General features: G+C 40.5%; 54 protein-coding genes (2 of these 54 cut by a window edge). 9 read left to right on the top strand and 45 right to left on the bottom strand.

Annotated elements, in window-relative coordinates:
- From FTU98_RS07045 to FTU98_RS07030, 4 genes are all read right to left on the bottom strand, one after another.
- Window positions 1-673, bottom strand: the 5' portion of a protein-coding gene (locus tag FTU98_RS07045) for an OmpP1/FadL family transporter (protein WP_180050802.1). 587 nt of this gene lie to the left of the window's left edge; the window shows 673 of its 1,260 coding nt (coding positions 1-673); its start codon is at window positions 671-673; its stop codon lies off the left edge, out of view.
- 235 nt (window positions 674-908) lie between these two features.
- The gene (locus tag FTU98_RS07040) at window positions 909-1,166 is read right to left on the bottom strand and encodes a DNA-binding transcriptional regulator (protein WP_180050799.1); all 258 of its coding nucleotides are present in this window, start codon (window positions 1,164-1,166) and stop codon (window positions 909-911) included.
- Window positions 1,167-1,311: 145 nt separating this feature from the next.
- Window positions 1,312-1,746, bottom strand: coding sequence for a DUF2946 domain-containing protein (locus tag FTU98_RS07035; RefSeq protein WP_180050809.1), 435 nt, complete (start codon window positions 1,744-1,746; stop codon window positions 1,312-1,314).
- Between the two features lie 148 nt (window positions 1,747-1,894).
- Entirely contained in the window at window positions 1,895-2,302 is a 408-nt protein-coding gene (locus FTU98_RS07030; RefSeq protein WP_096900921.1) for a rhodanese-like domain-containing protein, read from the bottom strand.
- 242 nt (window positions 2,303-2,544) lie between these two features.
- On the opposite strand from FTU98_RS07030, the gene FTU98_RS07025 reads away from it, so the two are divergent.
- The 3 genes from FTU98_RS07025 (at window position 2,545) to FTU98_RS07020 (ending at window position 4,021) form a co-directional block, all read left to right on the top strand.
- Window positions 2,545-2,724 carry a hypothetical protein gene (locus FTU98_RS07025; RefSeq protein WP_004973110.1) on the top strand — a complete coding sequence of 60 codons (180 nt, stop codon included), beginning with the start codon at window positions 2,545-2,547 and terminating at the stop codon, window positions 2,722-2,724.
- 254 nt (window positions 2,725-2,978) lie between these two features.
- The gene (locus tag FTU98_RS13940; protein WP_253103581.1) at window positions 2,979-3,254 is read left to right on the top strand and encodes an iron-containing alcohol dehydrogenase; all 276 of its coding nucleotides are present in this window, start codon (window positions 2,979-2,981) and stop codon (window positions 3,252-3,254) included.
- Window positions 3,215-4,021, top strand: a complete 807-nt coding sequence (locus tag FTU98_RS07020; RefSeq protein ID WP_257218152.1) for a maleylacetate reductase — start codon at window positions 3,215-3,217, stop codon at window positions 4,019-4,021. The genes FTU98_RS13940 and FTU98_RS07020 overlap by 40 nt, the downstream gene beginning before the upstream one ends.
- A 74-nt stretch (window positions 4,022-4,095) precedes the next feature.
- On the opposite strand, the gene FTU98_RS07015 is transcribed toward FTU98_RS07020, so the two are convergent.
- The 17 genes from FTU98_RS07015 to FTU98_RS06935 form a co-directional block, all read right to left on the bottom strand.
- On the bottom strand, window positions 4,096-6,090 hold the full coding sequence (locus FTU98_RS07015; RefSeq protein ID WP_004973116.1) for a triacylglycerol lipase: 1,995 nt from the start codon (window positions 6,088-6,090) through the stop codon (window positions 4,096-4,098).
- A gap of 128 nt (window positions 6,091-6,218) precedes the next feature.
- The gene (locus FTU98_RS07010) at window positions 6,219-7,121 is read right to left on the bottom strand and encodes an ABUW_2363 family tetratricopeptide repeat lipoprotein (RefSeq protein ID WP_004973117.1); all 903 of its coding nucleotides are present in this window, start codon (window positions 7,119-7,121) and stop codon (window positions 6,219-6,221) included.
- Window positions 7,122-7,295: 174 nt separating this feature from the next.
- Complete coding sequence (gene cysE / locus FTU98_RS07005; protein ID WP_004973118.1) at window positions 7,296-8,093, bottom strand: serine O-acetyltransferase; 798 nt, start codon at window positions 8,091-8,093, stop codon at window positions 7,296-7,298.
- The gene (locus FTU98_RS07000; protein ID WP_004973119.1) at window positions 8,086-8,934 is read right to left on the bottom strand and encodes an RNA methyltransferase; all 849 of its coding nucleotides are present in this window, start codon (window positions 8,932-8,934) and stop codon (window positions 8,086-8,088) included. The genes cysE and FTU98_RS07000 overlap by 8 nt, the downstream gene beginning before the upstream one ends.
- A 28-nt stretch (window positions 8,935-8,962) precedes the next feature.
- Complete coding sequence (gene dnaE / locus FTU98_RS06995) at window positions 8,963-12,526, bottom strand: DNA polymerase III subunit alpha (RefSeq protein WP_180050795.1); 3,564 nt, start codon at window positions 12,524-12,526, stop codon at window positions 8,963-8,965.
- A gap of 188 nt (window positions 12,527-12,714) precedes the next feature.
- The gene (locus tag FTU98_RS06990; RefSeq protein ID WP_154320676.1) at window positions 12,715-13,410 is read right to left on the bottom strand and encodes a methionine ABC transporter permease; all 696 of its coding nucleotides are present in this window, start codon (window positions 13,408-13,410) and stop codon (window positions 12,715-12,717) included.
- The gene (locus tag FTU98_RS06985; protein ID WP_179988649.1) at window positions 13,407-14,432 is read right to left on the bottom strand and encodes a methionine ABC transporter ATP-binding protein; all 1,026 of its coding nucleotides are present in this window, start codon (window positions 14,430-14,432) and stop codon (window positions 13,407-13,409) included. Before FTU98_RS06985 ends, FTU98_RS06990 begins: the two co-directional genes overlap by 4 nt.
- A 74-nt stretch (window positions 14,433-14,506) precedes the next feature.
- The gene (locus FTU98_RS06980) at window positions 14,507-15,379 is read right to left on the bottom strand and encodes a MetQ/NlpA family ABC transporter substrate-binding protein (RefSeq protein ID WP_096900915.1); all 873 of its coding nucleotides are present in this window, start codon (window positions 15,377-15,379) and stop codon (window positions 14,507-14,509) included.
- 790 nt (window positions 15,380-16,169) lie between these two features.
- The gene (locus FTU98_RS06975; RefSeq protein ID WP_154320678.1) at window positions 16,170-16,601 is read right to left on the bottom strand and encodes a hypothetical protein; all 432 of its coding nucleotides are present in this window, start codon (window positions 16,599-16,601) and stop codon (window positions 16,170-16,172) included.
- Between the two features lie 492 nt (window positions 16,602-17,093).
- On the bottom strand, window positions 17,094-18,377 hold the full coding sequence (gene purD / locus FTU98_RS06970) for a phosphoribosylamine--glycine ligase (protein WP_180050792.1): 1,284 nt from the start codon (window positions 18,375-18,377) through the stop codon (window positions 17,094-17,096).
- Window positions 18,378-18,547: 170 nt separating this feature from the next.
- Complete coding sequence (gene purH / locus FTU98_RS06965) at window positions 18,548-20,122, bottom strand: bifunctional phosphoribosylaminoimidazolecarboxamide formyltransferase/IMP cyclohydrolase (RefSeq protein WP_004973127.1); 1,575 nt, start codon at window positions 20,120-20,122, stop codon at window positions 18,548-18,550.
- Between the two features lie 92 nt (window positions 20,123-20,214).
- Window positions 20,215-20,484, bottom strand: a complete 270-nt coding sequence (gene fis, locus FTU98_RS06960; RefSeq protein ID WP_001086304.1) for a DNA-binding transcriptional regulator Fis — start codon at window positions 20,482-20,484, stop codon at window positions 20,215-20,217.
- A 389-nt stretch (window positions 20,485-20,873) separates the two neighbouring features.
- Window positions 20,874-21,728 (bottom strand): DUF3426 domain-containing protein, encoded by an 855-nt coding sequence (locus FTU98_RS06955; protein WP_004973129.1) that lies wholly within the window; start codon window positions 21,726-21,728, stop codon window positions 20,874-20,876.
- Between the two features lie 16 nt (window positions 21,729-21,744).
- A complete protein-coding gene (gene prmA, locus FTU98_RS06950; RefSeq protein WP_004973131.1) occupies window positions 21,745-22,647 on the bottom strand; it encodes a 50S ribosomal protein L11 methyltransferase in 903 nt (300 codons plus the stop codon).
- Between the two features lie 254 nt (window positions 22,648-22,901).
- The gene (locus FTU98_RS06945; protein ID WP_180050789.1) at window positions 22,902-23,783 is read right to left on the bottom strand and encodes a bile acid:sodium symporter family protein; all 882 of its coding nucleotides are present in this window, start codon (window positions 23,781-23,783) and stop codon (window positions 22,902-22,904) included.
- An 83-nt stretch (window positions 23,784-23,866) separates the two neighbouring features.
- A complete protein-coding gene (locus tag FTU98_RS06940; protein WP_180050786.1) occupies window positions 23,867-24,778 on the bottom strand; it encodes a bile acid:sodium symporter family protein in 912 nt (303 codons plus the stop codon).
- A 187-nt stretch (window positions 24,779-24,965) separates the two neighbouring features.
- Window positions 24,966-25,322 carry a hypothetical protein gene (locus FTU98_RS06935; RefSeq protein WP_004973135.1) on the bottom strand — a complete coding sequence of 119 codons (357 nt, stop codon included), beginning with the start codon at window positions 25,320-25,322 and terminating at the stop codon, window positions 24,966-24,968.
- A 242-nt stretch (window positions 25,323-25,564) separates the two neighbouring features.
- Here FTU98_RS06935 and mnmG point away from each other — a divergent pair, with 242 nt between their 5' ends.
- Window positions 25,565-27,445 carry a tRNA uridine-5-carboxymethylaminomethyl(34) synthesis enzyme MnmG gene (mnmG, locus tag FTU98_RS06930; protein ID WP_180008515.1) on the top strand — a complete coding sequence of 627 codons (1,881 nt, stop codon included), beginning with the start codon at window positions 25,565-25,567 and terminating at the stop codon, window positions 27,443-27,445.
- A gap of 347 nt (window positions 27,446-27,792) precedes the next feature.
- Here mnmG and FTU98_RS13890 read toward each other — a convergent pair whose 3' ends face one another.
- Window positions 27,793-28,791, bottom strand: coding sequence for a YafY family protein (locus tag FTU98_RS13890; RefSeq protein ID WP_004973137.1), 999 nt, complete (start codon window positions 28,789-28,791; stop codon window positions 27,793-27,795).
- Window positions 28,792-29,189: 398 nt separating this feature from the next.
- Between FTU98_RS13890 and FTU98_RS06920 the strand changes: the two genes are divergently transcribed.
- Window positions 29,190-29,789: a hypothetical protein gene (locus tag FTU98_RS06920; protein WP_004973138.1), complete on the top strand. Its 600-nt coding sequence runs from the start codon at window positions 29,190-29,192 to the stop codon at window positions 29,787-29,789.
- A 167-nt stretch (window positions 29,790-29,956) separates the two neighbouring features.
- Here FTU98_RS06920 and FTU98_RS06915 read toward each other — a convergent pair whose 3' ends face one another.
- The 5 genes from FTU98_RS06915 to alr all read right to left on the bottom strand — a co-directional run bounded on the left by FTU98_RS06915 (window position 29,957) and on the right by alr (window position 35,865).
- Window positions 29,957-31,135 (bottom strand): acetyl-CoA C-acetyltransferase, encoded by a 1,179-nt coding sequence (locus FTU98_RS06915; RefSeq protein ID WP_004973139.1) that lies wholly within the window; start codon window positions 31,133-31,135, stop codon window positions 29,957-29,959.
- An 82-nt stretch (window positions 31,136-31,217) separates the two neighbouring features.
- Window positions 31,218-32,990 (bottom strand): class I poly(R)-hydroxyalkanoic acid synthase, encoded by a 1,773-nt coding sequence (locus FTU98_RS06910; RefSeq protein ID WP_180050784.1) that lies wholly within the window; start codon window positions 32,988-32,990, stop codon window positions 31,218-31,220.
- Between the two features lie 125 nt (window positions 32,991-33,115).
- Window positions 33,116-33,460 (bottom strand): phasin family protein, encoded by a 345-nt coding sequence (locus FTU98_RS06905; RefSeq protein WP_004973142.1) that lies wholly within the window; start codon window positions 33,458-33,460, stop codon window positions 33,116-33,118.
- A gap of 51 nt (window positions 33,461-33,511) precedes the next feature.
- Entirely contained in the window at window positions 33,512-34,258 is a 747-nt protein-coding gene (locus tag FTU98_RS06900) for a beta-ketoacyl-ACP reductase (RefSeq protein WP_180050781.1), read from the bottom strand.
- A gap of 530 nt (window positions 34,259-34,788) precedes the next feature.
- Window positions 34,789-35,865 (bottom strand): alanine racemase, encoded by a 1,077-nt coding sequence (gene alr, locus FTU98_RS06895; RefSeq protein WP_004973145.1) that lies wholly within the window; start codon window positions 35,863-35,865, stop codon window positions 34,789-34,791.
- Between the two features lie 466 nt (window positions 35,866-36,331).
- Between alr and FTU98_RS06890 the strand changes: the two genes are divergently transcribed.
- Window positions 36,332-36,898 carry a hypothetical protein gene (locus FTU98_RS06890; RefSeq protein WP_026438364.1) on the top strand — a complete coding sequence of 189 codons (567 nt, stop codon included), beginning with the start codon at window positions 36,332-36,334 and terminating at the stop codon, window positions 36,896-36,898.
- Window positions 36,899-36,919: 21 nt separating this feature from the next.
- On the opposite strand, the gene dnaB is transcribed toward FTU98_RS06890, so the two are convergent.
- From dnaB to ppsA, 11 genes are all read right to left on the bottom strand, one after another.
- Window positions 36,920-38,365 (bottom strand): replicative DNA helicase, encoded by a 1,446-nt coding sequence (dnaB, locus tag FTU98_RS06885; protein ID WP_004973149.1) that lies wholly within the window; start codon window positions 38,363-38,365, stop codon window positions 36,920-36,922.
- 232 nt (window positions 38,366-38,597) lie between these two features.
- The gene (gene rplI / locus FTU98_RS06880; RefSeq protein WP_004973150.1) at window positions 38,598-39,044 is read right to left on the bottom strand and encodes a 50S ribosomal protein L9; all 447 of its coding nucleotides are present in this window, start codon (window positions 39,042-39,044) and stop codon (window positions 38,598-38,600) included.
- A 9-nt stretch (window positions 39,045-39,053) separates the two neighbouring features.
- Window positions 39,054-39,281: a 30S ribosomal protein S18 gene (gene rpsR / locus FTU98_RS06875; protein WP_004719336.1), complete on the bottom strand. Its 228-nt coding sequence runs from the start codon at window positions 39,279-39,281 to the stop codon at window positions 39,054-39,056.
- Window positions 39,282-39,292: 11 nt separating this feature from the next.
- Window positions 39,293-39,682 carry a 30S ribosomal protein S6 gene (gene rpsF / locus FTU98_RS06870; RefSeq protein WP_004973153.1) on the bottom strand — a complete coding sequence of 130 codons (390 nt, stop codon included), beginning with the start codon at window positions 39,680-39,682 and terminating at the stop codon, window positions 39,293-39,295.
- A gap of 358 nt (window positions 39,683-40,040) precedes the next feature.
- Window positions 40,041-40,919, bottom strand: coding sequence for a heme o synthase (gene cyoE, locus FTU98_RS06865; protein WP_167846069.1), 879 nt, complete (start codon window positions 40,917-40,919; stop codon window positions 40,041-40,043).
- A gap of 10 nt (window positions 40,920-40,929) precedes the next feature.
- Entirely contained in the window at window positions 40,930-41,256 is a 327-nt protein-coding gene (locus tag FTU98_RS06860) for a cytochrome o ubiquinol oxidase subunit IV (RefSeq protein ID WP_004973158.1), read from the bottom strand.
- Window positions 41,256-41,873, bottom strand: coding sequence for a cytochrome o ubiquinol oxidase subunit III (gene cyoC / locus FTU98_RS06855; RefSeq protein ID WP_004973159.1), 618 nt, complete (start codon window positions 41,871-41,873; stop codon window positions 41,256-41,258). The genes FTU98_RS06860 and cyoC overlap by 1 nt, the downstream gene beginning before the upstream one ends.
- A 3-nt stretch (window positions 41,874-41,876) precedes the next feature.
- Window positions 41,877-43,865, bottom strand: coding sequence for a cytochrome o ubiquinol oxidase subunit I (gene cyoB / locus FTU98_RS06850; RefSeq protein WP_096900904.1), 1,989 nt, complete (start codon window positions 43,863-43,865; stop codon window positions 41,877-41,879).
- Between the two features lie 3 nt (window positions 43,866-43,868).
- Complete coding sequence (gene cyoA, locus FTU98_RS06845) at window positions 43,869-44,942, bottom strand: ubiquinol oxidase subunit II (protein WP_004973169.1); 1,074 nt, start codon at window positions 44,940-44,942, stop codon at window positions 43,869-43,871.
- Window positions 44,943-45,244: 302 nt separating this feature from the next.
- Window positions 45,245-46,042 (bottom strand): RDD family protein, encoded by a 798-nt coding sequence (locus FTU98_RS06840; protein WP_004973172.1) that lies wholly within the window; start codon window positions 46,040-46,042, stop codon window positions 45,245-45,247.
- Window positions 46,043-46,116: 74 nt separating this feature from the next.
- Window positions 46,117-48,495, bottom strand: coding sequence for a phosphoenolpyruvate synthase (gene ppsA / locus FTU98_RS06835; protein WP_004973175.1), 2,379 nt, complete (start codon window positions 48,493-48,495; stop codon window positions 46,117-46,119).
- A gap of 155 nt (window positions 48,496-48,650) precedes the next feature.
- On the opposite strand from ppsA, the gene FTU98_RS06830 reads away from it, so the two are divergent.
- Complete coding sequence (locus FTU98_RS06830) at window positions 48,651-49,487, top strand: pyruvate, water dikinase regulatory protein (RefSeq protein ID WP_004973178.1); 837 nt, start codon at window positions 48,651-48,653, stop codon at window positions 49,485-49,487.
- A 114-nt stretch (window positions 49,488-49,601) separates the two neighbouring features.
- Here the strand turns inward: FTU98_RS06830 and FTU98_RS06825 are convergent, their stop codons facing one another.
- The 4 genes from FTU98_RS06825 to FTU98_RS06810 form a co-directional block, all read right to left on the bottom strand.
- Window positions 49,602-50,156, bottom strand: a complete 555-nt coding sequence (locus FTU98_RS06825; protein ID WP_004973179.1) for a hypothetical protein — start codon at window positions 50,154-50,156, stop codon at window positions 49,602-49,604.
- A gap of 244 nt (window positions 50,157-50,400) precedes the next feature.
- Complete coding sequence (locus FTU98_RS06820; RefSeq protein WP_004973182.1) at window positions 50,401-51,405, bottom strand: LLM class flavin-dependent oxidoreductase; 1,005 nt, start codon at window positions 51,403-51,405, stop codon at window positions 50,401-50,403.
- Between the two features lie 221 nt (window positions 51,406-51,626).
- A complete protein-coding gene (locus FTU98_RS06815) occupies window positions 51,627-52,124 on the bottom strand; it encodes a hypothetical protein (protein ID WP_004973185.1) in 498 nt (165 codons plus the stop codon).
- A 245-nt stretch (window positions 52,125-52,369) separates the two neighbouring features.
- Entirely contained in the window at window positions 52,370-52,795 is a 426-nt protein-coding gene (locus tag FTU98_RS06810) for a glycine zipper 2TM domain-containing protein (RefSeq protein WP_004973189.1), read from the bottom strand.
- A gap of 386 nt (window positions 52,796-53,181) precedes the next feature.
- Here FTU98_RS06810 and prfA point away from each other — a divergent pair, with 386 nt between their 5' ends.
- A complete protein-coding gene (gene prfA / locus FTU98_RS06805) occupies window positions 53,182-54,270 on the top strand; it encodes a peptide chain release factor 1 (RefSeq protein ID WP_004973192.1) in 1,089 nt (362 codons plus the stop codon).
- A complete protein-coding gene (gene prmC / locus FTU98_RS06800) occupies window positions 54,270-55,100 on the top strand; it encodes a peptide chain release factor N(5)-glutamine methyltransferase (RefSeq protein WP_167846066.1) in 831 nt (276 codons plus the stop codon). Before prfA ends, prmC begins: the two co-directional genes overlap by 1 nt.
- Window positions 55,101-55,214: 114 nt before the next feature.
- Here prmC and FTU98_RS06795 read toward each other — a convergent pair whose 3' ends face one another.
- The 3 genes from FTU98_RS06795 to FTU98_RS06785 all read right to left on the bottom strand — a co-directional run.
- The gene (locus tag FTU98_RS06795) at window positions 55,215-56,126 is read right to left on the bottom strand and encodes a bestrophin family protein (RefSeq protein WP_004973196.1); all 912 of its coding nucleotides are present in this window, start codon (window positions 56,124-56,126) and stop codon (window positions 55,215-55,217) included.
- Between the two features lie 203 nt (window positions 56,127-56,329).
- The gene (locus FTU98_RS06790; RefSeq protein ID WP_104852119.1) at window positions 56,330-56,680 is read right to left on the bottom strand and encodes a hypothetical protein; all 351 of its coding nucleotides are present in this window, start codon (window positions 56,678-56,680) and stop codon (window positions 56,330-56,332) included.
- A 260-nt stretch (window positions 56,681-56,940) separates the two neighbouring features.
- Window positions 56,941-57,671: the 3' portion of an AraC family transcriptional regulator gene (locus FTU98_RS06785; protein WP_178865887.1), read on the bottom strand. 295 nt of this gene lie beyond the right edge of the window; only the last 731 of its 1,026 coding nucleotides appear in the window; the start codon falls outside the window, past its right edge; its stop codon occupies window positions 56,941-56,943.

Below are 57,671 nucleotides of genomic sequence, written 5' to 3'. Positions count from 1 at the left end.
GTTTATCATTTGGTTTTGCCGACCAGCCAATACGTGCACCTACGCCGTATGAATCGTCATTGCCACGATCGCTAATTGCCGCACCGTTTGACGAAGCACCACCAAAGACATCACCAGCAAAACCTTGTGCACTAAAACGTTGATATAAAATATTTGCAGCCAAGGCTATAGATTGATTTTCTGCATATTTCCAAGATAAAGCAGGTGAAATAAAGGCTTGGGTTAATGAAATACCTGCGCTTCCTGTATTATCATAAACTGCATAAGGATTATTTTTATAATTGGTATTCATGCCACCATTGCCATAAACCGCAATACCCGCAGTGACTTGTTCATTCACTGGGTGAACATAACCTAGATCTGGAATTACAAAGTATTTACGGCTATTGCCATCATACTGACCATTTGCTCCATAACCATTTCCTGTAATTTCAGACTCACGATCTGGAGAGAAAATAGTTAAACCAGCATCAACACGCTTACCTAACCAGCTCAAACCCGCTGGGTTGCTTGCAATAGTCAAACTGTCCTGAAAATTAGCAATGGCTGTGCCTGCATTTCCTTGAGATTTTACACTATATGCATGCATGAAATATCCTGTTGTTGCAAAAGCAGATGTTGAAAACAAAGGTGCGATAACAGCAATTGAGATAAAAGAAGATAGATATTTCATGAGAATATAGATCGAGTAAAAACAATATATGCGTCAGTATATTGAAAAGTTGTATTCTTGTATTTGAATATAAATTCATATCTTTATTCTATTTTTGAATATAGAGCTATGAAACAGCAAGGGTATTCATTCTATATGTATATCAAAATGATGCTTCAACTCTTTTGACCAAAGAAGCTCCCTTGGGAGCTTCTTTATTGATTTACATTGCTTTAATTCATAATTATAAAGTGCTTTATGCCAAGTTTTCTAACACAAATTGTGGCGATTTAATAAATAATCGAATCAATGCTTGAGCAGAACTCGACGGTTGACGGACACCACGTTCCCAACTTTCTAAAGTTCGGACAGAGATACACAATTTTGCCGCAAGTTCAGTTTGTGAAATATTCATTTTTTGCCGAACTTTAATGATCTGTTGTGCTAAATCCAAACAAGCCGTTTGCTCTACAGTATGATTCACATGATTATGACTGTGTTGAAGCAGATGCATAGTTATCTCCTCCTTAGGGTCGAATAAACAAGTCAATGAGTTATTAAAATAAGTATTGTCCTACAGCTGCATAAATTTGATACTGCAAAATTTACACTTTAGAGTGAAGCAAAGATGGCAACACTGTAAGAAATGATAAGAAAATTCAAGAGTCAAAACGAGGCGGAGCACGACCTTGTGGTAGAATAAAAAGCGGCTCAGTTTGAAATAGTGTTGGTGTAAACGATGTTTTAAAAGACAAAATCCGAATTTGCGTTCGGACTAAAATTGGTCTGATTTTGTTTTCAAATAATGGTAGTGCAAAACTATAAACTAGACAGTATTCACATTCATGATCTGTATGCGCCGCATCTTCAGATGATGCATGTTCGTGTGAACTTTCAAGTCCGAATGCAACATGAGTCGCAGTTTCATGGTGTGTAGATGAATACGAAGAATGGGGTGCGGTGCGTTCTAAAAATAATGCTTGGGCAATAGTTTCACAGACAGAGGAAAAATGTTGTTTCTCTGGTAATAAAGGCTGTAGGAACACAGCGACTTGTAACAAGATTGCAAATAATCCTAGCAATCTGCCCCACATCATAAACACTGTATCAATCTTTTATTCAATTTATTCATGTAATACTATAACAAAAATGACAATGATAAATATTGAAGTATTACACGAAGTTTTAATTAATATTTAACCTAATATTGAGCGTTATTTAAGCATTCAACAGACCCTAGTATCATCTTGTAAAAGAAACTGTCGGAAAACCTGCTTCCAGCCAAGCTTGCATACCACCTTGCATTGAATAGACTTTCTCGAAACCCATTCTTTGTAAGGCTTGAGTGGCAAGTGCAGAACGCGCACCAGTACCACAAAGTAAGTAAATATCTCGTTCAGCCAGATTGGTAAGAGCACGTTCAACATCGCAATAGTGGTTTACTACAGGGTGTTGTGCAATTTTCATTTCTAACATGCCGCGTGGAAAATTCACTGCACGGTCTATTGCACAAGCCTGATGTTCTTCAGGTTCTCGTACATCAATCAAAATAATATCGGGATGTTGCAAATATTTTTCATGCAATTCTTGCACGCTAATTTCTGTAATTTCACTTTTGGCTTCAGTGATTAGTTGATCTGGTGTTTTCATTCATCCACACTCATTTATTTTGAGTTTATATAATATAATATTATATATTTAATAAGATTTTATTATTGTTAGGAAATGTGTCTGATCGAATATCGTTGTGATTTTCTATAAAAACATTTTAAATCAGGTGTTTAAATCCTAATAAAATTTAAGTCATCAATTGATCAAAAAGTCATATCTTATTCAACTATAAGGTATATACTAGATCTAACACTTTTGTTCGATTGTTCAGGGGACGTCAAATGCCTGCAAGATTTTTTGGAATTTTTCTGGGTTTAATTGCAGCGGTATTAATCATTGGTGGATTATTCATCAATATGATCAGTGGTGAAGCTACCGTCGTGGAATACTGGATTTTATTGTTGCTTCCATGTTTTGGTATTCCAATTTTGTCTGCAGTGTGCCTAAAAGAAATAGACTAAGCACAAAAGTATAAGTTTTCTTTACATTAAAATTGATAGATGATTCATCGCATTTAATTTTAATGATCCAAAAGCCCATGCGATCATGGGTTTTTGTGTTTACAGCAAAACAGTTGGTTTTGAGTTTTATTTGAATATTTGCAAAGCAGCGTTGCAGAATTGGGCTGTTCAGCAGCCTAGTCATAGTTAAATGCTATTAAAATCTAAAGACAATATTTAAGTTTAATATCATGTAAGCATTCCATTATCAGGTATTGCCAATCAATGTTCATTTTGGCGTAGGTCATCTGCAAAAAATTCAAGAGATTTTACGATCTTATACCTATAGGCGTATTTTAACTATTGCCACTGCAGGGCAAAAAGCCGCAGGCGAGCGTTTATTGGCACTAATCCAAGACATGGCTGTAGCGGTCTATCCTCATGCGGTGATGCATGTGCCAAAAGAAGTTGCCGATCAAGCCATTCAAGATGTGCAGCGTTTAAAGGTCGATTGCTGTTTGGCACTCGGCGGTGCTCTGCGATTGGTTTAGCCAAAGCAATTGCTTTAGAAACCCATTTACCGATTATTGCAATTCCGACCACTTATGCAGGTAGTGAAATGACTGCGGTGTATGGCATCACCGAAAACCAGCTGAAAACCACAGGCAAAGCAGCTCAAGTTTTGCCTAAAGTAGTGATTTATGATCCTGAATTGACACTCAACTTACCCACTGAAATTTCGGTATGTTCGGGTATGAATGCGATGGCACATGCAGTTGCGGCATTATATGCACAGGATAAAAATCCCATTGTAAGTTTAATGGAGCTAGAGGCGATTACTCAACTGGCACAGGCTTTACCTGAAATTGTGCAAGCGCCTCATAATATGCAGGCACGTGAACACGCTTTATATGGTGCATGGTTGGCTGGTGTGTGTTTGGGTTCGGTGGGGATGGCAATTCATCATAAAATTTGCCATAGCTTAGGTGGACGTTATCAGTTGCCACATGCGCAAACCCACGCCATTGTGTTGGCGTATTCAGTGTATTACAACCGACATGCAGATATTGCTGCAATGAATCAACTGGCAGCGGCTTTAAATGTGTCAGATCGGGAACAGTTGGGCTTGGCGATTTATCAGCTTAACCAAAGATTGAATATTCCAATGGCACTTAAAGATTTAGGATTACCCGAAACAGCACCTGCCCAAGTGGCACGTATTATCTGCGATAGTCCATATTATAATCCACGCGAATATGACTATGCCGAATTAGAGGCCTTATTGACCAAAGCTTATTGGGGACAAGCACCAATCTAATACTGCTGAGAAATAGCATGATAGATAAAAAACCGAAGCCACTTAGACTTCGGTTTTTTATTTGCCGTGACGGATTACGGTTTATACAAGCCTAAATCTTGCAAATGTAATCTAAGAATACGTCGCAGTTCCAATACAGCTTCTGGCGTTTCCTGAATGGAATGTCCGCCTTTAATAATTTTTTCTGAAACAGCGCCATCTAAGTGGGCACTGTTGTAATGCACCACATCGTCATTCATTAACAGATGCTCAGTGCTGTCGGTATTATTGCCAATAATACTGTGATATTTAAATCCTTTGACAGGCAAAATATCTTCAGTTAATTCCGTAAATTTGGAATTTTTACTTAAATCACTCGGTCCATTTTGAATGACGCCATGCCCAATTTCTTTGGTTAGATTTTTTAAATCGACTTCATGTTGCTGCAAGGTATCCGCAAACGCGCTTAAAAATGCAGTCGGTAAGCGAATGACTTTACGTGCTGCAAGGGTGAACCAGCGGTCTGCAAACTCTGTACCTTTATGCGGTGCAGCCAAGAATATTGCACGGTTAAAATTGGTGATGGGTTTAAGGCGCAAACGTGCTTGCAACAAAGGATCAGATTTAAAGCGTTCCAGACGTCGGTTTTTAAGCATTTGCATGGCAGGTTGAGTTAAATCAGTATCGCTGACCAACAAACGTGCCAAAATACCACCCATGCTGTGTCCAATTACTACAGCATCTTTTTTGGCTGCAGCAGAAGGACTGACCTGTTTAAAGCCTTGTTGAAGCAAGGCATAAATTTGGAAACGGCTTTCTAAAATTGGCATATTGGTCGAGTAAAACACTTGCCAGACTTGAAAGTTTTCCCGCAATACAGGATCGCCCATAATATCGTTGGTTAAGCGAATCCACGCTTCGGGGCTACTGGCCAAACCATGAATGAGGACAATGACTTTTTTATTCGGATTATACGGCTCAAGTAAGTACAAATGCGGCATACTGAGTCGTTCTTCACGATCAATTAAGGATAAATAAGCCGATTTACCTAAATTATTTTGCGCTAACCACAAGCCATAAGGTGCAGAAAAGTTAGCTGCAAGCGGGTAGTTCTTTTGTGCAATTTGGGCAGATTCATATTTATACGGATCATAAGCCTTGAGCTTAAAATGCGGCCGATTCAAAATATCTTCAATGGAATTGGCGCTATGTGGTTCTGCAGTGATTGTCGCGGCTAAATAGCGAGCTTGGTGAATATTTGGATTTTTTCCTGCAGGATAATCATATTTTAGCGGATCAATAATATATTTGCTTTTGCTCAGATCATCGTTTGGATTTTCAGGCAATACCACCAGAAATTCAGACCCAAAACCATCACGGCGCGTGACCGAGCGCAAACCCGAAAAGTTCAGGTTATAGGTTGACATCAACTGCTGAATTTTTTGTTGTTTCAGCTGCGGGTAGTACTCAAAATCAATGTCATAAATGCTGTTGCCAACACGAATTTGTTGTTGCAATTCATCGTGTTTATAGCGCAGCGCATAGCTGCTGACCAATTTGGCAATCGCCTGATTATAAAAATCACGAATTTGGACTTGTCTGTTATCAAAAAGACGGTCTTGCGGCGCACGTTTGGTTTTAAACATGTAGGCGTAACTATAACGAATACTTTGATCGAGCATGTGCAATTGCTGATCTAAACATTGTTCATAATTGGCCTGATGAATTTTTTGTTGTTCTTCCGATCTTTTACTGTTCAGAATACTGATTTTACAGGACGATGAATTTTCCAGTTCAATCGCTTTCGCTAAATATAATTCACTGGCGGTTGAGAGCAGTTGTTCATCTTGAATTTGCGGGATTTGTTTGAGTGCACTTACACATTCTTCAGGTTTTTCGGCACAAATATTGGCTTCACGTCCTGTCATCGACAAGACATTTAAACTGGCTTCACTCAGTTTTTTGCGCGATAAAATACTATCACGTTCATTGGCAATACTAACTTTTAACGCCTGATTTTTAACACTGACCACCTGACAACCAGACAGCAGTGTTGTACTGAGCAATGCAGCAATCACAATTTTATTCATGGAAAGTCTGGCTTAATTTTTAAGATTTTTTTCCATCATACGTTTTTTTAAAGCTTTTTCAATTGCGTAGAAAGCAAAATAGACCGTCGAAACGGTCTATTTTTAGGTATTTTTGTATCGATTTTTTATTAAGTGCGTGGTGCGATCACTTGCCACACATTCCAGCGACCTTGCTTTTCAATTTCAGCAATCAAACGGTCAGCCACTTCGGCTTCTTGCGGGTATTTGATTTTATAGTTTTTCAAAGTTTGTACTGCATTTTTCTTTTGTTCCATGGCAATATAATTGTTTGCCGCAGACAAATAAGCTTCCTGCACACCTGCTTTCATGGCTTTGTCTAAATAAGGAATGGCTTCACGATGACCGCCACCTTCAGACAGACCGAAACCAAACCAGAAATTCGCTTCGGCATCTTCCTGATTAATTTTTAAGATACGCTGCGCATAGTTAAGTGAGCGTGTGGTGTAAACAGAGCCTAAGTCTAGGTTACGTGCCATAACACTGGCTTTAAATGCACGCATCAAAATATCAAAAGAGGCATTTTCATTGGCTGCCAAAGTGTCTAATTGTTGAGTCACTTCTTTGAGCTTTGCCTCGAAACCACGACGTTCCTGACGTTCGCTAAAACGTGGTGGATAGTGACGTGCTTTGCCTTCGACCAATTGTAAGAAGTCATCAATTTCGGTGATGTCAATTTCGTTTTCACCTGCCAAAACTGCAAACTTCAAGCTACGGGCATTGTTATTGACCGTAGGTACAATCAATTTGTTTTGATCTAAGGTAATGCTTTTGCTTGGATCATTTGGGTTAGTAACCACCATTTTAGTCACAGGCTGTGCTGCTGCTTTTTGTAGGTTAATTTCAAATGGTGGTGGGGCATCATAATTAAATGGATTTAAGGCATAGAATGGTGCACTTAATTCAGGTTCGGTAAATACGATAGGTGGTTTTACTTCTTGTTTTGGTGGTGCAACACAGGCGCTAACGAGCGTTGCGGCTAGAATACTGAGTGCCAAAGGCTTAAGAGTCATGGTGTTCTTCCGTTCAATTTATTTTAAAAGTGAGAGGTGATTGTGTCGGATTAAAATATTGCATGTCGGTCAGTCTAAGAAATCTGTTCCGAACATGCAATACAATTGAGGGGGCTTAGTTACACAGTGATACGAAGTTTTTTTAAGTATGTAGGATTGATCAAATAAACAGCCCTATTTACTTTGTGCTTCACACTCACGTCTAACATCTTCAATTATTTTTAATTCTTCTGCACTATAAGGTTGTTCATTTTGCTGTGGGTTTTTAAAGCTTGGGTCAAGTAAAGAGAGACGCTGACATAATAAATTCATACGTTTTTCATTTTGTTCCAAGCGATCTAGTAATACTCGCATGCCGTCCAATACTGGGTCAGATTGGTCCTGCGTTGCTGCATAAGGTTGGAAACCAATACTGGCAGCATAATCACGACGACGTGCTTCCTGATCATCGGCAGGTTTATTTTTCATAATAAAGCGCGCAGGGTTACCCACAGCAGTTGCGCCTTCAGGTACTTCTTTGGTCACAACCGCATTAGAGCCAACTTTGGCATTTTTATGTACGGTGAATGGGCCTAGAATTTTCGCGCCTGCACCGACTACTACGCCATCTTCCAAAGTTGGATGACGTTTGCCTTTATTCCACGTTGTGCCGCCTAAAGTCACGCCATGATATAAGGTGACATCATCACCAATTTCAGCAGTTTCACCAATCACCACGCCCATGCCATGGTCAATAAAAAAGCGACGACCAATTTTTGCACCGGGATGAATTTCAATTCCTGTAGCAAAACGGCTAAATGACGAGAGTAGACGTGCCGACCCCTTGCAGTCTTTGTTCCATAATTCATGCGCCACACGATGCATAATTAAAGCGTGAATTCCTGGATAAGTGGTTAAGACTTCAAGTGTATTTCGAGCAGCAGGATCGCGCGCGAAGACAGCTTGAATGTCTTCTTTGAGCTGTTTAAGCATTAGTTTGATCCTCGTCCTGTGTTGATGTAGATTTTTTCCATGAACCGTTATTCATTGCTTGTACGCGGCTAAAAATACCGCGAAGTAAATGGTATTCCATACGATCTAATTGTATACGTCCGAAAAGCCGACGCAAGCGCAAAGGCAATAATCGTGGATTTTTTGGATCCATAAATTCAATTTCTGCCAGCATTTTTTCTAAATGTGGATAGAACTGTTGCATTTGTTCATGGTTGACCAAAGGTTCATCCCATTGCATCGCTTCAGAATCTGTCACTTGCATCGTCGCTGCAGGATCGGCAATTTTTCCGACAATATCGATGGCAGCCATACGCATTTCATAGCAAATCACTTGAATGGCTTGAGCAACATTGAGCACACCATATTCTTCATTGACAGGAATCGTCACGTGATAATTCGCCAAAGCCAGCTCTTCATTGGTTAAACCACGATCTTCACGTCCAAAAATAATGGCAACATTTTGCCCATGCTGTGCCACAGCATTTAACGACTTTTCTGCCGCAGGGCGTGCATCTAAGAGTGGCCAAGGAATAGTACGACTACGTGCACTGGTGCCAAAGACCAAATGGCAGTCGGCAATTGCATCTTCGAGCTGTTCAACCACTTCAATCTGTTCAATTAAATCGGTTGCACCTGCCGCCAAAGCATCAATATCTGGATGCGGATAGGTTTTTGGATCAACCAAAACCAATTTACATAGCCCCATGGTTTTCATGGCGCGTAAGGCGCTACCGATGTTGGCAGGCAGGGTGGTATTCACCATGACAATACGCACGTGGGAGAGGTGTGCGGCAACAGCTGCATTGTCGGTTTGACTCATAACAAATCCAGATGGGTTAAATTTTTAATTAAGAATATTGATCAACTTCGGTATGGTATAAATCCATAGCATCATCCATGCTCATATCAGCAGGTGGTGGAGCAATCGATGCAGGTTTCGCCACATCGACAGCTTTCGCGGCTTTGGATTTCACTTGATATTCGATATGCAGGCTTTCTTTACCAAAATAGTCACGCAATTTGACCAAGGCTTCATCTAAGGGTGCGATTTTCCACTGAATGCCCAAATGTAATTCTGCAGTGGCATAAGCATAGTCAAGGTGCAATAAAACAGGAATATGCGTGCATAAATCCACATTACAATAAGGCAGCAACATATTTTGTAAGTCTTGACTCAAGGTCTTGCTTAAATGTTCTGCATGCAAGTGAATTTGAATACTATTGGCGCGTTTTTGACGAATTTCATTCAAGCTAAACGCTTTGGTTAAGCGTCCCATTGGGCGGTCAAAACCTTCACGTTCGTAAATTTCGCCTTCAATCACCACCACTTTTTCAGTTTGTACAATATCTTTAAAGCGTTGGAAGCGCTCATGGTTGGCAGATACTTCAATACGTGCCGTACCATCATCTAAAGTGACCACCATCCGATTTGGGAAGTTGGCGACATCCACCACCAAGCCTGCAAAGACGGTGGTCACGCCACGACGGGTTGGCGTCAGTTCATTAATTTTACTTGGAATAAAGGCTTTTAATTCATTGCGATAGACATCAATCGGGTGACCAGTGAGGTAAAGTCCAAGTGTGTCTTTTTCACCTTTAAGTCGGACTTCATCTGACCATGGTTTTACAGGTTTGGCAGGCTTACGTTGTACTTCTTCAACTTCACCAAATAAATCCATGATGCCTGTTTCACGGTTGGAACGTGCTTGTTCCGCCGCTTGTACCGCTTCTGGCAATTGTGCCATTAAACTTGAGCGTTCGATGCCTAAACAGTCTAATGCACCCGCACGAATTAAGGCTTCAAGGGTTCGTTTGTTGATTTTTTTCAAATCAATACGATGACAGAAGTCAAATAAATCGCGGTATGGGCCTTCTTTTTGGCGAGAATCAATCACCGATTGCATGGCTTGTTCGCCCACGCCTTTAATTGCGCCAAGTCCGTAGACAATGGTGCGTTCATCGCTGGCGTGGAAATGATACAAAGACATATTTACCGAAGGTGGTAAAACTTCCAGACCATTGTGGCGACAGTCATCAATCAGGAACACCACGTTATCGGTGTTTTGCATTTCCGACGACATTACCGCAGCCAAGAATTCGGCAGGGTAATGTGCTTTCAGCCATGCCGTCTGATAGGCAACGAGGGCATAAGCAGCCGCGTGGGATTTGTTAAAACCGTAGCCTGCGAACTTTTCCATATAGTCGAAAATATGGTTGGCTGTGGCGGCATCAATGTCTTTTTTCGCAGCACCTTCAATAAAGATTTGGCGCTGTTTCACCATTTCTTCAGGTTTTTTCTTACCCATAGCACGACGTAGTAAGTCCGCACCACCGAGGGTATAGCCTGCACAATACTGTGCCGCCTGCATTACCTGTTCCTGATAAACCATAATGCCGTAGGTTGGTTCAAGCACACCTTCTAGCAAAGGATGCAGATACTCAAACTCGCCACCGTGCATACGGTGAATAAAGTCTGGAATGAGATCCATCGGGCCAGGACGATACAAGGACACGAAGGCAATAATTTCCTCAAATTTGCTTGGGCGTGCTTCTTTCAGCATCTTTTTCATGCCCACGGATTCAAACTGGAATACCGCTGTGGTGTTGGCATTGGCAAAGACTAAATAGGCATCTTTATCGTCCAATGGAATATGGGCAATATCTAGCGGTGTATCGGCTTGGATGCGTTTATTGATATTTTGTACTGCATCTTCAATAACCGTCAGGTTACGTAAACCCAAGAAGTCAAATTTGACCAAACCTGCCGATTCAACATCGTCTTTATCGTATTGTGCAACACGGGCGGTTCCATCAGCATCGCACATAACCGCAGAAAAGTCGGTGATTTTGGTTGGTGCAATGACCACACCACCTGCGTGTTTGCCTGTGTTGCGGGTAATGCCTTCAAGTTTTAAAGCCATTTCCCAAATTTCTGAAGCATCGTCATAGTCTGGGTTAGATGGATTGGTCACCACATCTTTCAGCTGTGGTTCGGCTTCAATTGATTCTTCCAAACTAAGCCCTAAAGGTTTAGTTGGAATCAGTTTAGAAATACGGTCTGCCAAACCATAAGACTTGCCCAAAACCCGTGCGACATCTCGAATCGCACCTTTGGCGGCCATAGTACCGAAAGTGGCAATTTGTGATACCGCATCACGTCCATAGGTGCGTGCCACATAATCAATGACTTTATCGCGTCCTGCAATACAGAAATCGACGTCAAAGTCGGGCATGGATACACGTTCTGGGTTTAAGAAACGTTCAAAGAGTAGTTCATAACGCAATGGGTCTAAGTCGGTAATTTTTAAGCTATAAGCGACCAATGAGCCTGCGCCTGAACCACGACCCGGCCCAACAGGTACGCCATTATTTTTAGACCATTGAATAAAGTCCATGACGATGAGGAAGTAACCCGGGAAGCCCATCGAGTTAATAATATTAATTTCGTATTCAATTCGTTCATCATAAGGTTTGCGAATTTCTGCCCAGTCTTCATCGCGCTGTGTGACAGGATAGAGCACATTTAGACGTTCTTCTAAACCTTGTTTGGATAGGTGCGCGAAGTAGGTATCAATGGTGTGTCCGTCTGGAATTGGATAATCTGGAAGGAAATATTTACCCAATTGCAGCGTGACGTTACAGCGTTTGGCAATGTGATAGCTGTTTTCAATAGCACTTGGAATGTCGGAAAATAATTCCGTCATTTCTGCAGTAGTTTTAAAATATTGCTCAGGACTATACGTTTTAGGACGACGGTTATCCCCTAAAACATAACCATCGGCAATACAAACTCGCGCTTCGTGCGCTTCATAATCTTCACGGCGGACAAAGTGCACATCATTATGTGCCACCACGCCAATATTATATTTTTTAGCTAATTTAACCGCTTCGGCAATAAAAGCATCTTCATCGGGACGATCTGTACGGGTCAGCGCCAAATAGACCCGATTACCAAATTTTTCTATCCATTCTTCTAGCAACGGTTCGGCTTTTTGTGGATTGGACGTGATCAGCATTTTGCCGACATCACTTTGAATGCCGAGTAACAGAATCAGATCATCGGCTTGTTCTAAAATCCATGCTTTATTGATGCAAGGGATATTGAGTTGCTGACCTTCAATATAGCCACGCGACACCAATTCGGTCAGGTTACGCCAGCCGTGATTGTTCATCGACAATAGCGTCACACGATGATCGGCATCATTTAAACGCAGCACTGAACCTAAAATCGGTTTGATGCCTTGCCCCAAACATTTGCCATAAAACTTTACGGCAGCGTGCAGGTTAGAGAGATCGGTCAATGCCAAAGCAGGCATTTCTTCATTGACTGCAGCTTTAATCAAGTCAGGTATGCGTACAATCGACTCGGTAATCGAAAATTCTGTATGTATACCTAAATGAACAAAGCGCATGAATCAGTCCCTTAAAAAATCACGGGTTAGTTTAGCATGCTCTGTTCAAGACAAAACACGCTGCTGTGTTTTTCTGTGGTGAAGTGATCTTCACCCGCTAACACAATTTTCATTTTATGCGTTAACTTTTGCCGTTTCATCGAGTGGGATGAACAGGCTAAGTTATTCGCTATTGAATGATGATTGTTTTATCTGAGCTTAGATAACCAGTCACCTAAACTTTGCACCAATTGCACTAAAATTAATAAGACCACTACTGTAAGTATGACTACACTACTATCAAAACGCTGATAACCATAAGAAATAGCAAGGTCACCAATGCCACCAGCACCGACTGCACCTGCCATCGCAGTTGCGCCAATTAAGCTAATGGTGGCTGTAGTTAGGTTCAAAATGAGTGAGCTGCGTGCTTCAGGTAAAATAAATTTGAAGATAATTTGTAATGGTGTAGCACCCATTGCCTGTGCAGATTCGACAATCCCTTCATTGACTTCAAGTAGTGAAGTTTCTACCAAACGACCAATATACGGGCCGACATAAATGGTCAGCGGTACAATGGCTGCCCAAGTTCCGATGGATGTACCCACTAAAAATTTAGTCAGCGGAATCACCGCAATCAATAAAATAATGAAGGGCAGGGAGCGCAGTGCATTTACAATCGGGTTGAGTCCGTGATAAATCACACGGTTTGGTAAAATACCTGTCGGACGAGTCACTACAAGGGTAATGCCCTGAATAAAGCCCCAGATACAACCAAACAACATGGCAAAGAACACCATATGAAAGGTTTCTTGTAAGGCCGTAACAAATTGGTCAATAGATAAAGAGCTTTTCCAGAAAGGTGTGGTTACCGAAGTCAGCCACTGTACAATTAAATCTCTCATGCTTGTATTCCTGACTGTTCAACTTCAACGCCATTGGCTTTCAGAAACTCAAGCGCCTGTTGAATGACGTTTGTATCACCGAGTAATTGAATGAACATTTGCCCAATCACAGCACCATCAATTTCGGTCATATTGGCAAATAAAATATTCAGGCTAATATCAAACTGTTTAATGATAGCTTGAATCACGGTTTCCTGAGCCGATTTACCTAAAAATTTCAGACAATAAATGCTGTGCTGATTTTGATTTTCCAGATTATTCAAAATATTGATAGGCAATTGTTGCTGCAACACAGTTTGAATGAAGCTTTTAGTGGTCGGGTGTTGCGGCTGACTAAAAATTTCCAAGGTTGAACCTGTTTCAATCACTTTGCCTTGTTCCATCACTGCAACATAATCACAAACCGATTCAATCACATCCATTTCATGCGTCACCATTACAATGGTAATGCCTTGTTCACGGTTAATTTTTTTCAGTAATTCCAGTACAGATTTGGTGGTTTGTGGATCAAGTGCTGAAGTTGCTTCATCGCAGAGTAAAATTTTAGGATGATTGGCTAGCGCACGCGCAATACCGACACGTTGCTTTTGTCCGCCTGAAAGTTCATCAGGATAGGCATCTTTTTTATGTTTTAAATCAATAAACTCAAGTAATTCATTTAAACGTTTTTCACGTTTGGCTTTGTTCCAGCCTAACAGTTTCATCGGCATTTCAATATTGGCAGCCACAGTTTTGGTCTGCAATAAATTGAAGTGCTGAAAAATCATTCCAATATGGGCACGTTCTTGACGCAATTCACGGGCATTGAGTGCAGTAAAATCTTTTTGATGAATGATAACTTGCCCAGCATTTGGACGCTCCAACAAATTGATCAAGCGGATTAACGTACTTTTACCTGCACCACTATAGCCAATAATGCCAAAAATACTGCCTGTTGGAATTTGTAGATTAATTTGATCCAACGCACGCAGTGTTTGACCTTTGAGCTGATAGTGCTTTGAAATGTTTTTAAATTCAATCATATCGTCAAGAAATGTCCATAAATGAAAAAACAGGCAAAGTTCGCTTTGCCTGTTTTGTTTAACGCATTATATTACTATTTTGCTGCTTCAGTGAAATAGCTGACAGGTTTATTTACCGCAACTTTTGTTCCGCCAAAGTGCTGATCAATATATTGCTTCACCGCTTCGGTATGATACAACGCACCTACTTTTTGCAAGATTGGGTCATTTTGACGATCTGCAGCAGTCGCGAGAATATTGACATTCATTTTTGTGCTTTGGTCAATTGGTTCGTAATAAATTGAATCTTTCAGTACGTTCAAACCACCTTCCATTGCAAGGGTGTTGCCCAAGACAATTGCATCGACTTCATCTTTTACACGTACAGCCGTTGCCATTTGAATTGGTTTGATTTGAATTTGCTTAGCATTTTCTACGATGTCTGCAGGCGTGCCTTGAACATTGTCAAAACCATCTTTCAGTTTAACCAAACCAGCCGATTGAAGTAATAACAGTGCACGTGATTCATTGGCACCATCATTTGGAATAGCAATGGTTGCACCTGTTTTGAACTCATCCAACTTTTTCACTTTGCTTGAGTAAATACCCATTGGCTCTAAGTAAGTTGTCGCTACTGGTGCAATTTGATCTTTATTGTTGGCATTAAATGCCACCATATAGGCATAAGATTGGAATGCGTTAAGATCAATTTCTTTATTTGCTACCGCCGTGTTCATTGACACGTAATCGGTGAAGTTTTTCACTTCAAGTTGAATACCTGCTGCTTTGGTTTCAGGTAAGTCGGCAATAAAACGCCAAATATCTGCATCTGAACCAGTCGATGCCATAGTGACAGTGTGTAGAGCAGAAGAATCTTTTTGTGCCGCGTCAGTCGCAGGCGCTTCTTGTTTGCCACAGCCAGCCAAGCCAACTGAAAGACCAAGTACAAGACCAAGGAGCTTTTTCATGAATATATCCCGAGCAAGTTTAAGCAGTGCCTAAAGTTGCCAATGATTGAGAAGAATCAAATCAGCACGATGGATGGAATCGCATGATGATGATTTTGTATGTTTCTCAAATATGTTGTAGGTATTGTTTGAGTACTGAAAAAGTCAGCCCACAGCTCAATCAATAATTTTGAGATGGATGGGCAATTCACTTTTTCAAAAGATGCACCATCATAACAATAAAAAATAATTCTATATAGTGCTGTGTATGTTATGCATATCACTGTTTTACAACAGAAAGCGAATAAGTCAAAATAAGTTCTTATAAATAAATATATTCTGTAAAGATTAAGGATTTGAACAAGTGTTTAAATATTTAGGTGCTTTAAAATTTATTCTGCAATCGATAGTAAAAAACGAGATATGAAATTGTCGGTATGAAATCGGCTTAGTTACAAGAATCAGAACATGGATGTAAATACATAAAAGAAGTTATGAATGATTTTTCCAACGATAATATATCGCCCATATATAAGGCAAACTGCAAAATCAATAACTACTTGGACATCTATTCTTATTTTATCTGGACATTTTTTTCTTTTTTAAGATTAAATAAGACTACATAAAGCCGTGGAATTTTAATTGTTTATTGACCGCGCAACATGAAAAATCACCAAAAAGCTGTTCCGGTGCACTGAACCCTAGAACAGCTTTGACTAAGATATTGATGCTTGCAGGAATATTTCAAGCATTATGTATAACGTGCATTATGTTAATTTTAGAAAATCTTAAACTAAATCAGTTTCTATTTTTAAAATTGTCCCATCGTAATTTGCTTTAACTCTGATGACTTATCAAATTCAAAATGTAAGTAGCTATCAAGTATTTTATATTTCAGCCAACTGTTACTTTCTCTTTCTGGATTTCCAAATAGCTTAACTACAGATTGCTTCGTACTTTTATGATTAATACCTATGATAAGACCTTCTAAAAATGGGTATGGGTAATATTCTTCATTCTCTTTGACGTAGATGAAAATAGTGTCTAGTATTTGATGTTCATTAAATCTGAACGTAACGCCTCTCTTAAAAAATTCCCAATAGGATAGCTTTTCTCCACCAAAATTAGTCTCTGATGTATCAAACTCACTTGCAACAAGAATAACTGCTTTCAAAATATCTGAACTTGATTCTTTAGTTCCAAGACAAGATAAAAAAACTTCTACATCACCTGAAAAATTCACTTATTACATACCTAAATCTAAAGCCTCTTTATCCTTGAGTTTTATCATATTTAAAATGAAATCTCTGATTCAAAGTTAAAATTTTCAAAAAACTATATTCAGTTGACATAATGGTGCTTATACGAAATTGAGTTGTTATTCCCATTTAAAGTGTCCAAGTTAGATGCGATTCTCTGTTCATTTGTTTGTGAAATTTGGTGTCCATTAGAAAAAGAATCTGCAGGCAAACAGAGTAACAATGAACCTATCCCTATAAAAACATAAGCCAAATATATTAATCCTGCAAAAATAAAAAGTATTTGCAATGTAAACTCAACGAATATTGAAATTAAAAATTCTTTGAAGCTTTTTATTTTTTGCATGTTTATTGATCTAAAGTATTTTATAAACGTAGATCATCACAATGTACATGGGTTACAACCTGATAAACAAAAAGCTCGTACAGTGACGAGCTTTTTTATGGACTTAAATTTTTAGGCTAAACTAAAAATTTTAAGCATTTTCACGAGCAATGGCACGATAGCCAATATCTTTACGATATTGCACACCATCAAAGGTAACTTTTTCGCACAGTTCAAGGGCTTTAGCTTGCGCTTCGCCAATGGTATTACCGAGCGCAGTTACACACAGTACACGACCACCATTGGTCACAATCTCACCATCGGCATTGCTTGCTGTACCTGCGTGGAATACTTTCGCATCTGCCATTTGTGTTTCTAAACCAGAAATCACATCACCTTTGCCTGAAGTTTCAGGGTAACCCGCAGTCGCCAATACAATCCCGACAGTTTTGCGTTCATCCCAGTCTGCTTCGGCAGGTAAGTTGCCAGCAATACCTGCTTCAACCAAATCTACCAAAGATGACTTTAAGCGCATCATAATTGGCTGCGTTTCAGGGTCACCAAAACGGCAGTTAAACTCGATCACTTTTGGTTGACCTTTGTCGTCAATCATTAAGCCAGCGTATAAGAAACCTGTATAAACATGACCGTCTTTTTTCATACCTTCAACGGTAGGACGCATCACTTCATTCATCGTTTTTTCAAATACGTCTGCAGTCACGACAGGGGCAGGAGAGTAAGCACCCATACCGCCAGTGTTTGGACCTTGGTCGCCTTCAAAAATACGCTTGTGGTCTTGTGAAGTTGCCATAGGAAGGATGTTGTCGCCATCAATCATACAAATGAAAGAAGCTTCTTCACCGGCAAGGAATTCTTCAATAACTACACGCGAACCCGCATCACCAAATTTGTTGCCTGCTAGCATGTCATCAATTGCATCAAATGCTTCTTGATTGGTCATCGCCACGATCACGCCTTTACCTGCAGCAAGACCGTCCGCCTTGATCACGATTGGAGCACCATTTTTTTCAACAAATGCTTTTGCCGCATCAACTTCGGTGAATACGTCATAGAATGCAGTTGGAATGTTGTGACGTTTTAAAAAGTGCTTGGCAAAGGCTTTAGAACCTTCAAGCTGTGCAGCAAACTGGGTTGGGCCCCAAATTTTTAAACCCGCTTCACGGCAGGCATCTACTACACAATTGACCAGTGGTGCTTCAGGGCCAACAATGATTAAATCAACAGCATTATTTTTGGCAAAGTCGATGATTGCAGGGTTATTTTGAATATCTAACGCTACATTCTCGCATTTGTTTTCTGTTGCCGTACCTGCATTACCCGGTGCAACGAAGACTTTAGCGACTTTGTCATCTTGTGCGATTTTCCATGCCAACGCATGTTCACGACCGCCGCTACCTAAAACTAAAATATTCATCTAAAAATCCCTCAAAGAATAAAATCCCCTAGCGAAGCTATGCTTTTCACCCTTGAAAAGGAAGGAGATTGTGCATAAAAACACAGTTCCCTTACGTGAAAAGTCCCCCTTTTATAAAAAAGGGGGATTTCGGAGGATTATTAAATACGACTTCTAATTAATGAGTTTAATTAGTGACGGAAATGACGCATGCCAGTGAAGACCATTGCAATACCAGCTTCATCTGCTGCTGCAATCGTTTCTTCATCACGCATAGAACCACCCGGTTGAATAATGCATTTGATACCAGCTTTAGCTGCGTTATCAATACCATCACGGAATGGGAAGAATGCGTCAGATGCCATTACTGCACCTTCAACCACTAAACCTGCATGTTCTGCTTTAATGGCAGCAATACGAGCAGAGTTTACACGGCTCATTTGACCTGCACCAACACCAATGGTCTGACGGTTTTTTGCATAAACAATTGCGTTCGATTTTACGTATTTCGCAACTTTCCAAGCAAAGATCATGTCGTCAATTTCTTGTTCAGTTGGTGCACGTTTGGTCACAACTTTTAAGTCATCTTTAGTGATCATGCCCAAGTCTTGATCTTGAACCAATAAACCGCCGTTGACACGTTTGTAATCCATTTGTGGAGCGCGTGCATCAATCGCAGGAAGTTCGCCACATACCAGTACACGTACGTTTTTCTTCGCGCCAGTCACTTCAAGTACGCCATCTGCAATGCTAGGCGCAATGATTACTTCAACGAATTGACGGTCTACAATCGCTTGTGCAGTGGCAACGTCTAACTCACGGTTAAACGCAATGATGCCACCAAATGCAGATTCAGGGTCAGTTGCATAAGCAAGGTCATAAGCCGCTTGAATACCGTCTAAAGATACAGCAACACCACATGGGTTCGCGTGTTTTACGATCACACAAGCAGGTTTTGCAAATGATTTCACACATTCAAGTGCGGCATCAGTATCTGCAATGTTGTTATAAGATAATTCTTTACCTTGAAGCTGTTTCGCTGTAGAAACAGAAGCTTCAGTTGCAGCAGGGTCTACATAGAACGCTGCAGATTGATGCGGGTTTTCGCCGTAACGTAAATCTTGCGCTTTGTTCAATTGTGTATTGAATGTACGTGCAAATTGGTCAGCAGTACCTTCTTCTTTACCTACACGTGCACCTAAGTAAGAGGCGATCATGCCGTCATATTGTGCAGTGTGTTCAAATGCTTTCACTGCCAAATCAAAACGAGTTTCGTAAGACAATGCACCGTTGCTTTTCATTTCTGCAATAACAGTCGCATAGTCAGAAGCATTTACTACAATACCTACAGAAGCATGGTTTTTCGCTGCAGCGCGAACCATAGTAGGGCCACCAATGTCGATGTTCTCAATCGCATCTGCAAGTGAACAATTTGGTTTTGCAACAGTCGCAGCAAATGGATAAAGGTTAACAACAACCAAGTCGATGGCATCAATATTGTGTTCTGCCATGACTGCTTCGTCTAGACCACGACGAGCCAAGATACCGCCATGAATTTTTGGGTGTAACGTTTTTACACGACCATCCATCATTTCAGGGAAACCAGTATGCTCTGATACTTCTACGACAGCAATATTGTTGTCTTTAAGCAACTTATAAGTACCGCCAGTAGATAAAATTTCTACCCCAAGAGCAGCAAGGTCTTGTGCAAATTCAACAATACCTGTTTTGTCAGAAACAGAGATTAAAGCGCGTTTAATAGTCATGATCTTCGTCACAGTTTTCAATTACAGATTAAAACAAACTAGCAAAATGCAGGTAAAAAAAATGCCTGCGGAGGTCGCAAGCATTTTATCACTTATTCACTCATTAAACCGTGAGCTTTTAACTTTTTACGTAAAGTACCACGGTTTAGTCCAAGAATTTCAGCAGCGCGTGTTTGGTTACCGCGAGTGTATTCAAGAACAACAGATAAAAGAGGTTTCTCCATTTCTGCTAACACCATGTCATACACTTGTGAAGGTTGTTCACCTTGTAGTTGTGCAAAATAATGGCGAACTGCGCGATCTACGTGAATACGTAAAGCAACATCAGATTGTGCAGTAAAAATAGGAGATTTGCTATTCATGCGAATTAATCCGAAAATCAGATATCACTGGGATAAAGTGATATATCAATGTGGTCTATAAATTAAATGAACTCCGTTTTAGATCCTAAAACGGGAAGTTCTAAAACTGGAACATTTAGCTTGCCACAACTCTAGGCATTGGTCGAAATTTAAGCGTAACAATACATTAATAATTGTTACAGACCAAAATCAAAACAAAAAATCTACTCTGTACGCGATATATAAAAATAAAGCGCATTAGACAGATCTATATTTGTTGTGAATCTTGCGAGGAGTTTGCAGCACAAAGCTTTCGTGGCGCGTATGATACCATTGTATGAGAAAAAGTGAGCAAGAAAACTGCAATTTTTTTAATTTTTTTCGCTATTTTTTCACTATTTTTTTGTGAATTAAGGCTTGATAATTTCTAAAGTATAGGCATCGAAGTCGTTTCGTGATATTGGAACTAAAATGTCAAACTTAAATGGACTGTTTTTAGGAATACGTTGAATGCTCGAAAGACTTTCGACCAAATACTCCTGTGGGGAATAGATGTAAGTCGATAATGTTTGTTGTTTTTCTTTTAAAGTGACTTTGATATTAGGCAAAGCCAAGCTTTTATCATAGTAATTGATCAGCTCACCCGTAAATTGTGTATTCATACGATCTACACGTTTAACCTTCACGCGATTTGCTGAAATTAAGCTATAGCGTTCTTCTAAACTGCTACAGTTAAAAAATTGACAGACTTGGGTAAACACAGAATTCAGTGCAGGGCTGCTGTTTAAAAACTTTGGGTTAAACCACAAAATTTGGAAGATCAACAAGCCAATCAATAAAAGATTAATAATTCCCCAAAGTAAGTAGTAACCATTGCCATGCTTTTTTTCACTTTCAAGATCAGGCGCAGACAACTTCATGGCAGGAATGTTGCCAATCGGTTCAGTACTGAAATAATTGAGGTTATTCAGATAGGTTTTCAGATCAATATTGGAATGTTCAACTTTACGCTGAAAAATATCTAAAATATGTTGCGGTTGCGCAAGTTCAGCAGTTGCCTGCATAAAACTGCGGTTTTGAATGTGATGTAATTGTGATGTGACTGAGTTTTTATTTTGAGGAAAGGCAAATACCAAATGCGAAAGAGCATTAAAGGTATTGTCGCATTTAGGACAACAAACCATCCCTTGCGCAACGGTCAGCTGCGCAACGGATACTTTATAAACAGTTTGGCATTCAGGGCACTTGGTTTGCTTGTCACTCATAACTCAAAAATTACAGTTAGTGGGGATGGCGTTTCCCAGAAATTCGACACCAGTTTTCTTCACGTTTTTCGACTTGTACTATATCAAAAAATTCAGAATAAACACTAGAAACTTCAGCAACTTGCTCTTCAATTACACCTGCAAGTGCGAACTCGCCCTCAGATTTAATTAAAGTTGCAAACTCTGGCGCAAGCATCATCAATGGGCCTGCCAAAATATTGGCAACTAAAATGTCTGCTTTTTCATTACCGATGGTTTCATTGAACTCTTCTGGAAGTCCCACATATAAGTTTTTAAGTACACCGTTGAGTTCTGCATTTTGTTTGGTCGCTAAAACTGCTTGCGGGTCAATATCAGTCGCATAGACTTTTTTTGCACCGAGCAACAAAGCCGCTACTCCTAAAATACCTGAACCACAACCGTAGTCGATCACGACTTTATCTTTTACATTGGTTTTACCTAACCATTGCAGGCACAGGAACGTACTGGCATGGTTACCTGTACCAAAAGCCAAACCTGGGTCAAGTTTAATATTGACTGCATCTGCCTCAGGTGGTTCTAACCATTCAGGTACAATCCAGAATTTCTCTGCAATCTGGATTGGCTCGTAGTAATCCATCCATGAGCGTTCCCAAACCTGATCTTCCAAAAATTCACTGCGTAAAGGGGCATCTGGCATTTGCGCACGAATAAAGGTTTCTAAGGCTGCAACATCAATTTCTTCACCTTCGTCTTGTGCATAAATACCTGTCACAATGACTTTGTTCCAAAGTGGTGTTTCACCTGGCAGTGGCTCAAGTAAGTCCTGATTTTCCGCATCATCTAAGGTTACGCTGACTGCACCCAATGAACTGAGCAGGGTTTCAGTAAAATCGACTTGCGCTTGATCAACAGTAATATGTATTTGTAACCACTTCACGGAGATAACCTAAAATTTAATGCGAAAGCGCTATTGTAACTGAACTGGTGCAGACGCTGTTATTTTTTATTCGGATTGCGAAAGGGAAAACTCTATACGATTGGAAGTTTCAAATTCGCTTTATGCTTATAGTCGAATAATGTGACAAAAATATAACTCTAAAAAATATAAGTTAAGAATTTGTTTGAACCATCATCGCTCAATCATCCCCAAAACAGTCAAATTGCTGGATTGGGGATGATTGAGAGACTTGTTTAGGATGCAGATTGCTCCGATGCAGGTGTCGGCACAAATTTATTTAGTAATGTGCCTAAAATTGCGGCAAAAATATACATGAAAATAGAATAAACCGCAGCAGGCATGGCAATGGTTGAGCTTGACATAACGGTTAGGGCGATAGTCATTGCAAGGGTACTGTTGTGAATGCCAATTTCAAAGGCGCAGGCTCGGGCTTGTTGGCTATTTACGCCAAAGAAACGCGGGACAAAATAACCAATCAATAAACTGCAGGCACAGAACAGGGCAGTGGCAAGTCCTACATCTGCCAAATAAAGCATGATGTTGTTTCGCTCTTTGGCAATTGCGCCAATAATAATCACAATTAGAAAAACCACAGCAAAAATACGCACAGGTTTGTTTAAGCGGTCTGCCGTTTGAGGGCTAAAATGGCGTACTAACATCCCTAAAGTGACAGGGATAATAATAATTAAAAACACCTGCAATACTTTGGCAAATTGTAAGCCAACTTGTTGCCCATCCTGCATAAAATGTTGAATGGCAAAGTTGACAATCAGGGGCAAGGTAAATGCTGCAATCACGGAATTCACGGCAGTGAGGGTGATGTTTAGTGCAATATCACCTTTATATAAGTAGCTAAATAAGTTGGCTGTTGGCCCACCTGGAGATGCTGCTAGTAGCATGAGTCCGACTGCAAGCAGTGGTGGTAAATTCACCAGTTTACAAATAAAGAATGCAATTGCTGTCAGGACGACCAATTGACAAAATAAAGCAATAAACACTGCTTTGGGGTGTTTGCTCACCCGTTTAAAGTCGTTAGGAGTGAGTTCTAAGCCAAGTCCAGCCATGACCACGGCCAAAGCCAGCGGCAAAAATATTGTGATTAATCCTGAATCCATAAACACTCCTTTGTTTTTACATCTACAATAATTTATTTGATATTTAACTGTTTGTTTAATATGTAGTTAATTTTGCTCACGTTTTAAATTGTATTTTTATTGTGGTTTAAACTCTGCTCCTGTTTGTGTTGATGGGCAAGTTTGGCCGATTGTCTAGCTAACATACTCCCTAAAATAAAGCTGAACATATACATAAAAATGGTGTAAATCGCAGAAGGAATGGCAATTTCAGTGCTTTGCAAAACCGATAGCGCAACGGTTAAAGAAACAGCAGTGTTATGAATGCCAATTTCAAAACAACAAGAGCGTGCTTGTTGATCAGGCACACCCGCCAAATACGGCACAAGATAACCAATAAGTAAACTTAAAAAGCAAAAAAGCGCTGTGGCGATACCAATCGCACTGAAATAGTCAAAGACATTGGCGCGTTCGCGGAAAATCGCATAAAAGAATAAAGCGAAAATGAAATAAATGGACATCAAACGCATAGGTTTGCCCAACTGTAATGCAATTTGTGGCATCGCATTACGCACCGCCATTCCTACACATACAGGCACAATAATCAGTAAAAAAACCTGTGCCATTTTTTCAATAGGCATGCCAATTTGTTGTTGATCGGTCATAAAATATAGAAAAGACAAATTAACAATAAAAGGCAGGGTAAAGGTTGCCATCACAGAGTTCATTGCGGTTAGGGTAATATTTAGGGCAACGTCACCTTTATAGACATAGCTAAATAAGTTCGCAGTAGGCCCCCCTGGTGAGGCAGCAAGCAGCATTAAGCCAATTGCCAATAGCGGTGGCAATTCTAAAAATAAACAAATTGAAAATGCTAAAACAGGCAAAATGACCAATTGTGAAAAAAGCGTTAAAAAAATGACTTTAGGAAATTGATTGACCCGAATAAAGTCTTTAGGCGTGAGTTGTAAGCCTAAGCCCATCATCATCACAGCCAAGGTCAGTGGTAGAAAAAAGGTAAAAAAGCCTGAATCCATAGCACATCCTTTATTTTTTTCTTATGGGTATAATTTTCCCTCTCTTTGCAGTGTAATTGTTTTTTGAGCTTGTGCAATAAACAAAGCAGTCACTTCTTATAAATGACTGCTTTGGTGTTATTTTCATGCTTTCAGTTTGAATGAATACAAGCCGATCTGTTCATGAAAATATAGATTAAGTGATTGATCACATGGCAGCAGGGCGTGGTGGCGTAAAGCCTAAGGCACATTTGCCTTTTAACTCAGTACCATTGACTGTAATGACGGTACTTTGCGCATCTGCCATACAAGAACGGTATAATTCAGGCTCATTGCCTTGTAATTGCACTGCTTTAGATGAACTAAAGAATTGTGGTTCACAGGTACCATTCCAGATAATCCCACGATAAGCAAAGCTTACAGGTGCGCCCTGAGTTTTACCTTTACAGACTTGCTGGAATTTTTGCGCGTTATAGACGGTTTCTACTTTATCATTTGCCTGCACTGCAAATGGACTGAAAAATAAGCCACAAAGCATAGAGGACAGCAAAATTTTCTTATTCATGATGTTTCCCTTTGTTTCTCATATCTGTGCTATTAGGATAAAAAATAGACAAATTAAAACAACGGTGATCTGGTTAATTTTTAGGTCTAAATGTTTTTATGTACAGTAAAAATGCAAATTTGGATTACAAAATATTAATTTTGTAGCGCGGTTAAGCCAATAAAATCGACTGAATCTGTCAACTTATGCCACAAGTTTTGCTATAATATTCCGTCTTTATTTTTTATCTCTCATTGACCATTATGCACTATCCTAAAGTTTACGATGTCATTGTTATTGGTGGCGGTCACGCAGGCACCGAAGCGGCGCTTGCAGCAGCACGTATGGGTCGTCAAACCTTACTCTTAACTCATAACATTGAGACTTTAGGGCAGATGAGCTGTAACCCTGCAATTGGCGGGATTGGTAAGTCGCATTTGGTACGTGAGATTGATGCCTTAGGCGGCGCAATGGCATTGGCTGCCGATAAAAGCGGGATTCAATTCCGTATTTTAAACTCGCGTAAAGGTGCTGCGGTTCGTGCAACACGTGCGCAGGCAGACCGTGTTCGTTTTAAAGCTGCGATTCGTGCCACTTTAGAAAACCAAGCCAATTTAGATATTTTCCAACAAGCAGCCGATGACCTGATTGTAGAAGGCGATACTGTAAAAGGTGTAGTCACTCAAATGGGGATTCGTTTTGATGCGAAAACCGTGGTATTGACCACAGGTACATTCTTGGGTGGTGTGATTCACATCGGTTTAGAAAAATCGAGCGGTGGTCGTGCAGGCGATCCTCCATCAATTGCTTTGGCGGCACGTTTACGTGAATTAAATTTGCCTGTTGGGCGTTTAAAAACAGGTACGCCACCACGTATTGATGCACGCTCAGTCGATTTTTCGGTCATGATTCCGCAGCCAGGTGATTTCCCATCACCAACCATGTCATTCATGGGTGATGTGTCGATGCACCCTGAACAAGTGAACTGCTATATCACCCATACCAATGAACGTACTCACGAAATTATTCGTGGTGGTTTAGATCGTTCACCGATGTATACAGGTGTGATTGAAGGTGTTGGCCCACGTTACTGCCCATCGATTGAAGATAAAATTCACCGTTTTTCTGATAAAGACTCGCATCAGGTATTTTTGGAGCCTGAAGGTTTAGATACACATGAATTGTATCCAAACGGGATTTCAACCTCTTTACCGTTTGATGTGCAGTTCGAGTTAGTTCGTTCAATTCGTGGTATGGAAAATGCGCATATTTTGCGTCCAGGTTATGCGATTGAATATGATTACTTCAATCCACAAGCCTTAAAATTCACTTTGGAAACCAAAGCCATTAATAACTTGTATTTTGCAGGTCAAATTAATGGTACGACTGGCTATGAAGAAGCGGGTGCGCAAGGTGTGTTAGCTGGTTTGAATGCGGCACGTCGCGCTTGGGATCAGGAACAATGGACACCAAAACGTGACGAAGCTTATATTGGTGTATTGGTTGATGATTTGATCACGCTAGGTACCAAAGAACCGTACCGCATGTTTACCTCACGTGCGGAATACCGTTTGATGTTGCGTGAAGATAATGCCGATCAGCGTTTGACGCCAATTGGTCGTGAGCTTGGTTTGGTGGATGACACTCGTTGGGCAGCTTACTGTGAAAAAATGGAAGCAGTAGCACGTGAAACAGGGCGTTTACAACATTTGTGGGCTGCACCAAACAATCCAATGGGTAAAAAATTTGTTGAAATGACAGGTGCAGATTTATCCAAAGAATGTTCTGCGATTGATCTGTTAAAACGTCCAAATATCAGTTTTGCGCAAATCGCAGAATTAACGGGTTCAGACGTTTCTGCACAAGTGGGCGATCAAATTGAAATTGCAGTGAAATATGCAGGTTATATCAACCGTCAGCATGAAGATGTCGCACAATTAAAACGCTTGGAAGAAACCAAAATCCCTGCCGATTTTGATTATGATGCAGTGTCAGGTTTATCGCGTGAAATCACGCTAAAATTGAAGCATGTTTTGCCTGAAACTTTGGCACAAGCCAGTCGTATTCCAGGTGTGACACCTGCCGCAGTTCAATTGGTGATGATCACCATTCGTAAAAATGCACAGTCACGTAAATCTGCTTAAGGTTTGATGGATTGATGAAGAAGCCCACAATTTAAATTGCGGGCTTTTTTATGCGCCAAAGTAAATCAGATGCTAAGCAAAGAAGAAGTTGCGTATAAGAATAAATCTGATTTCGACTGCATATCTTATGATTTCACAGCTAGATCAGGAGCATTTAAAGTGACACTTATCAACATAGATAGGAGCAAAATATGACTTTAAAAAGTATTCGTTATAGTACAGCTGAACTGGCATGCCCACGCTGAACGATGCCGAGTCAATTTTAATTTTAACTTCAATCAGCAATCACAATAATTTGATTTAAAAGAGAACGATAATGCTATCGCCCCAATATATTTGGGGCTTTTTTATTCCTGAGTTTGATGCACCGCATTGGCAACTTCTACAGGTTCAATCTGAATTAGCTTTTTACCAAAACTACGCAACCACCAAACCAATTGTGAGGTAAACGGCACAGTGGCAGTCACCAACACATTACCATTTTCCAGTGTTTCCATAGTTTGATCTTTGCTTAATTGGCTTTCATCGAAGTATATGGCATCAGCTTTTTGCATGGTAAGTTTGAGCTGAATATTTTCAGTAGCTTTACTGAAATCGACTCTAAAACCTAATTCGCCAGATTCAATATAGGCATCAATATCAAAATTAACAGGATGCAAGGCGCGTGAATCTAAAACTTTGGCTGCTTTAAAACGATGCAGGGCAAAGGTTTGAATGTCGGTTTTGTCAAATCGAGTACAGATTAAATAAATCACCGCACCTTTTTGCACCAAAGCCAAAGGATTCAGCACATAAGTTTTTTCTTCGCCTGAATTGCTGCGTGATTGATAAATACATTCTAGTTGTTTGTCTTGGAGCAAGCCTTCATATATCGCCTGTTGTGCATTGCGGTCTACGACTGGTGGAATTAAAGGTTGTGTTGCAGGCACAATTCGCACACGATTAATCCATTGGCGGACATTGTTTTGGGTCGATAGACTGCGTCGTGCCAAATCAAACCATGGGTTCATTTCTTCAATCAAACTTGGCGGCAGCAGATGTTTTAAATGTTCCTCGACCATCATAAACGTTACCGCTTGAGAGCTGGTCATGTGCGGTAAACTTTGAATCGGTGCATCTGAACGCCAGCGCCAACCTTGTGGTACGGTACCATTACTTTCAATTGGAAAGCGCTGAGAAATTTGATTTAAGTCACGTTGAATCGTACGCAAACTAATGTCGATACCTTCACGTTGCAGGACATCGTGTAATTCACGTGTGCCCATCCATTTACCTGTAGAAAGGCGCGATAAAATTTGCCATTGGCGATATAAACTATTCGATGTTTCTTTTTCTTGTATAGACATATTCAATATTTACTAGGTCAATTCATACGGATGAAAACTTGTTCTTCCACACAATAAGAAAACTCGGAATGATTAGCAAGTTTTTTACTGAAAAAGGGCAAAATATAACCGCAGATTTTGCAGTAAATATCACAAAATTTGGACGGGCAAAGTTAATCAAATAATAGAAGTGAATCAGAAACTATGACCTCAAGCCATACTTGGATCAATTAGAAAAGCAAGATTGAATAGTTGTGTTTAAGTGAAAACCTGTCATTGTTTTGTATGGTAGATACAGGTTTATGTAAATAAAAGCGGTCTGAGTGGATGAGTGCTGTAGGTTAATTGGGCAAGGCGATTGAGGTGCTTTATCGCGATGAATTATCAACAGACCTTAGAGTTAGGAGGATGAAACAACCGTGAATTTATCTAGCAGCGATGCGCGAGAAATTTTTTGGTTAGCCCGATATTTAACCCGTATTCAATATGTATGTCAGCAATTTCCATTTAAACAAAATGATGCTGCTTTGACTTATGCACATGCCTTTTGTTTGCCTGCATTTGATGCAGCTTCTTTAAATGAATTGATTTTAAACGAAGAACAGCCTGCTTCATTTGCGATGCAGTTTGAGCAAACACGGACAAAAATTCAAAACTTGGCACAGGTGTTTTCTAAAGCTACTTATGTTGAATTACAGCAATGTATTCAAAATGCGTGCGATAACGCGAGTTATATTTGTGATGTGGTACAAGACTGCGAAGCACTATTAGATGCAGAACCACAGCAGATATATTTATTTTTCCAATTGGGGCAAAAAATTGAACAATTAGACCGACAAATTCGGTTAAAACAATCGACTGAAAAGACTTTGTCGCAATTGGAAATGATTGTGCAATGCCTAAAAGATTTAGGTTGGACGTCGTTTGTAGACGCATGGCAACAGCTGAAACAGCAACCCGATACCATGCATTTTTATCACTTTAGTGATCATATTCAGCACTTACTTTCGGTGGATTAAGCAGAACTTGTCATGTCAAATTAATCGACAACAATATTATTTTAAGCTCTGTGTTGTTAAAAAAATAGTGGAAGCCGAAGCTCCCATTATGTCTTAACTTATTACTGGCTTTGAACAGCTATCAAATTCAATAGCTTTGACTCGTGCAGTACTTTCGGCTCGGTTACTTAGTCGCGTTCAACCGCAAGTGCAACACCCATACCACCGCCGACGCAAAGCGTTGCGATGCCTTTTTTTGCATCACGGCGTTGCATTTCGTGTAGTAACGTCACGAGGATACGGCAACCTGAAGCACCAATCGGGTGACCGAGGGCAATTGCGCCACCATTCACGTTTACTTTATCTAGGTCTAAGCCTAATTCTTTGGCAACACCTAGTGCTTGTGCGGCAAAGGCTTCGTTGGCTTCAATTAAATCGACCTGATCTAAGCTCCAGCCTGCTTTATTTAAGGTTTTCTTAACCGCTTCAACAGGGCCAAGACCCATAATTTCAGGCTCAATACCCGACATTGCATAGGCTTTAATACGTGCTAAAGGTTGTAGGCCTAATGCTGCAGCTTTGTCTGCACTCATCATCAACACTGCTGCTGCACCATCGTTAATACCAGAAGCATTGCCTGCGGTTACGCTGCCATCTTTTTTGAACGCAGGGCGTAATTTATTCAGGCTTTCAAGGGTAGTATTGGCTTTGATGTATTCATCTTCAGCAAATACAATTGGGTCGCCTTTACGCTGTGGAATGCTTACAGCCGCAATTTCATCTTTAAATTTACCAGCCGCTTGTGCTGCAGCCGCGCGTTGTTGTGAAGTCAGTGCCAATTGGTCTTGTTCTTCACGGTTTAAACCAAGCTTTTCTACAATATTTTCTGCAGTAATACCCATGTGATATTGGTTATAGGCATCGGTTAAACCATCAGCCACCATGCTGTCGATCAACTGGGCATTCCCCATTTTTTGACAGTTTCGCAATTGCATATAGTGTGCGCTTTGTGACATTGATTCTTGACCACCAGCAACCACAATTTCTGCTTCATCACACTGAATCGCTTGTGCAGCCAAATGTACGGCACGTAATCCCGAACCACACACCACGTTAAGCGTTGATGCAGGTACTTGCACAGGAATACCTGCAGCAATTGCGGCTTGGCGTGCAGGGTTTTGTCCTACACCTGTAGTGAGTACGTTGCCCATAATCACCTGATCGACTTGTTCAGGCTGTACTTTGGCACTGTCTAATACTGCACGAATTGCTGTTTGCCCCAATTGTGGTGCAGATAAAGAAGCGAGACTACCTAAAAAGCTACCAATTGCAGTACGTTTTGCAGCAACAATGACAACATCTTTCATTTTATATCCTTAAATTTTATGTTCACGTTTCTGTGGATGCACATGATATATAGCATGTGCATTGCTGTTGTTATATGACTGATTAAAATAAATTTACCAAAACATAGCGACCTGGTGCTGCTTCTATCATTGGATATTGTGCATTACCTAAGGCACGGGCAGGGAATTGTTCGCCTGCATACGGTGTAACCCAAGCCTGCCAGCGTAGCCACCAAGATTCAGGATGATACTCTGCACCATCTAGCCATTGCTTGGTATTTTCAAACTTGGCAGAGTTGGTATAGCAGCCGTATTTATTACGACTTGGCGGATTCACAATGCCTGCCACGTGTCCAGATTCACCAAGTACCAGTGTAGATTCACCGCCTAAGTAATCTGCACCACGGAAGCTTGTATCCCAAAGTGCGATATGATCTTCCTGCGTTGCAATAAAGAAGCTTGGTGTTTTGACACGAGAAAGGTTGAGTCCAACACCGTTTACTTTCACTGCGTTTGGTGAAATCAATTCATTATTCAAATACAAATTACGCAATAAGAAATTATGAATTTTGGCAGGAATATTGGTGCCGTCGCTGTTCCAATACAAAATATCGAAATCTGAAGGCTCTTTGCCTTTTAAATAGTTCTCGATGTAGTAGTTCCAGTACAGGGTATTTTCACGTAACAAACTGAACGTAACTGCCAATTGGCGACCATCAAAATAACCGAATTGATTATTTAAGGTTTCTAAACCATTAATCACAGGTTCATTAATAAATACGCCTAAGCTGCCTGGGTTTTCAAAGTCGATAATGGTTGCCATATACGTGGCAGATTTCACATGACTTTTCAGGCGTTTTGCCACGTAATAAGCCTGCGTTGCAGCAAGTAAAGTACCACCAATACAATAGCCGATACAGTTGGCTTCTTTTTCTCCTGTAATTTCTTCAATAACACGCAAAGCTTCAACCGCACCTGTGGTGATCAGATCAGCGAAAGTGAGTTCTTTTTGTTCAGCATTTGGGTTACGCCAAGACATTAAAAAGACCGTATGACCTTGCTGACGTAACCAGTTCACCAATGAGTTTTGTTCGCGTAAATCCAGCACATAATATTTATTAATAAATGGCGGCACGATTAGAATCGGGGTTTGATATACATTTTCTATCGTTGCTTCATATTGCAACAACTGGAAAATTTCATTTTCAAAGACCACTGCGCCTGGTGTATAGGCTAAATCTTTACCCAAGCTAAAAGAGTCACTATTGACTATGCGAATAGATAAATATTTTCCGCTATTGACCACATCATCATGGAAAATTTGCATACCACGGACAAGGTTTTCGCCTTGTTCGGTAATGGTTTGCTGAATCACTTCAGGGTTAGTCCAAAGAAAATTGCTTGGTGATAAAGCATTAATCATTTGACGGGTAAAAAAGTGAATGCGGTAACGCACTTTGTCTGGAATGCCTTCTACGACATCCACCATATTTTGTACCAGTTGGCTAAACAGCAAATAAGACTGCGATAACAGGTCAAAATTGGGTTGTTCTTGCCATAATGGGCTGTTAAAACGACGATCACCACTTTCAGGTTGAATGAATGGTTCGATGTCTTTTGCCACACTGCGCATCATCACATTTTGGTAGATTTGCATTTGACCTTGCCACCAGCTCCATTGCATTTCCATCAAGCGTGCTGGATTTTTAGACAAAGCTTCAAAGAACATAGACATATCTTCTTTGTTGAGCTGTGTTAAGGCGTCATTAATAGGGCTTTGCCCATAATAAAATTCTTGTAGTTTTTTCCAGATATCATCGTGGCTAGAGAAAAATTGTAATATATTTTCTTTGAATTGAAATGAGTTCTGTTTCATTTCATCGCTCCATAGCACATGGCTTTTAGCAATCAAATTGAGTGCAAGGCTGAAACTAAAACGGGGAAATTTTCACACTTCCCCGTAACATTCGTCCTGATAACGCATGGTTTTCAGAGCAGTGTTTATTTATTATTTGGCATTGAATCGCTGACTAACTTTTCAAATTCTGCTTTGACTTCTGAAGTCAGTGTTGCTAATTTTTTGCCATCTTCAATCATTTGCTGACTGAGTTTGTTCATAGTTTCTAATTGCTTGGTGGTGCAGTTCACCATGCTTTGCATGTCTTTCACTTCGCTATTGGCAAACATTTGTGCTAAACCAATGTTGGCATAGTTGCGTGCTGCTTCTAATTGTAGGTTGGTTAAGTTAGCAAAATTTTTTGCAACTATACTGTTGAATTTGGTGTACGGTTCAAACACGTTTTTGTATTGAGCATTCATGTTTGAAAATAAGTCGCCGTATAGCATGGGTGTCACTCCAGTAAATAAACTTGTAGATTCAAATGAGGTGTTACACGCTTAGTGCATGTATAAGCCGCCGTTGATTGATAAGGTTTCGCCTGTTACGTATGCAGCATGATCACTCACTAAATACATAACTGCTGCCGCAATTTCGGTAGGGGCGGCAAGACGTTGCAGAGGAATTTGTGCTTCAATGCTTTTAATTACTTCTTCGCGCATGGCTGTGACCATCGGGGTTGCGGTATAACCTGGTGCAACGACGTTCACGCAGATATTTGAACGTGCGCCTTCTTGCGCCAAAGCTTTGCTAAAGCCGATGATGCCTGCCTTAGTTGCAGAGTAGTTGGCTTGACCAAATTGACCTTTTAAACCGTTCACCGAACTAATGTTCACAATGCGACCAGACTTTTGTTCTAACATTTTGTTAAATACAGGCTGAGTCACGGTAAAAAGTGTTTTTAAATTGGTATCAATCACTTCAGACCATTGTGCATAGCTCATTTTTTTGAAAGTCGCATCGCGGGTAATACCAGCATTGTTGACCAACACATCTACACGACCTTCAGCATCAATTGCTTCTTGAATGGCTGCTGTAGCCGCTTCATGCTCATTTAAGTTGGTTAAAACAAAGCGCACATCACTTTCTGTAAAGCCTTCGTCTTTAAGCCATTGCTTTTCGCGATCTTCTTCTCTTGGTACAACCGTTGCAATAATTTTATAGCCTGCTGTAACCAGTTGACGGCAAATCTCACTGCCAATACCACCTAATGCACCCGTCACTAAAGCTACTTTTTGTTCAGACATATTCTTTTCCTAAGCAGAATAAGGTTATAAAAATTAAGGAGTTTTTCCTCTTTATTCTTGTTTAGAAATTAAGCGTTTTATATTTCAAAGAGGCTGCAGTTTGATGATGCTTTGAAGTCAAAAGTAAACAAATATTGGTAATAGATTATTTTCTTATCATGTGGATGCTTTTATAAATGGCTTAAATAGTCGTGAAGTCATTGATTCATCGTAGCGCGCAGCACAAACTTCTGAGAACTGGTGAAATGTGATTAATCCATGAATTTGAAGCGATGTGGCAGTTTAAAGACAGTGCGCGAGCATATTGTTTTTTCTTGAGATTTTGAGTGTGATTTTCAGCTAAATATTTGGATGACTGTAAAGCGCTAAATGCAAATGTGGGTGACCACAAATTTTTATCAATATGAATGGAAATACAGTGAATTTAAGAAAATAAAAAGCGAAAAGAAAAATATAAGAAAGAAAAAGAGAATGGCTTAGACGATTGCATGCAGCAAAACTGCTACATGCAACAGATCGAAAAAAGAAAGTTAAATGCTGGTTGCCTTGCGCTGTGGGCGAGGGCTTAAACGACACAACAACTCATAGCCAATCGTACCATTGGCTGTGGCAACATCATCCACCAAACGGTGTTTGCCCCATAGTTCAACTTGTGTGCCTAATTCAACGTCTAAACCTGTGACATCAATGGCAATCATATCCATAGACACACGACCAAGCACAGGCGTTAATTTTGCACCAATCGCAACAAAATTTGGCTGAACAAATGTACGTGGATAACCATCGCCATAGCCAATTGAAACAATCGCAATTTGCATGGCTTGTTCTGCAGTAAAGGTTGAACCGTAGCCGACGTGTTCGCCTGCATCAATTTCATTTAGTGCGATCACTTCTGCGCTTAAAGTCATCACAGGCTTTAAGTCGAGTGTATGCACATTATGTGCGGCAAAAGGCGTTGCACCGTAAAGCATAATGCCTGGGCGTACATAATCAAAATGCAATTCGGGATAACGATAGATTGCAGCAGAGTTGCAGCAAGAAGCAAGAATAGGGCTGCAATTGTCTTTGACATGCAAAAATTGCGCGACTTGTTGATCATTCAAAGCATGGTCGCCATCGGCATTGGCAAAATGCATGGTCAACACACAGGTAAAACCTTCGGCTTTGAGCATGTGAATCACATCAATAATTTCAGGAATTTTAAAACCTAAACGATTCATGCCGCTGTTGAGTTTGACCCAGACTTTTAAGCCTTGTGCGATATAATCAGCTTTATGTTGTAGTAGCCAATCGAGCTGTGCTTGATGATGCACTACACATTCCAATTTGTGTGCCAACACACTTTGCATTTCATCGGCAGAAAAAACACCTTCAATCAGGGTGATGGGCTGCGTATATCCCAATTCACGAATTTCTAAGGCTTCTTCAACGCAAGCGACACCAAAGGCATCGCTGTCTTTTAAGGCTGCTAAGCAGTCTTTTACACCATGTCCGTAAGCATTGGCCTTGACCATGCTAACAATTTTCGCTGTTGGGGCAAGTTGTTTGACACGGTTTAAATTATATTGCAGTGCCTGACTGTCAATATAAACTGTTGCTTGGCGCACCCTAAATACTCCTTGGGAATGACAATTGGTAATTTGTGTTAGATACACTGTGGAGTGATAAATAAATACTAAAAATAGTTCTATTTAAAAATATTCACTATTGTAGACCTATCAACCTCAAATAGACATGAACATTTAAGTTTTTGATCATAAATTAATTTAAGATCGAAAAATCTATTAGGTTATTGATTGCAAATAATTTGTAAAAGTTTCAGACTTTATTTTTCATATAAAACTATACGTTCTAAAAGCTATTATGGTGTTAGATGCTCTCACTCAGGAAATTCTAAACTGTACGAGTTATGGCAAGATTCAGATGATTGTGGAGAGTGGGTTCGTAATTTAAATGAACTCAAAGAGAGATTAAACAATGCATTTTAAACTTGGATATGTTGAATAAATAATGAAAATATTTTGTTATCTGGGATGGAGTACTTTATTTTTTTGTCAGTCAGTTATGGCTTGTATGCCACATTCACCCAATGACGTTTTTATTGCCCGTTACCAAGGTTCACTGGCAGTACAGGAGAGTTCAGACTTCATTTTTGAACTCAGTTCAGGTCAATTTATTTTTCGCTCAATACTAGATGAGGTTAAATATAAAAAGCCTACTCAATGGTACAGTGGATTTTCAGGTAAAAGTACAGCTAAAAACCAATTAATTATTGGTTTAGCTTATGCACCAGATGGTGCTAAACCCCAGCAATATCAAGTAGTTTCATTTGCAACATTAAACTGTAAGAATGACCAGCTTGTTTTATCTAAACCGATTGTCCCATTTTTAGCTTGGAATAAGCAGACCTCAAATTGTTCTACAGTCGATAGATCAGAGGTTGGGATTTTAGATGGTTTTATAGACTATGATCAGACACATTATTTGGCGCAACTGCAACAAAAGTATCCGACATGCAAGCAATTAAATAAAGCATTTCCATCACTTGAAATGGAAGAAAATAGTCAAGATTATAATTTACTCTCAAGTTGGAAACTATGGTGGGCAAAGTTAATAAGTCAGATTAAAACATGGTTTTAATAAAAAAGAGCAATGCAAGCATTACTCTTCATCATCATACTGAGCATAATACTCAGGAGATAAGTTACTAAAACGCGTATATTGCCCTTCAAAAGCAAGACGTACCGTACCAATTGGGCCGTTACGCTGTTTACCAATAATAATTTCGGCAGTACCTGCTTCTTTAGATTCTTTATTGTAAACTTCGTCGCGGTAAATAAACATGATTAAATCCGCATCCTGCTCAATTGCACCAGATTCACGCAAGTCAGACATCACAGGGCGTTTATTAGGTCGGTTCTCTAATGAGCGGTTGAGCTGTGACAAAGCAATCACAGGGCAGTTCATCTCTTTGGCCAAGGCTTTTAAGCTACGTGAAATTTCTGAGATTTCGCCGACACGGTTATCGCCCATGCCTGGGACTTTCATTAACTGCAAATAATCGACCATGATACAGCCAATTTTACCGCCATGTTGTTTGGCAATGCGTCGCGCACGTGCACGTACTTCCGTAGGCGGCAGGGCAGATGAGTCATCAATATACAAATGCTTTTCTTGCAGTTGTAAAATCGTGCCTGTGACTTTTGACCATTCATCGCCACTGAGTTTACCTGAACGTAAATTCCCTTGATGCACTTTGCCGTATGCAGAAATTAAACGCATTGCGATTGAGTCTGCAGGCATTTCCATAGAGTAGACAAGGGCAGGCAAATCATTGTTAAACAAAACACTTTCGACCAAGTTCATGGCAAAGGTGGTTTTACCCATAGATGGACGCGCAGCGACAATAATCAAGTCACCCGCTTGCATGCCCGAAGTTTTATTATCTAACTCCACAAAGCCTGTGGTTAAGCCTGTGATGTTACCTTCCATTTTAGAAAGTTCATCAAGTTTGTCGAATACATCGGCAACCACGCTCGAAATGGCTTTTGGGCCTTGTGCTTTGGCATTGTTATTATGTTGTTCGGCAATTTGGAAAATATTGGTTTCGGCCAAGTCTAAAATTTCACTTACGCTACGACCTTTGGTGTCATAGGCATTTTGTAAAATTTCAGAACTGACTTTAATCATGTTTCTGAGGGTCGAGAATTCTTTAATTTTCGTGGCATAGGTTTCTAGGTTATAAAAACTAGAAGGCGAGTCTGCCATGAGCTGCATTAAGTATTCTTCCCCGCCTGCAGCTTCAAGTAAATTTTGTTTAATCAGCCAGTCATTCACCAATACGGCATCATAAGGTGAGTTTTCTTTAGACAAAGAATCAATGGCGCGGAAAATATATTTGTGGCGTGTCGCGTAAAAATCAGATTCTTGTAGCACATCACCCACTTGTTCAAAAGATTCGGCCACAGTCATTAACGCAGCCAAAACAGCTTGTTCGATGGCTAAGTTATGCGGTGGGGTACGAAACTCTTTAAGCGGGCTGTTCTCATTTGGTTTTAGATCAGACTTTGCAGTATGTTGCTTTGCGCTAGCAGTCGCCTGTGACATATAAATCCCTGATTTTTAAAACAGTAAATGCTGAATAATGCACGGGGATAGAATTTGAAACTCATATTCTTTCCACTTCCCGATGATACGCCCTCTAGAAAAAAAAGCGAGTAGATTTTGGCGAAGGATAAGTCAAAGCGTGCATGATGATTTAGGAAAATTGTACTAATCGTATATTCTAAAGACAAAAAAAGAGCATGCGATTAGGCATGCTCTTTTCTTTTGCAGCAAATTACTCAGATACGATAGTAACGAGAACTTCAGCAACAACATCATGGTGCAATTGGATTGCGATGTTGAATTCACCAGTGTGACGAAGCGCACCGTTTGGTAAACGAACTTCTGCACGGTCAACTTCAAGACCAGCATTCGTTAACGCGTCAGCGATGTCACGAGTACCGATAGAACCGAAAAGTTTACCTTCATCACCAGCTTTAGCAGTGATTACGATGTTAACTTCGTTCAATTGGTCAGCACGTGCTTGAGCAGCAGCTAAAATTTCAGCTTCTTGCTTCTCAAGTTCAGCACGACGAGCTTCAAATGCAGCAGTGTTTGCTTCAGTTGCAGCAACTGCTTTACCTTGAGGGATCAAGTAGTTACGGCCGTAACCAGCTTTAACTGAAACTTTATCGCCTAATTTACCAAGGTTCTTAATGCGTTGTAATAAGATAATATCCACAGCTCAACCTCACTTATGATTGTCAGTGTAAGGGATCAACGCTAAGTAGCGAGCTTGTTTAATAGCAAGCGCTAATTGACGTTGGTAACGAGCTTTAGTACCTGTAATACGGCTAGGAACAATCTTGCCATTTTCAGTGATGTACTGTTTTAGTGTATCGATATCTTTGTAGTCGATGTACGTAACGTTCTCAGCTGTAAAGCGGCAGAACTTGCGACGACGGTAAAAACGTGCCATTGATGTTCTCCTTAAGCTTCAGCAGAGTCTTGGTTAGCGTGTTGTGCTTCTTCACGTTGAGCTTTACGCGCACGTTTTTCTTCAGCACTCTTAGCCAATAATGACTCTTCAGTGATAGCGTTTTCACGACGGATGATCAAGCTACGAAGGATCGCGTCGTTATAACGGAACAATTCTTCTAACTCGTCAAGCGTAGTTTGACCACATTCAACGTTCATAAGAATGTAGTGCGCTTTGTGAATTTTGTTAATTGGGTAAGCCAATTGACGACGGCCCCAATCTTCTAAACGGTGAATTTGACCTTCAGCTTCTTTGATGTGAGTTAGGTAACGTTCTACCATACCCACAACTTGATCGCTTTGGTCTGGGTGTACCAAAAGTACGATTTCGTAGTGACGCATTGTCAGCTCCTTACGGTTTATGCAGCCCCTGACTAAATTGAGCCAGAAGCAAGGAGTCACAACCGAAGTTGTGTCGCAAAATTGCGAAGCGTGAATTTTAGAGCTTTTACCAAGTAAATACAAGGCTTGGTCTAAGAAAAGATCGGCTTGGGCAAAAAGGGAATGTAATATTTTGCATCTATGATTGGAATTTAAATTTTATACTTTGTATTTGTATGTCACTAACTTTTAGAGTGTTTAATTCGAAAATTATTAAGGACGAATAAATCAAAGACAGATAAATTGTTATTATTTAAATATTGAAGTGTGGAGAGGGTAGGCAGGCACTCCATTAAAAGATAGAGCTAAACTCTATCTTTTAAAAAAGTATGATTTGCGTGCTTGGTGCGGTTGCTGTAAAGCTAAAACATAAACTCACAACAGTAATTAAAATAACCGAAAATAGGAAAAAGCGTTTTGCCCATAATTGATCATTTTCTGCTTTGAAGCCAATGACGCCAATATAGAACCAATAAATACAAAGTGTATTCAAAATAACCAGATATAGCCAGTTTGCATAACCAAATACAAACAGTCCATTCATGGCAACGGTAAATAACACCACATAAATTAGTGATTCAATTTTCGTTCGTAAAATTGAACGAGCAACTGGCAAAATTGGAATCCCCGCATTTTTGTAATCATCAAAACGGTAAATTGCAATCGCCCAAGAGTGGGGCATTTGCCAAAGTGCATAACCTAAAAAGATAAGTAGTGCAGCTAAGTCAAATTGATTTGCAACAGCTGTATAACCAATGACAGGTGGGCTTGCGCCTGAAATACTGCCAATAATGGTTTGATGAATTGTTGTGCGTTTGGTCCATAGACTGTAAAAGCCGACATAAACCACGAAACCAATCAGTGCAAAAAGAAAAGCGTATGCGTTAACTCCAAACCATAAAATGCTAAAACCAATTATGCCCAATACCACTGAATAAATCAGCGCAATAGGAACAGAAACAGTTTTTTTCACTAAAGCACGGTTTTGTGTGCGTTGCATTTTTTGGTCGATGTCTTGGTCAATAATATTGTTGACCACACATCCTGAGGCGACAACAAGCGTTGTACCAAGCAGAGTAAGCAGTAGGAGAAGGAAATCTACAGAACCTTGGGCAGCTACAAAGTAGCCACCCAAAGTGGTAATAAAATTACCAAAGAGAATTCCTGGCTTTGTCAGGAATAAATACTTTTTCAGCATGACAACCAGTTTAGATCATCATGTTGTAGTGTAGGTAGTTCATGATCCATACAGAACCAACCAAAAGGATGGCAATGGTCAGAATGGTATACACGAATGCAATCACGTTCCAACGTTGCTCTGAAGAAGAATTCATATGCAAGAAATAAATTAATTGAATAAGAATCTGAGCAACTGCTGTAATCGAAATAACAGTAATCAAAATACCACGGCCAAAACCACCTGCCATAACCATACCAAAAGGAATAATGGTAAGGATAACAGAAAGGATAAAGCCAATCGTATATTGCTTAGTGTTACCGTGTGATGCACCAGCAGAGTTGTGATCGTGACTCATTAGAGAACTCCCATCAAGTAAACTACGCTGAATACACAGATCCAAACGATGTCAAGGAAGTGCCAGAACAAGCTTAGGCAAGCTAAACGACGCATGTTCGGAATAGTCAAACCATATTTCTTGATTTGAACCATTAACACGATCATCCAAACTAAACCTGAAGTTACGTGAATACCGTGCGTACCAACCAAAGTAAAGAACGCAGATAAGAACGCACTCGCACTTGGACCATGTCCAGCGTGAACTAAATGGTTGAACTCATAAAGTTCCATACCAATAAAGATCGCACCGAAAACCCAAGTCACGCCTAACCAAGTTAGAACTTTAGCAACATCTTTCTTGTAAGCAGCTAAAACGGCAAAACCGAAAGTTACAGAAGAAATCAACAGGGCAAAAGTTTCTGTTAAAACGAAGCCTAATGACTCGCCAAACAAATCTTTAGCTGTTGGAGTGCCTACTGGAACGTGGCTACTTAATACAGCGAACGCGATGAAAAGTGTACCAAAAATTACAAGGTCACTCATCAAGTAGGTCCAGAAACCAAAGACGGTGATGTCTGTATCATCGTGGTGATGATCATCATGTCCGTGGTTGTCGTGATGAAGTACTTCAGCCATGTCTTAGTCCTTCTTCAAGTGTTTTTCAAGGATCGCATAGCGTTCGTTTTCAATACGCTCAACTTCAGCAGCAGGAACATAGTAGTCCACTTTCTTCGTGAAAGAACTCACGATGAAGCTGATGATTGCCGCAATGAACGTAACGATTGCTAGCCACCAAATATGCCAGATTAATGCGAAGCCCATAGTTGTAATAAACATTGCAATTATGAAGCCAGCTGCACGGTTAGTTGGCATATGGACATCTTCATACTTAGTTGGACGAGCGTATGCAACACCATTTTCTTTGTCAGTCCAGAAAGTATCAATACCATTGATCTTTGGAAGGTGAGCAAAGTTATAGAACGGTGCTGGAGAAGAAGTAGCCCACTCAAGCGTACGGCCATCCCATGGATCTCCAGTAAGGTCTAAGCGTTGGTTGCGTTGTAGGAAGCCAACCACAATCTGCATAACGAAGCAGAATAGACCAATAGCAATTAACACAGAACCGAAGAACGCAATTGCCAAGTATGGATCCCATTCTGGGTTGTCATATGTATTCAAACGACGAGTCATACCCATGAAACCAAGGATATAAAGTGGCATGAATGCAAAGTAGAAACCGAAGAACCAGAACCAGAATGCTGCTTTACCCCAAGTTTCATTGAGTCTCCAACCAAACATTTTTGGCCAGTAGTAAATGATACCTGCGAACATCGCGAATACTACACCACCAATAATTACGTTATGGAAGTGAGCAATTAGGAATAAAGAGTTGTGTACAAGGAAGTCCGCTGGTGGAACTGCCATTAATACACCTGTTAAACCACCGATACCAAAAGTCACAAGGAAGCCAAGTGTCCAAAGCATTGGGGTAGTGTAGGTAATACGACCCTTGTACATGGTGAATAACCAAGAGAAGATTTTCACACCAGTAGGAATCGCAATAATCATGGTCATGATACCGAAGAACGCGTTAACGTTGGCACCTGCACCCATGGTAAAGAAGTGGTGAACCCATACAACAAGTGATAACACACCAATTGCAACAGTTGCGTACACCATTGATTTGTAACCGAACAATGTTTTGCGAGCAAAAGTCGCAGTTACTTCTGAGTAAATACCAAATGCTGGTAATACTAAGATATAAACTTCTGGGTGACCCCATGTCCAAATCAAGTTTACATACAACATTGGGCTACCACCCATGTCGTTCGTAAAGAAGTGGAAACCGAAGTAACGGTCAAGCGTTAACATTGCAATTGTCGCAGTTAAAACTGGGAATGTTGCAATGATAAGTACCGCAGTAACTAATGTTGTCCAAGTGAAAACAGGCATGTCCATAAGTTTCATGCCAGGCGCACGCATTTTGATGATGGTAACGAAGAAGTTAACACCAGTAAGAAGCGTACCTAGACCAGAAACCTGAAGTGCCCAAATATAGTAGTCAACACCAACACCTGGAGAGTATTCGATACCAGATAGAGGAGGATAAGCCATCCAACCTGTAGCAGCGAATTCACCTAATGCAAGTGAAACCATCATTAAACCTGCAGCACCAGCGAATAACCAGAAGCTTAAAGAGTTTAATAACGGGAAGGCTACGTCACGAGCACCAATCTGTAATGGTACAGAGATGTTCATTAAGCCAACAACAAGACCCATTGCCACGAAGAAGATCATGATCACACCGTGTGCGGTGAAAATCTGGTCATAGTGTTCTGGGTGTAAATAGCCTTCACCACCACCTTTCGCAAGGAACTGTTGAAGACGCATCATGATCGCATCTGCGAAGCCACGAAGTAACATGACTACAGATACAAAGATATACATGATACCAATTTTTTTATGGTCTACAGATGTGAACCATTCGTTCCACAAGTAGCCCCATTTTTTGAAGTAGGTAATACCAGCAATCGCTGCAAGACCACCTAAGATCATCGCTGCAACAGTTACCAATACGATTGGATCGTAAGGAATTGCATCTGGACCTAACTTACCTAATAAGCTCATGTCTTATTCCCCTTGAGAAGCAGTCGCATGTTCAACTGCTACATGAGTTTCAGAAGCAGGCGCTTCACCAGCCACTACAGGAGCTGAATGGTCAGCACCATGGTAGTTACTCATATAGTTATTGATCACTGATTCAAACAAGCCTTGCTCAACAGAAGAGTAATAAGTCACAGGATGTGGCTGAGTCTTATATGGACCTTCTTTTAAAGCCGTTGCAGCAAGTTTTTTCTCTAATTCAGTTTTGGCGTTACGAACCATTGCATCAATTTGTTTCTGTGAACGGTTACCGTCACGTAAAGAAGCAAATTCAGCTTGATCTAAAACTGTTTTTTGAACAGCTTGAGGATTGATAGTCGTACCTTGACCTGCTTTAACAGCTGTTACCCATTGCTCAAAATCAGCTTGAGTTACAGAGTGAGCTTTAAAGCGCATTTGCGAGAAACCATAACCTGAGTAGTTAGATGAGAAACCACGGAATTCGCCCGTGTTGTCTGCTAAAACGTTCAAGTGAGTTTGCATACCCGCCATTGCATAAATCTGACCAGATAATGCAGGGATAAAGAACGAGTTCATTGTGAAGTTAGATGTTAAACGTAAGCTTACAGGCGTTTGCTCTGGGAAGCGTAATTCGTTAACAGTAGCAATGTTCTGTTCTGGGTAGATGAAGATCCATTTAAATTGTTCAGCAATAACTTGAACAGTTAAAGGAGCTTTTTCGGATTCTAGCGGACGGTAAGGATCGTACTTGTGGGAACCCCACCAAGTTAACCAAGCTAAAATACAAATAATAATAACAGGTATACCCCATACTACAATTTCAATTGCAGTAGAGTGTGACCATGTTGGTTGATAGTCTGCGTCTTTATTCGATGCGCGATATTTCCAACCGAACCACAATGCCATAATTGCAGATGGAATAACCACCAATAGCATTAGGTAAATCGCAGTCATCATCAGGTTACTTTGACCTGCTGCAACTGGACCTTTTGAGTTCAGAAGTACTAAATCACCGCCACACCCAGTTAAGAGTGCAGCCATCGTAGATAAAGACAATACAGCTAAAATCGTTTGTCTCATTTTACAACCTCGGTGAAGAGTCCCATTCCCTAATTTAATATGGGATAGCGATTAAAGTGTCGCATGATTAAAAAGACATCAAAAAAGATGAAAAAGTCTTCTTAATCATCGGACACCGCTACGTTGTAGGGCATTATGCCTGATATCGACAAACTAAGCTACACATAAAGCGGCTTTAAGTGGAGGGAATGAAAACCAATTTTTATACTCGGAATTATTTGTGTTAATTTTAATTTATTTATATTTATCAATATTATAAGAAAAAAGGGATGATCAATCATCCCTGAATAAATAAAATCAAATTATTGCTTTACGACTTTGGTTTTGGCGAGTTTATCGTGCAAAGCCTGTCGTTTTGCACCAAATGCAAAGCCATAATCTAAAATTGTGATGAAGGGCATAAACATCATATTCAAAATAATGAAAATGATAGAGCGAATAGTAAACACACGCATTAGGCTGACTTTTTCATCGGTTTCAGCATCGACAATCTTAATTTTAGTCAGACGTTTGCCAATACTTTGTCCAGTTTTAGCCAGCAGGAAGGCTTGTATGCCCAGCATAATCAATAAATAAATTGCCACCGCTTGCCAAGCTTGCATTGGAATGAGCTGAAAGAGTTCAGTTTGCAATTGCATGGCTTGATCAGACGTTGTCGCTGCCTGCATTTTTTGTTGTAAACCAGACAATTGTTCAAACTGGTCCGCATTTAAGAAAAAAGAGGGAAGTGCTGCTGCAGGCAACCATAACAACATGTCTATAATTTTGGCTAAAGCACGTTGGTTAATGCTCGCCAATTCATTTTTTGTTGCCTGTGTTCTTGAATTTGATGATGCTGAGCTTGGTCGTGATGTGTTTGTAGCCGTGTAATCTGTATTTTGAAAAGGTGAATGTTCAGGGGCAGGTGGTGTGCTGACGTAGCCTTGTGGTTCATATACAAGTTTACCTTGGGTGAGTTCACCTAAAGCTTTCCATTCGCTCATGCCTTGGTGCCAAGCCAAATCTGTCAGCAACACTTGTTGGCTGGCGAGCATTTGGTTGAGCTGCTCTAAGGTGTATGGCCCAGCTTGTTGATTATTTCGTGCCAAGTAAATTTGCATAAATATAAAATCTCAAAAAATGAATTTGAAAAAAAACCCACGCAGGTGCATGGGTTTTCTTTTAACACGTTTTACTACGCTTGTTGAGCTTTTTCTTCAGAAAGGAAGAACCAAGTGTCTAAAACTGAGTCTGGGTTTAAAGATACAGATTCAATACCTTGTTCCATTAACCAACGTGCAAGGTCAGGGTGATCTGAAGGGCCTTGACCACAGATACCGACATATTTACCTGCTTTACGGCATGCGTGAATTGCCATAGAAAGTAATGCTTTCACTGCAGGGTCACGTTCATCGAACAGGTGAGAAACAATGCCTGAGTCACGGTCTAAACCAAGTGTTAACTGAGTTAAGTCATTTGAGCCGATAGAGAAACCATCGAAGTGCTCAAGGAATTGTTCAGCCAACAATGCGTTGGTTGGTAATTCACACATCATGATCACTTTCAGACCATTTTCACCACGTTTTAAACCATTCAGCGCAAGCAATTCGATCACACGTTTTGCTTCAGCAACGGTACGTACAAATGGAATCATAATTTGTACGTTGGTTAAGCCCATTTCGTCACGTACTTTTTTCAAGGCACGACATTCAAGCTCGAAGCAGTCACGGAAATTGTCAGACACATAACGACTTGCACCACGGAAGCCCAACATTGGGTTTTCTTCTTCTGGCTCATATAACTTACCACCAATTAAGTTTGCGTATTCGTTTGATTTGAAGTCAGACATACGCACAATCACTGGTTTGTCAGCGAATGCAGCAGCAAGGGTAGAAATACCTTCAACCAATTTTTCTACATAGAATTCGATTGGCGATGAATAGCCCGCAGTACGCGCCATAACTGCTGCACGTGTTTCACGTGGTAAGCTGTCAATATTAAGCAATGCTTTAGGATGCACACCAATCATACGGTTGATGATGAATTCTAAACGTGCAAGACCAATCCCTTCGTTTGGAATTTGAGCAAAGTCAAATGCGCGGTCTGGGTTACCAACGTTCATCATGATTTTGAACGGAAGTTTAGGCATAGATTCGATTGAGTTCTTTTGAACTTCAAAATCTAAAGCACCTTCATAAATGAAACCTGTGTCGCCTTCGGCGCAAGAAACTGTAACTTCCTGACCATCAGTCAAAACTTCAGTTGCATTACCACAACCTACAATTGCAGGTACGCCTAATTCACGGGCAATAATTGCAGCGTGACAAGTACGACCACCGCGGTTAGTGACAATTGCAGCAGCACGTTTCATCACTGGTTCCCAGTCTGGATCAGTCATGTCTGAAACAAGAACGTCACCTTCCTGAACTTTGTCCATTTCTTTAATAGACGTTACAACGCGGACTCTACCAGAACCGATACGCTGACCAATTGAACGACCTTCACAAATGACCGTACCTTTTTGTTTCAATAGGTAGCGTTCCATAGTACCGACGTTTTCACGGCTTTTTACAGTTTCAGGACGTGCTTGAACGATGTAGATTTGACCGTCATCACCATCTTTTGCCCATTCAATATCCATAGGCGCTTGATAATGTTCTTCAATAATTAACGCTTGTTTCGCTAATTCTTGTAGTTCGTGATCATTTAAAGAGAACTGTTGGCGATCTTGTTTTTCAACATCGACCACAACTACAGATTTACCAGCCGCGCCTTCTTCACCATAAATCATTTTTTGGTGTTTAGAGCCAAGGTTACGACGTAAAACTGAGTGTTTGCCTGCTTTTAATAAAGGCTTAGAAATATAGAATTCATCTGGGTTAACTGCACCCTGAACCACCATTTCACCCAAACCATAAGAAGCAGTAATGAATACAGCATCACGGAAACCAGATTCTGTATCTAGGGTAAACATTACACCAGCAGCGCCAGTTTCTGAACGTACCATACGTTGTACGCCTGCAGACAAAGCAACGACATCGTGGTCAAAGTTTTGGTGTACACGGTAAGAAATCGCGCGGTCGTTGTACAAAGATGCAAAAACTTCTTTAATGGCAATTAATACGTTGTCAATGCCACGGATGTTTAGGAATGTTTCTTGCTGACCTGCGAAAGATGCGTCTGGTAGATCTTCTGCAGTTGCAGATGAACGAACGGCAACCGCGATGTTTGGGTTGCCGTTAGAGAGTGCTTCAAAAGCAACTCGGATTTCTTGTTCTAGTGATGCAGTAAGCGGAGTGTCGACAATCCATTGACGAATTTTTGCACCAGTTTCAGCAAGCGCATTCACGTCATCTACATTGAGTGTTTTTAGCTCTGCTTGAATTTTAGCGTTTAGGCCACTTTGCTCGAGAAATTCACGATAAGCAGCAGCTGTTGTTGCAAAGCCACCTGGTACCGATACACCAGCATTAGATAAGTGGCTGATCATTTCGCCCAAAGATGAGTTTTTCCCACCCACGAGCTCAACATCGTGTTTCCCTAATTTTTCCAGACCAATTACGCGCGCTTCCAAAGTTGTTACTCCACTTTTGCAGTATTAATCACTATCTTGTCATGAAATTATAATAAATCTACTTAGCAATTTGGTTTTACTAAGCGACAGTCATGTAAGATCGGTTTACTATAAAGATTATATAGCACTAAGACAAATGTTTAAGGAGAATTTTAATGTCAGATGGTAAACAAATTAAGCGGAGTGTTTTTTTTATTTCCGATGGAACTGCAATTACGGCTGAAACCCTTGGACATTCACTCTTAGCGCAATTTCCAAATGTGGACTTTGATATTCATATTCATCCTTATATTACGTCTGAAGAAGCGGCTATGAATGTGGTGGCAGAGATTAATGCCCGAGCACAAATTGATGGTCAATTACCTTTGGTGTTTGATACCTTGGTTGACCAATATGTGCGTGACATTATCAACACTGCCAAAGCAATTAATTTAGATGTATTTGAAGGCTTAATTAGTAAGCTTTCTGAAGAGTTAGGAACACCACCAACCACTTTGGTCGGGCAGACGCATGCCGTAACAGATTCTGAATCTTACAAGGCACGTATTGATGCGGTGCATTTTGCCTTAGATAACGATGATGGCGCACGTACACGCCATTACGACAAGGCCGATCTGATTCTGATTGGGGTGTCGCGTTCGGGTAAAACGCCAACTTCCATCTACCTTTCTTTACAGTTCGGGATTCGTGTGGCGAACTATCCATTGACTGAAGAAGACCTCGATGACAACCGTTTGCCAGCCGTATTAAAGCCGCATAAACATAAGTTATTTGGCTTGATGATTGATGCTGAACGCCTTGTGGCAATTCGTACTGAACGTAAAGCCAATAGCCGTTATGCAAGTTTTAATCAATGCCAAATGGAATTGCGTGCGATTGAAGGTATTTATATTTCAGAAGGGATTAAATATTTAAATGTTTCAGAAATGTCGATTGAAGAAATTTCAACACGTGTTTTACAAATGACAGGTTTAAAACGTCGTATTGGTTAATGAAACTATATGTATTAAAAGAGCCAAAATTTTATTTTGGCTCTTTTTTATTGGATTTAAATAGAATAAAAATCAAGCTACTATTTATTTAAATGATAATGCTTTTAGTGTGACTTAAAATGTAGTGATAATGGTATCAATTGGATGTTCTTGTCCATCAATACTATGCACGCTATGTGCACAGACTTTGACAATTGGCCAAGTAATCAAATGGCAATTTTCGCGTTGTAAAGCTGAATAATAATGATCAGATTTAAAATAGCGTTGATGTGTATCTGCAATGTTTGGTGTGAGTTGACGTTTAAGCCACGTGTCTTTGACTTGAGCATCTAAAAAGCGTAAAGCCAAAATATTTTTGACGCGGTTATTAAACAAACGTCGATTTTTAAACACCAAAGGATGGCTAATTAGGCGATGGATGCCACGTTCTGTACTTGGCAGGACAAAATGCGGTGCAATTTGAAAGACTTGAACAGATGTTGCTTGCTGACAAATTCTATCGAGTTGTGCCACGCTGTCCTGATTTGCACCAATAACTGCAACGCGTAAACCTGTGAAGTCATGCTGTTTGATTTCAGTTGCAGGAATGCATTCGCCTTGGAATTCTTGAAAATCTGCCAAGCAGTTTTGAAAAGCGTGTCTATGTACGTCGTGTTTAGGACTGACCATGCTGAATCTCTTGATATATTCATTTTATAAATTAGAACATTTACTCTATTTTGTTGGGACAGTACTGTTTGGTAAAGTCTTTTGTGCAGGCGAGCCAGTCATTCCTAAAGATTGAAAATTAATTCAACTGAGATTACTGAGATTTAAGCGAAAGAGAACAAGAAAACGGATTTAAGTTATTTATTTTAAATGTTTTTAATTGATGAAACCTTGTAGCTCAATAGAACTACAAGGTCGGAGCTAATTAAGTATCTAACTTCATTTGCATGAGCAAATCAAAGTTATGTAAGCGTTTTTCTGTGTCATAGATGTCACAGGTAAAAATAAACTCATCGACATCATACTTCGCCAATAAGTTTTCCAATCCTGCTTTGACAGTCGCCTTTGAGCCAATTTGCGCCATGGCATAAAAACTATCAACTGACATTTTTTCTGCAGGTGACCATAAGCCATCCATACTTTCGACTGGAGCTTTGAGTTTTAGGCTTTGTCCACGCATTAAACCTAAAACACGCTGATAGGCACTAGTCGCCAAAAATTCTGCTTCTTGGTCGGTATCTGCAACCACTGTTGGCACACCCATAGACACATAAGGCCGCTCTAAATATTCTGAAGGCTCAAAATTGTCACGATATAACTGAATGGCTTGAGCAAGCATACGCGGGGCGAAGTGTGAGGCAAATGAGTAGGGTAGTCCTAATTTTGCAGCAAGTTGTGCGCTAAATAAACTTGAACCAAGCAACCATACAGGAACGTGTGTCCCTTGTCCTGGCGTAGCAACAATACGTTGTTGTGGTTCAGCATCTTTAAAGTAATGCAAAATTTCTAAAACATCTTGCGGAAATTGATCTTCAGTTTCCTGTCGCCCACGACGCAGCGCACGCATGGTCACTTGATCTGTGCCTGGTGCGCGACCTAAACCGAGTTCAATACGGTTAGGATATAAAGTCGCTAAAGTTCCAAACTGTTCAGCGACCACTAACGGTGCGTGGTTGGGGAGCATAATACCGCCAGAACCGAGTTTAATTTTTTGCGTATTTGCTAATAAATAACCCAAAAGAACTGCGGTTGCTGAGCTGGCAATGCCATCCATATTATGATGTTCCGCCAACCACAAACGGTCATAGCCGAGTTGTTCTGCGTGTCGTGCTAATTCAAGTGCATGATGCAGTGAAAACTGTACTGATTGATCATCACGTACAGGTGCGAGTTCAAGAATGGCAAATTTTGTGTCTTGCAGGGAACGCATCATTTATTCCAGCTTGATTAAAGAGAGTTTTATCATACGATGCTGCACTGATTTTGTATATCGAAAATTTTCGATATATGGGCGAGTCATGAGATATTGCCATTTAACAACGCGCGACATTCATCCAAAAAGCACGCTTTATAAAAAAACATTTATCCAAGCAAGTAGTCAGCAAACAAAAAGCACCCGAAGGTGCTGATTGTTAGAAGTATCGTGAGAAATTAACGACGTTTACCATTTTTATAGTGACCTAAATGTAAGCCATTGTCTTTGCGGTAACGGTCATTATAACGGTAGTCATTGTAGCGATAGCCACGGCTATCATAGCGGCGGTCATAACGATCATCACGACGGTCTTCACTAACTTTTTGACCTAATACTGCACCACCTGCAGAGCCGAGTCCTGCACCGACATAGCCACCATTGTTGCCTGCCATATTGCGACCAACGCTATATCCACCTGCACCGCCCAAGGCAGCACCAATCATGGCACCGTTACGGTCACGTTTATTGGCAGAAGCTGCAGCACCGCCCGCACCACCAATGGCTGAACCAATCATCGCGCCTGTTTGTCCACCCATTTGTTGACCAATTGCTGCTCCGACAGCACCACCCAAGGCAGAACTTACGGCAACACGTGTATCGTTTGCATGCGCAGTACTCATAAGCAAGGCAGAACTTGCGATAACGCTACCCAATAAAATACGATTAAGTTTCATGCGGATGCTCCAAATATTGATTAATATGTTTTGTAATGAAGATATAGAAACAGATGGCAAAGATCGTGAAGGGCAATGAGGTAAATCTGCAAAGTTTGGTAAAGACTTTGTAATTGCACTGCTAAATTTCTTCATATTGATTATGGTCGTTTTTTTGAACTGATATATGAAGAAAAATTAATCCTATAAAAAAGCATCAAACCTGTGTTGATGCTTTTTTGCTGCTCTATGCCTATCGTTCAAGATTAACGACGGTTGCGTTTTTTCTTCCATTTACGTTCTTGATAGCGGTCATATTCTTTATCTTTCGAGATTTTATTGCCGAGTGCTGCACCACCTGCTGCACCTAAAGCTGAACCAATATAACCACCATTGGTACCGCCCATATTTTTACCTACGGTATAACCCGCACCACCACCCAAAGCACCACCAATTGCAGATTCAGTACGATGACGCTTATCACTCGCCACGGCTGCACCACCAGCACCGCCTAAGGCAGCGCCTAGTGTTGCACCCGTAGTACCACCCATATTTTTACCAATAGCTGTACCTGCAACACTGCCTAAAGCACTGGCTGCGGCAACGCGCGTAGTATTGTCTGCATAAACGTTGGCACTGAGCATTGAAGCTGTGGCTAAAGCTGCTGTCATTAACATTGCATTAAGTTTCATGTTGAACTCCATGTCCATTTATAGGACTTATTTATGATCAATTTTGATGGGCTCAATTTAACAAAGCGCCGCTTTTAAAATGTGGAGAGTGCAGACGAGATTGGTGTTCTTTGGTGTGGGCTTTGTATGAGTTTGATTAAAATTGCTAAAAAAATGTCCAAATGCGGATGCTAATTGCGGTACTTGGTGAGTTGTACATTCACCGCAATGCACAGCATCATCAAGCAGAAATACTGCTAGAACATCTGCAGATAGGCATTTCAAACATCGTACAGACTTAATAATGATGTTATTTGGGTGGTAGAATCGGTAAACTATGCGCAATTTTTTATTTCGCTGTGCTGCGTGTTGCATGTAACAGCCTTTGCATTGAGATTTTTTAAACAATGAAAGAATCGTTACGTTTACGATTAGATCAGCTTTCTGACCGCCATGAAGAATTGACTGCTTTGTTGGCAGATGTTGAAGTGATTTCAGATAACAAGCGTTTTCGTCAATTATCACGTGAACACAGTGATTTAGACGAAATTACGGCAGTGTGGTCACAATACACACAAGCCGAAGCCGATATTGAAACAGCCGAAGCAATGTTGTCTGATCCTGACTTTAAGGAAATGGCGCAAGAAGAAATTAAAGACAATAAAGCGCTGATTCAGCAACTTGAAGCTGACTTAAATATTTTAATGATTCCAAAAGACCCGAATGATGCCAACTCGGCTTATTTGGAGATTCGCGCAGGGACAGGTGGCGATGAAGCCGCGATTTTCTCGGGTGACTTATTCCGCATGTATAGCAAATATGCCGAAAGTCAGGGCTGGAGAATCGAAATTTTATCTGAAAATGAAGGTGAACACGGCGGATATAAAGAAGTCATTTGCTTGGTGAATGGCGAAGGCGTGTATGGCCGTTTGAAGTTTGAAAGTGGTGCGCATCGTGTGCAACGTGTTCCTGCGACTGAATCGCAAGGTCGTGTGCATACATCAGCGTGTACTGTGGCAATTTTACCTGAAGTAGATGTAGACACCACGGTAGATATTAACCCTGCCGATTTGCGTATCGATACCTATCGTGCTTCGGGTGCGGGTGGTCAGCACGTTAACAAAACCGACTCTGCAGTGCGTATAACCCACATTCCGACGGGTACTGTGGTGGAATGTCAGGAAGAGCGTTCACAGCATAAAAACAAAGCGAAAGCGATGGCGTTGTTGGCATCACGTTTGGAAAATGCCAAACGTGCTGCAGCAGATGCAGCAACTTCAGAAATGCGTCGTGATTTGGTGGGTTCGGGTGACCGTTCTGAGCGTATTCGTACCTATAACTATCCGCAAGGACGTATGACAGATCATCGTATTAACCTGACTTTATATAAGTTGGATGCGGTGATGGAAGGTGATTTAACTGAACTACTAGATAGTCTGCATCGTGAATATCAGGCAGATCAGTTGGCGATGCTTGCTCAGCAAAACGGTGGTTAATGAATATTGCGCAAGCCTTGGCGCTACGTGGTGAAGTCGATAGCTATGAGCGTCAAGAAAATATTTGGTTGTTAGAGCATTTTTTAGGACTCAGTGCGCTTGAATTAAAATATCGTGCAGATCAGGAATTGAGTGCCGCGCAAGAGCAGATGTATGTGCAGGCTTTGGCACGTATAGCAGCAGGCGAGCCTTTGGCGTATATCACAGGTTCACAGCCATTTTGGACACTGGATTTAAAAGTCACGCACGATACTTTGGTGCCACGTCCTGATACCGAGGTTTTGGTCGAAACTGTGTTGGCTTTGTCATTACAACGTGATGCTGTAATTGTCGATTTAGGCACAGGTACAGGGGCGATTGCTTTGGCTTTAGCATCTGAACGTCCAGATTGGCAGGTAACCGCAACCGATATTTACCTGCCAACGCTTGCAGTTGCTCAAGAAAATGCAAGCAAGCATGCTTTAAATCAGGTGCAATTTGCCCGTGGTGCATGGTTTGAGGCATTGGGTTCAGCAGCCGAGCCACGTTTTGATTTAATTGTATCTAATCCGCCGTATATAGATGCTAATGATGCACACATGTCTGCTTTGGCAGCAGAGCCTGAACGTGCATTGGTGGCAGCAGATCAGGGTTTGGCAGATATTCTGCAGATTATTTCGCAGGGTAAGCACTGGCTGAAAGCAAATGGATGGATTGCACTAGAGCATGGCTATGACCAAGCTTTAGCAGTGCAAGCGATTTTTGCAGAACACGGTTTTTCTGACATTCGTACAGTCAAAGATTATGCAGGCAATGATCGGGTGACTTTAGCACAATGGCTTGCTGGCTGATGTGTTATATCAGTTAAAAATCTTGTGAGATCTATTTATCAGCTTGCAAACATAGACGAATGATTAGCAAAGTTTAAGTGCAAGACCAATTTATGAGCCTCAACTCAACTGATGTCAGCTTAGGTTGCCTTTCACTGCCAAAATTGCAGGTGGCAGTTCTTCGCCAAGTGAACTCAGCATTTCCCGTTCAATTAATCGCACCATGGAGTTGAGCGGTAAATCATTGTCTTGCAGGCCAAAAGGTTCTTCAAGTTGTTCGCTGAGAGCATCTAAACCTAAGAATAAATAGGCAATTAAACCCACCAAAATTGGTGTCCAGATTCCTAAACTTGCTTCTAAACTAAAAGGCAGAATAAAGCAGAAGCAATACACAGTGCGGTGCAACAAGACTGAATAAGAAAAAGGCAAGGGTGTGCTGAGAATTCGATCGCAACCTGCTTGCACATTACCCAATTCAACAATATGTTGATTCAAGCCTTGATAAATAATATCGGAAATTTCACCTGTTTTCAGTGCGCTGACTAACTCTTTTTGAATGCTTTCTAAAATAAACTGTGCGGCATTAATATGCGGAAATAATGCTTCATAATCTGCAGATGTGAGGTTGACTTTGTTTTGATAAAAATCGATAGGTTGGTTTTGATTGCGTAAACGGTTACGCAATAAATTACTAAACAACATGACCCGATACATCAAGACCCGACGCTGTTGATCTGGCAGTACGTATGAGTCACGTGAAATATGCCGTGATGTTGCAATTAACGTCCCCCACAATTTTCGACCTTCCCACCAACGTTCATAACTGGCGTTATTTCTAAAACTGAGGAAAATAGACAAAATAATACCGAAAATGGTAAAGCCAATGGCTGGTACGCTCGGCACTTGAAAAAAGTGGTGAGAAGACAAATACACTAAGACCGTAGAAAGGAAGACCACAATTGCAAGTGCAGGTAAGACCGTGGGTAAAATTGTCCCATACCATGCAAACAGTAGGGTAAAACTGTTGTTTTTATTGCGAATAATCATCTTGATGCATCCTTGAAGCTGTCCTTAGTGTTTCATAGACAAACAACGCTTGGCAAGATGATAGCTAGCTTTTGATTCAAAAAGCAGCAAGCGGCTTAAAGTCAATTTTTCTTATTTATTATTGCAACAGCCAATAAAAAAGTGATGCCATGAAGACATCACTTTTTAAATACTTTCAGCAACTGAATGCTCAAAGTTTTAGCTTACATCGGGTAATCTTGCAAACAGTCTGGAATTTCAACTTGTGCCAAACTGTCTGTTTCTAAAGCTAAACATAGTGCAACAATTTTAGCGGTATCGCACAGGTGTTCATCTTTGAGTGCTAAACCTGCTTGTAAAGATTGTAAATCTTCTTGGCAAATATCTAGGGCTTGCGCTGCTTCAAGTGCATCTTCACGTTTGAAAAACGCAGACATGACATTGCGTAACTGTTCTTCTGAGGTATTTAGAATACTTTGATTGAGTAATTCATCTAATTGGTCAGAAGCTTGGTTGAGGGAGTGAGAGAAATTTTGAACTAGATTGTGTTCAAGTACATCCATCATCTTAAGCATGGGGAAACCTCCAAAGATGCTCGTACATTTAATATTACAGGGGGAGTATGACAGCCGAATTGCATAAAATTTATGCTTTAAATTGATTGAAAAGTAAACTAAATTTAATACTTTGACAATGCAGTGCCGATGAACGTCCAGTTCACTGCTCAACCTTGAAATCACAGCGATGAGTTTTCTTTTATAATTAAGTTGTTTGTAAAATACACAAAATAGTGGCTGAGTAGTAGGTGATAAGTCACGCAATTATGAGCTTTCAATTATGAGCTTTCGGTATATTGTCGATATGCACCAGGATTGACCCCAGTCCATTTTTTAAAGGCACGATGAAAAGCGCTAGGATCATGGAAATTTAATTGATCGCTAATTTCCTGAAGTGATTGTTGGGTTTTGCTCAACAATTCAATTGCCGTATCTCGACGGATTTCATTTTTTAATTGCTGATAGCTGGTGCCTTCCTGCTTTAAACGCCGTTGGAACGTCGCTTCAGACATATTGAAATGTTGGGTTAATTCGTTCAGTTCTAACCACTCACTCGGCGGCAATCGCATTAATTGTTTACGAATTTTATGACTCAGCGCATGTGGGTTTTTATAACGCACCAAAAGGTTAAAAGGTGTTTGTTTTAAAAAGCGTTTCCAACTTTTTTTATCCTGCTTGATTTTTAAATCAAGATGTTTTGCCTCAAAATAAATCTTATGCGCTGTACACGCATATTCAATTTCATCACAGAAACGGACACGATAATCAGCATCATCCTGCGGGGCAGCACATTTGAGTTGCATGTTTAAAATAGCGATACGTTGTCCTGTCAGCCAGCACATCAAGCCATGAATCAGCATTAAATAAGTGGCATAACTAAACATCGGTTTCACTTGATCTTTATCGTGAATGGTTAAGATTGCATATTCACCATCTACGTTTAATTCACCTGAAAAATCATCCAGTATTAAATTAAAGAAATTTAAAATGTCCTGTAATGCGGCCTTTA

Source organism: Acinetobacter sp. YH12211 (assembly GCF_013418015.1).
In the GTDB taxonomy this organism is placed as follows: domain Bacteria; phylum Pseudomonadota; class Gammaproteobacteria; order Pseudomonadales; family Moraxellaceae; genus Acinetobacter; species Acinetobacter towneri.
The sequence above is the reverse complement of the archived record's forward strand: the minus strand, read 5'-3'. Positions and strand labels throughout refer to the sequence as shown.

What these genes read in the sequence shown, in the direction of transcription:
- FTU98_RS07040 (WP_180050799.1), bottom strand. Translation starts at nt 1,166, where the DNA reads ATGCATCTGCTTCAACACAGTCATAATCATGTGAATCATACTGTAGAG.
- FTU98_RS07035 (WP_180050809.1), bottom strand. Translation starts at nt 1,746, where the DNA reads ATGTGGGGCAGATTGCTAGGATTATTTGCAATCTTGTTACAAGTCGCT.
- FTU98_RS07030 (WP_096900921.1), bottom strand. Translation starts at nt 2,302, where the DNA reads ATGAAAACACCAGATCAACTAATCACTGAAGCCAAAAGTGAAATTACA.
- FTU98_RS07025 (WP_004973110.1), top strand. Translation starts at nt 2,545, where the DNA reads ATGCCTGCAAGATTTTTTGGAATTTTTCTGGGTTTAATTGCAGCGGTA.
- FTU98_RS07015 (WP_004973116.1), bottom strand. Translation starts at nt 6,090, where the DNA reads ATGAATAAAATTGTGATTGCTGCATTGCTCAGTACAACACTGCTGTCT.
- FTU98_RS07010 (WP_004973117.1), bottom strand. Translation starts at nt 7,121, where the DNA reads ATGACTCTTAAGCCTTTGGCACTCAGTATTCTAGCCGCAACGCTCGTT.
- cysE (WP_004973118.1), bottom strand. Translation starts at nt 8,093, where the DNA reads ATGCTTAAACAGCTCAAAGAAGACATTCAAGCTGTCTTCGCGCGCGAT.
- FTU98_RS07000 (WP_004973119.1), bottom strand. Translation starts at nt 8,934, where the DNA reads ATGAGTCAAACCGACAATGCAGCTGTTGCCGCACACCTCTCCCACGTG.
- dnaE (WP_180050795.1), bottom strand. Translation starts at nt 12,526, where the DNA reads ATGCGCTTTGTTCATTTAGGTATACATACAGAATTTTCGATTACCGAG.
- FTU98_RS06990 (WP_154320676.1), bottom strand. Translation starts at nt 13,410, where the DNA reads ATGAGAGATTTAATTGTACAGTGGCTGACTTCGGTAACCACACCTTTC.
- FTU98_RS06985 (WP_179988649.1), bottom strand. Translation starts at nt 14,432, where the DNA reads ATGATTGAATTTAAAAACATTTCAAAGCACTATCAGCTCAAAGGTCAA.
- FTU98_RS06980 (WP_096900915.1), bottom strand. Translation starts at nt 15,379, where the DNA reads ATGAAAAAGCTCCTTGGTCTTGTACTTGGTCTTTCAGTTGGCTTGGCT.
- purD (WP_180050792.1), bottom strand. Translation starts at nt 18,377, where the DNA reads ATGAATATTTTAGTTTTAGGTAGCGGCGGTCGTGAACATGCGTTGGCA.
- purH (WP_004973127.1), bottom strand. Translation starts at nt 20,122, where the DNA reads ATGACTATTAAACGCGCTTTAATCTCTGTTTCTGACAAAACAGGTATT.
- fis (WP_001086304.1), bottom strand. Translation starts at nt 20,484, where the DNA reads ATGAATAGCAAATCTCCTATTTTTACTGCACAATCTGATGTTGCTTTA.
- FTU98_RS06955 (WP_004973129.1), bottom strand. Translation starts at nt 21,728, where the DNA reads ATGAGTGACAAGCAAACCAAGTGCCCTGAATGCCAAACTGTTTATAAA.
- FTU98_RS06945 (WP_180050789.1), bottom strand. Translation starts at nt 23,783, where the DNA reads ATGGATTCAGGATTAATCACAATATTTTTGCCGCTGGCTTTGGCCGTG.
- FTU98_RS06940 (WP_180050786.1), bottom strand. Translation starts at nt 24,778, where the DNA reads ATGGATTCAGGCTTTTTTACCTTTTTTCTACCACTGACCTTGGCTGTG.
- FTU98_RS06935 (WP_004973135.1), bottom strand. Translation starts at nt 25,322, where the DNA reads ATGAATAAGAAAATTTTGCTGTCCTCTATGCTTTGTGGCTTATTTTTC.
- mnmG (WP_180008515.1), top strand. Translation starts at nt 25,565, where the DNA reads ATGCACTATCCTAAAGTTTACGATGTCATTGTTATTGGTGGCGGTCAC.
- FTU98_RS13890 (WP_004973137.1), bottom strand. Translation starts at nt 28,791, where the DNA reads ATGTCTATACAAGAAAAAGAAACATCGAATAGTTTATATCGCCAATGG.
- FTU98_RS06915 (WP_004973139.1), bottom strand. Translation starts at nt 31,135, where the DNA reads ATGAAAGATGTTGTCATTGTTGCTGCAAAACGTACTGCAATTGGTAGC.
- FTU98_RS06910 (WP_180050784.1), bottom strand. Translation starts at nt 32,990, where the DNA reads ATGAAACAGAACTCATTTCAATTCAAAGAAAATATATTACAATTTTTC.
- FTU98_RS06905 (WP_004973142.1), bottom strand. Translation starts at nt 33,460, where the DNA reads ATGCTATACGGCGACTTATTTTCAAACATGAATGCTCAATACAAAAAC.
- FTU98_RS06900 (WP_180050781.1), bottom strand. Translation starts at nt 34,258, where the DNA reads ATGTCTGAACAAAAAGTAGCTTTAGTGACGGGTGCATTAGGTGGTATT.
- FTU98_RS06890 (WP_026438364.1), top strand. Translation starts at nt 36,332, where the DNA reads ATGCCACATTCACCCAATGACGTTTTTATTGCCCGTTACCAAGGTTCA.
- dnaB (WP_004973149.1), bottom strand. Translation starts at nt 38,365, where the DNA reads ATGTCACAGGCGACTGCTAGCGCAAAGCAACATACTGCAAAGTCTGAT.
- rpsR (WP_004719336.1), bottom strand. Translation starts at nt 39,281, where the DNA reads ATGGCACGTTTTTACCGTCGTCGCAAGTTCTGCCGCTTTACAGCTGAG.
- rpsF (WP_004973153.1), bottom strand. Translation starts at nt 39,682, where the DNA reads ATGCGTCACTACGAAATCGTACTTTTGGTACACCCAGACCAAAGCGAT.
- cyoE (WP_167846069.1), bottom strand. Translation starts at nt 40,919, where the DNA reads ATGCTGAAAAAGTATTTATTCCTGACAAAGCCAGGAATTCTCTTTGGT.
- FTU98_RS06860 (WP_004973158.1), bottom strand. Translation starts at nt 41,256, where the DNA reads ATGAGTCACGATCACAACTCTGCTGGTGCATCACACGGTAACACTAAG.
- cyoC (WP_004973159.1), bottom strand. Translation starts at nt 41,873, where the DNA reads ATGGCTGAAGTACTTCATCACGACAACCACGGACATGATGATCATCAC.
- cyoB (WP_096900904.1), bottom strand. Translation starts at nt 43,865, where the DNA reads ATGAGCTTATTAGGTAAGTTAGGTCCAGATGCAATTCCTTACGATCCA.
- cyoA (WP_004973169.1), bottom strand. Translation starts at nt 44,942, where the DNA reads ATGAGACAAACGATTTTAGCTGTATTGTCTTTATCTACGATGGCTGCA.
- FTU98_RS06840 (WP_004973172.1), bottom strand. Translation starts at nt 46,042, where the DNA reads ATGCAAATTTACTTGGCACGAAATAATCAACAAGCTGGGCCATACACC.
- FTU98_RS06830 (WP_004973178.1), top strand. Translation starts at nt 48,651, where the DNA reads ATGTCAGATGGTAAACAAATTAAGCGGAGTGTTTTTTTTATTTCCGAT.
- FTU98_RS06825 (WP_004973179.1), bottom strand. Translation starts at nt 50,156, where the DNA reads ATGGTCAGTCCTAAACACGACGTACATAGACACGCTTTTCAAAACTGC.
- FTU98_RS06820 (WP_004973182.1), bottom strand. Translation starts at nt 51,405, where the DNA reads ATGCGTTCCCTGCAAGACACAAAATTTGCCATTCTTGAACTCGCACCT.
- FTU98_RS06815 (WP_004973185.1), bottom strand. Translation starts at nt 52,124, where the DNA reads ATGAAACTTAATCGTATTTTATTGGGTAGCGTTATCGCAAGTTCTGCC.
- FTU98_RS06810 (WP_004973189.1), bottom strand. Translation starts at nt 52,795, where the DNA reads ATGAAACTTAATGCAATGTTAATGACAGCAGCTTTAGCCACAGCTTCA.
- prfA (WP_004973192.1), top strand. Translation starts at nt 53,182, where the DNA reads ATGAAAGAATCGTTACGTTTACGATTAGATCAGCTTTCTGACCGCCAT.
- prmC (WP_167846066.1), top strand. Translation starts at nt 54,270, where the DNA reads ATGAATATTGCGCAAGCCTTGGCGCTACGTGGTGAAGTCGATAGCTAT.
- FTU98_RS06795 (WP_004973196.1), bottom strand. Translation starts at nt 56,126, where the DNA reads ATGATTATTCGCAATAAAAACAACAGTTTTACCCTACTGTTTGCATGG.
- FTU98_RS06790 (WP_104852119.1), bottom strand. Translation starts at nt 56,680, where the DNA reads ATGCTTAAGATGATGGATGTACTTGAACACAATCTAGTTCAAAATTTC.